We start from the raw sequence: 57,671 nt of genomic DNA, 5'->3' as shown, positions 1-57,671 counted from the left end.
CCGTTGAGATATTGATCGAGTTTCTCCCGGTCTCTGGCTGCCAGGCGATTATGCATCTTGCGGGCATCTCCGAGCACATAATCAAGAATCGACTGTTGGTCTGCCCGGCGACGAGCCAAATTCGCAGCCCGTTCGGCAGGTGACCCGCTACCAAAGAGTCGCTCGAACATTAGCCGAGGGTTCGGCTCAGGAGGCATCGGCTGGGTCGGCGACTTCCACGAGACATTGAATTGGTAAGCACAGGCATATCCCGAGTCGCAGCTGCCGGATTGCCGCTGCTCATCGCATGTCATTTCAAGCGAGGGAAACAGCGTCTGCTCGCCAGCTTTCTCGGCAATTGCCTGATCGATCGACACCCCGGCTTGAATATCCGTGGCACTCTTATTGAGGCGGACTCCAGTCAGAAAAACCGAACTACCACGGGCATGGTCGCCAGCGCCATCCTTATCTCCTTCGGCGTTCACCTGATCCAAACCACCGAGCACTTGCAGATGCTGCTTCATCTTCTCCAGCGGCGCAAGCGTACCGGCCAGCGTAGGAGCATCGCCCGTTTCGGCTGGCCACCACTGAGATGGAATCGAACCATTGGGAAAATACACAAAGGCCGTGCGCAATGGGGCCCCACTGGCAGTTGTCGCCAATCTGGCCGCCGACTGGGCAGCGAATAGCTTGCTACCTCCCAGGGAGACGAAACTTGGGAGCGCAATACTGGCACCCACATTCCGCAAGAAATGGCGACGGTCAAGTTGATTTTTCACAATACTTCTCCAGCTTCTCTTCGAAGGTCCACCGTGTCGGGCGGCTTAGCGCTGCGAGTCTTCTGAAACGCAGCGCTGTTAACGATTCCCTTAAACAACACCGAAGGACGCCCCCCCGATGCTTCCAGTTGCTCAACAATCGCGTCGACCGTCTCTGTATCATGATAGTCGATACCTCGCCCCAGCGCGTAGATGAGCATTTTCTCGGTCAAACAGCGATAAAACTCAGTATGGTGTTCAGTCGCCAGGATCCGCTTGAGCTCGCGAATATCCGTAAACTGTTCACCCGTGATCAACTCTCCCTCGGTCACGACGGGCTTACCGTGGTCAGTTTCGCGCAAAATTCCCAAAGCGTTGAATTGCTCCAGGGCCAGACCCAATGGATCCATCCGATTGTGGCACGAACTGCACAACGGTTCGGCACGATGAACGGCGAGCGCCTCGGCGATGGTGAAGGTCCGCTTCTCGGAACGCGTGCCCGCATCTTCCAGAGCGGGGATATTTGGCGGCGGTGGAGGAGGCGGAGTCCCCAAGATGTTATCTAAAATAAACAGTCCTCGCTTCACAGGGGAGGTGCGATCCGGATTGGAGGTGACTGCCAACATGGTTCCCTGCGTGAGGATCCCCCCCCGTACACTTCCCTCGGGCAGCTTCACAAGTCGCATTTCGTCACCTTCTACGTCCTCGATGTTGTAGTGTTTGGCGAGCCGCTCGTTGAGAAACGTGTAATCGCTATCGATCAGTTCCAGGAGGCTGCGGTCTTCCCGAACGATATTCTCGAAAACCATCTCTGTTTCCATTCGCATCGCCCTGCGTAGATCGCCCCGAAGTTCATAGTCGTCAAAGCGGCCCCTAGACTCCCTGAAGTCGTCGAGGATTTTCTTGAATTCTACGCGCTCATCCTCCGTCAGGTCTTCTTCTGGAATTGCACGCAACTGGCGAAAACGTTTCCGAAGACGGTCAGAATTCTGCCTGGGCGCCTGGTCATTGCGCATCACCTGAGGCCCGTTGACAATGGCGAATTCGATATCTCGTGATCTTAGCCATTGGCCAGCAAAGTTGCGGACAAATTCCTTTGACTTGTTACTCTTAAGCATGCGATCCAACTGCGCCGGCAGATTCTCGCGCAGCTTGTTCTCCGCAGCCAGCTCAAGCAACTCTGCGTCGGGCATCGAAGACCACAAGAAATAGGAGAGTCGCGACGCGATGGAGTAATCATCTAAATAAGCGTATCCCTCTACGGTAGCTGCCTCGTCAGTAAAATCCTCGCGGAACAAAAAACGAGGTGAAGTCAACACGGCCGCCACGGCCTCTGCAACCCCCTTCTCAAAGGTAGCACCGGGCTGAGAGTAAACGCTCTCCGCCAGTTGAGCGAGCCCCTCGGCCGTCTCGTCATCCACCGGACGTCGATAAGCTCGCGATGCAAAGTCCCCCAGCAACTCCCGCGCATAAGCTTGCTTCTCTGCGGCGTCCTCCGGCACTGCGCGAGGAAAGAACTTATCCTTGCCAGGCTCGGCTTTGGTCGGCACTCCCTTGGCGACAATCTCGCGAGCGGCCCCCAGATATTTTTCCAAAAGCAAGGGTGATACCGTCAGTACCTCCCCCAGGTTGTCAAAACCATGTCCACTATCATCCTGCGGAAAGTTTTCCTTCACATCGTAATCGACTCCCAGTAGGTCGCGAATCGTATTGCGATACTCCACTCGATTGAGACGCCGCAAAGTGACATGCCCTGGATCAGGATTCTCGGCATCGCCACGGAATACGTCCGTCTTGATCCAGTGCTCCATTTGCTGCATTTCTTCGGCAGTCAACGATGGCATTTCGGCAGGTGGCATCAATCCAGACCGCAGCATGCGAAGTGCCCGGTGCCACAATTCCGGCTCAGTGATGAGCGCTTCGTCTGACTCGAAACCATCAAATGCGACGCTCCCTTCCTCCATGCCATATCCATGGCAGTCATAGCACTTTTCCTCCAGAATCGGTTTGATCTGATTCTGGAAATGCTCCAAGGCGGTTGGGTCTGCTCCCTTCGCTGGGTTGCATACCAGCAAGGCAACGAACAGGCAACATACAATTCCTACGTCACATGTTTTCGGCAGGAGAGTGGCACGACTATCGGTCATCGCTGAGAACCGCCCGGGGAAAGAGTTGGTCGGAGAGTCAGGAAATCATGGCAGGAAACCGGATTGAGGGGCTTCTCATTGTACCCTAACTCGGAAGCCGGGAAAACCAGACCCTCTCCCTAGCAAGGAGAACTGCAATGTACATCGGCATTGGTAGGAAAATGACCAATGTACAATTTCCAATGACCAATTTCGGCAGGAATCTTGACTGTTTTGGCCATTGGTCCTTGGAAATTGGGCTTTTGCAATTCCGTGCATTTTGACTTTGCAGTTCTCCTGCTTCCTAGTCCCCACCTTGACGCCGGACGCCCTCCAGGTAGACTCGATTGTCTGCCGTCAAACGCTAGTTTGACAATGCTATGGGCTCGTGGCGAAATTGGCAGACGCGCATGCTTGAGGGGCATGTGCCCGAAAGGGCGTGCTGGTTCAACTCCAGTCGGGCCCACTTGAATTGCCGCTCGTCGGCTTAGCACCTATGCTTGCGTCTTCGCAAGTATTTGCTTCTTGAGACTGAGGCTCGTCGTCAACACGCGTGACGACGAGCCTCTTTTTTTCCTCTCGCGAAGTCACATAGGCATCGATGGCATGGACACGCCCGGTGAGACTTCTAGAATTGATATTGAAGACAACTACAGCCTAAACAAGTATCCGAGGAGTAACGGTCATGCTCGCCCAAGTCATGCAGGACGCCATCAACGCCCAAATCAATAACGAGTTATTTTCCTCCTACAGCTACCTCTCCATGTCAGCTTGGTGTGAGTACAACCAATTCATGGGCTGCGCCCATTGGATGAAAATTCAAAGTGAAGAGGAACGTACCCACGCCCTCAAGTTGCAAAACTTCCTGCTTGCTCGCAATGCCAAGGTGCTGCTCAAACCGATTGCCCAACCGGAAGTCGATTTTGAATCCGTCGTCGAAGTGTTCGAGAAGGCACTTGCTCAGGAAGAAAAAGTCACCGGACAAATCGACAATCTCTATGAACTTGCGTTCCAAGAAAAAGCGTTTGCCGCGCTGGTCGAGCTTGAATGGTTCATCACCGAGCAAGTCGAAGAAGAAAAGACCGCCCGAGAGGTCGTTCACAAATTTAACATGGTGAAGGACGACCCCGCGTCCCTCTTGGACCTGGACCGCGAATTAGGTGCTAGAGAATCCGAACCCGCAGGGGCATGAGCGAATTCTAGTAATAGTTGTGGGCTATTAACGAGCTACAGCAAGAAATTCAGGTTCAGCGGAACACTTACCGCACCCACGCTGCCGCGGAATGCCCCAAAACCGCCGTAGGAGCGGATCTCGAGAAAGAGAAACAAGCACGCCATCAACAGCGAGATGAGTGCCACGACCAGCAACATGAAGTAGATGTTGTACTGAGGCTTCTTGTTGATAACGCTTGGCACGCTAGCCGATTCTAAATCTGGTTGCGACATCGTCGCCCTCCTCAATTTGGCCCTGCTGGAATTGGCGAAGGATGCGCCCCACGGCACGATCCGGCTCGGTTTTGAGAATCTCAGCCCGGCCTAAATAGCGATCTCCACGATAAACCTCAACCGTGTGCCCCGGCTTCAAGCCGTCGTCGGCACCCACAGTCACCTCAATCAATTGACTGCCGGCTGTGCGTTGGGTCTTGCTCACAATACCGCGAACCTTGGGAACGACGGCATCTGGGCTCGTGTTAGGATCGATGTCATTATCTTCGAGCAGTGCCATCTTGTTGGCCACTTCTTGTGCCAATTGGCGATTGCGGTCCAACAGCGAGGTTAGCTCTCCCTGAGCCTGATGCAGTTTATCCGTCGCAGTGACGGTCACATCAAATGATTCGTCACGAGCTTGCTGCTCGGTGCGAATTTCCTTTCGCAGGACGTCGACATCAGCGGTCAGCTTTTCGTTAAGTCTCTGTGTTGAATCGGCCGCTGCCGTGTTGGTGCGTTCTTGCTGCCGAAGTTGATCCAGTTCCTTTTGGATCAAGAGATTCTGTGAGAGCAGTTGCTCGCGTTCGGTAGCCAACTTGCTGGCCTCCTGGCGAGCGATCTCGAGTTCTGCATTGAGTTGGCTATCGAGACTATTCTTCTGACTCTCAAGCTGTTCGTTCTGTGCACGGGCTTTGTCGAGAGACGCCTGCAAGGCCTCCGCATCTTCGCGCCAGTTTTTGTGAGTCGCGTAGACGAACATCGAAATGATCATCACGCCAAATGCCGCGAAGCCTACAAAGAACGTAAGCATTTTACCTAAAAAAGTCATCGATCCAGTTCCTCAAATCTCTGCTATAGCAAGAGTAATTCTCTACTCGCAGTATAGTCAGGCCAAGAAAAGAGTGTCAAATTTTCGCCCCCCGAAACCGCCTATCAGGCCCGATTCCGACCTGATTCTGCCGATTCTACCGGCCGCATCTCCAATTATACCCGATCTAGGCCCAGCTGGAGCTATTTCCCGCCATCGGTTTAGCCGCAACCCGCCAGGGGAGCGCAATGCGGTTGCGCCCGGAATTGGACGCAAAACGCGTTCAACATTCGGAACAAATCGTCATATCGATAGTTGCCTTCGGACTCTCGGCAGCTTAGCATGAACCGTTCACGTGCGACTCGGAGCGAGCCGCAGATACTTTTTGTGCAGGTGATAAATAATAATGTACCAATCATTTACTCCTTGGTTCTTCATTGTGACGATCGCATCTCTTGTTGCACAGTCGACAGTCAAGGCTGATTTAGTCATTGATGGCATCAATAATTTTTCAGCCGCAAATACTTATCCGACTTCCGATCCGGCGTATACTGGGTATGCCGTTGCGGATTCAACCAGCTTTCATTTTGGGTTTGATGGAGCCGACGTTCAGAATGGTGGGTTTAGTCATTTTATCGTTGCATATTTTGGAAATGGCGGACTTGGTTCGACGACAGGTTTGAATTTTAATACTCAACAACCGAGTCTTCCGTTCTCGGCCACGCATGCTTTCGTCTATCGTGCGGACGGTTTTTACACTGATGGATTTCAGTGGAATGGTGCCTCGTGGGTGGCTGGCCTTTCGTCGAATACGGTCGAAAACGGACAGTTTTTTGAAGCATCTTTATCGATGAACGATTTAGGCAATCCAAGCTCTGTTGAATTCGTTTCCTATTTCGTGTATGAAGCTTCTGGATTTGAATCATCTTACTCAGTTTTTCCTAGCACTGCTTTCGCCAATGGCTCGTACGACCCGGATATACTCAGTTCACTTACGATAACAGCCGTGCCGGAGCCATCTTCTTTTCTGTTTTTTGGAGCCACTGGAGTAGCAATCGGATGCTTTCGATTCCTATTTAAACGAGGTCAATTTCTTTCCCAAGCTTGACGCTTTTCAGGAAAGCTTCAAATCACCGAGGGCTTGAATCTTCGGCGTCTTTTACTGGTGTGACGGCATCGCCACGTATCGTTTTCGGGAAAGTGTTGTTCGCTTCGAGACTGGCCAGGTGCATAAGGACACGTTGTCCTGAGCTGCGGAACGGCAGAAGTCTTCGCAGGTGGCACCGATAGTCGGCCGCTGAAGACCCAGCCATTGAGTGAAGCTTGCTCGCTCGGCCTATTATCGATGTGCGGAGCACAGGAGGTAAACCGAATCGCCTCTTGCCACCCGTGATAATACGACACGGGTGCCCAGCCAAGGAGACGGCTCGATTTCTTCCTCCTTAAAGACTCGGAAATGTGCTTTGCGAAATATGTTCCGCCCCGGCGAGATTGATAACAAAACGATATCTGTGGCCGTCGCCAACATTTACTGCTTGGTCCCCTGTCGGGTCTTCCAGATCCAGACGTTAGCCGAAACTTTGCGCAAGTTTTTGGCCGCGCGATTTGTTAGAATCGCTGCGGCACGCGCATTCGCTGCGCCGATCTTTGAAAATTGAGTCCTCGACGAAACAGTCTGTTCCATGAGCAGTCCGGGCTAAAGATCCGTCGGTAGTCGCCAGGCCTTTGATTGCAGAAACCAATTCGCATTGATGGAGCCTGGAGAGGAGTTTTAATTACAAAACTATTTGAGAATATCTCCAAAACCGCTGGAAAACATCAAAAGGCCAAGGGGTTTTGTTTTGTAGAGAAAGATTTCGACAATATTGGTCACGCCGAATCACCCACCCCGGTGCGCAGGAGTGAGTAGAGATTGTTGATTTTGCGTAACTTGCGCTGAGACTTTATCAATGCCGGAAGTGACGTATCCCTGTGAAGATCATCGGCAAACCGAGTTCGTTGCAGGCAGCGATCACTTCGGCGTCGCGGCGGGAACCGCCGGGTTGGATGATGGCGGCGATGCCGGCGGCGGCGGCTTGCTCGATCGAGTCCTCGAACGGGAAGAACGCGTCGGAGGCCAAGACGCTCCCTTGGCTCCGGTCGCCCGCTTTGCGAATCGCGATTTCCACTGAATCGACACGGCTCATCTGTCCGGCCCCGGCGCCAAGGAGCGACTTATCTTTGGCAAGCACGATGGCATTGGACTTCACAAATCGGCAAACGGCCCAGGCGAATGCCAGGTCCGCCTGCAATTTTTCCGAGGGTTGGGCCTCGGTCACGACTTTCCAGGAGCTACTGTCATCGGGCAGGTCATCGGCAGTTTGGCAGAGCATACCGCCATCGATTTGGCGAAAGACGTGGGCCCCGTTGCCTTCGGGGAACTGGCCCGTTTTGAGCAGTCGTACGTTGGCCTTCCACTTTGGTTTGGTTGTGAGCACCTGCAAAGCTTCGGCTGTGAAGTCGGGGGCGATAATCGCCTCGACAAATTTGCCCGGCTCAGCCAGGAACTCTGCCATCGGTCCATCGACGGGCACGTTCACACCCAGCACCGATCCGAAGGCACTCAACGGATCGCCGTCCCAGGCTTTGCTCACGGCTTCGGCAAGCGTGTCTGCGGTGGCAGCCCCACAAGGGTTGTTGTGTTTCAGGACCGCCACGCCCGGCGTCGGCAGTGAACGCGCGATAGCCAGAGCAGCATCCAGATCGAGCAGGTTGTTGTAGGACAGTTCCTTTCCGTTGAGCTGCTCCGCATTCACCAGACTCTCAGGCGATGCTGAGGGAAAAGCATAGAGTGCCGCCGACTGATGGGGGTTTTCGCCGTAGCGGAGTGTGTCTCGTTGCCGTAGCGAGAGTTGAACCATTGGAGAGTACTCGGCATCGTCGGTAGTCGAGTTGATCTTCGCAAAGTACTGGGCGATGGTCGTGTCATATTCGGCAGTTTGAGCAAAAGCCGCAACGGCAAGTTGGCGGCGCGTTTCAAGCGTCGTGGCCCCATCGGCACGGATCTCGGCAAGTATCGTGTCATACTGCTCGGGATTGGTTGCCAAGGTGACGAACGCATGATTCTTCGCCGCCGAACGAACCATCGACGGCCCGCCGATGTCGATCTGTTCGATCGCTTCGGCAATGGTCACGCCCTCACGGGCAATCGTTTCGGCAAACGGATACAGATTAACGACCACCAACTCAAACGAGGAGATGCCATGCTCAGCAAGCGCCGCCATATCGGATGGGTTGTCGTGGCGACAAAGCAAACCACCATGTACTTTGGGATGGAGTGTTTTAACCCGTCCATCCATCATTTCAGGAAAGCCGGTATATTCGGCCACGTCGCGCACTGGAATCCCTGCCGACTCCAAGTGCTTGCGTGTACCGCCCGTACTAAAGATTTCGATATCGAGCGCGACCAACGCAGAGACAAAATCGCTCAGTCCGCGCTTGTCGCTAACGCTGACGAGGGCACGTTTAATGGGAGGCGAGAGTGGCATGGAAGGATGTGGTTAGTGGTTAGGAGTTGGTGGGGGACGCTACGATAGCACTTCTTGGCGGGCCTTTCAATGAACCTCCGGGTTGGGTCTTACGTAGAAGAGTCCAGTTGGTGCCGGTCGCAGGAAGGACTGGCGAGTTGTTGGCAGGATGCTCTTTTCCTCCGCGTTATTTCGTGTTGAATGTCTTCCCCCTCAAAAACGGTATGGTCGGTTGATTCGCTAGCTTAGGCTCAATCGAAAATGCCGAACTCATCGTTCCCAACGGTTGCCCCGTGGTACTACCGCAAGGGCTGTGAGGGTCGCAAGGGGCAAGACTGTAAAAGTGTGAAGAAACACCGAAGCGAGTTTTTGACTAGCGCACCAGAGTGACCTATATTCACTTAGGCAGCAATTTTCGACCGAATCTGCTGCCGGTGCGCTTCCACCCGATCCCCCCAGGATTGGTGGATCAGACAGGGACCGCTGAGCACACGTTTCCGCACAAACGACGCGTGACTCCCCAAAGAACAGATAACGAGCATCCCATGCAGATTCGCAACAATCTCGAGATCTCAGCACTCGAGGTTCCTCGTTTTAGACTTTTCAAAGACTCCAGCAGCCGCTTTTCACGGCTGTTGATTCTCATGCTTTTCGCTGGTGCGATTTTCGCCAGCCCAGCAGCTGCTCAGGTCTCACGAAGTGGTGAGCCTGTTACTATTGTTCCCCAGGCCCTTCCCGCCAACTCGATCAGTTCCGTTCTCGACCGTGGTCGGCAATTGGAGACGAACAATCGGTGGGGTGAGGCACTGAGCCACTACGAAGATGCCCTGCGTGAGCACCGTGGAAACGAAACGCTCCAGCAGCATCACGACCTGGCCAAGCTGCACTACAGCGTGGAACGCCGCTACCATGATCAGAGCTTCGTTGAGTCCATATCAACGCTAAACAGGGAACAGGCCCTGTCGCTTTACGCCGAACTGCTGCAGAAGACCAATACGCACTACGTTTCTAACCCCCCCTGGCGAAAGCTTGGTGTGCGGGGTGCGTCGGCGATTGACTTGGCGCTTACCGACGCTAATTTCCTCTCTGTAAATAAGCTGCAGCTCTCCACCGATCAACTGGCCCAAGTCCGCAAAGAAATCTATCAGTTGCTTGGCCAACGCACACTGCAGAATTCCCGAGACCTGATGACGTTCTCCTCAGATGTTGCACGACTCGCTGAAGTTCGTGCCGGACTCAACCCTACGGCGACGGTACTCGAGTTTGTCACCGCAGCGGCAGAGGGACTGGATGATTACTCTTCGTTTCTGACGGCCGACCAATTACGCGAAACGTATTCCCAAATCGAAGGCAACTTCGTGGGACTCGGCGTCGAGTTGAAGGCCGAAAACGGGGCCCTGCTCATTGTGCGAGTGATTCCCGGAAGTCCCGCCGAGCGGGCTGGTATCTTGAGCCAGGACCGCATTGTCGCGGTGGATGGCAAATCGACCGCCGAACTTTCCACCGACGAGGCCGCCTCGATGCTCACCGGCGTCGAAGGCTCGTACGTGCGAGTGACGGTTTACTCCTCGGGCGCCGAACCGCGCGTATTGAATATCCGCCGCGAGCATGTCAATGTGCCTAGCCTTGAAGATCCCAAAATTGTCGACAGTGACTTTGGCATTGCCTACGCTCGTATCCCCGCCTTTCAAAAGACGACCAGCCGAGATTTAGAAACAGCTCTCTGGGACCTGCACCGGCAGGGAATGCGATCGCTCATCCTTGATTTGCGGGGCAACCCGGGTGGTCTCCTGACTGCTTCGGTTGAGTTGGCAGACAAGTTCCTTACCGAAGGCAATATCGTTTCCACTCGGGGACGCAGTCCCCAAGAGGACTTTAATTACACAGCTCACTACGGTGGCACCTGGCGGGTTCCTCTGGTCGTGCTGATTGATGGCGACAGCGCCAGTGCGAGTGAAATCTTTGCTGGTGCGATCAAAGACAATAATCGCGGCACGATCGTGGGCAGCACTTCGTTCGGCAAGGGTTCTGTGCAGGGCATCTTTCCTTTGGGATTTGCCGGGGCAGGAATCCGCCTGACTACCGCCAAATTCTACTCCCCCAAGGGAACTGCGATCAGCTACAATGGCGTCGAACCTCACGACAAGGTACAGGTTGTGGCGAAACAGGCCGTCGATCGGATCGACCTGGCTAGCCAGGAAAAGACCGATATCGTGCTCCAGGCAGGGATTCAAGCTGCCCGAAGTCGGCTCGCAGCCCCTGTCGCCAAGCCTTCGACCGTTCGGTAGCAGTTGACTACCTAGGGAAATTGGCAAATACTGTCTGTTTCCTTCTGCGCCTGCTGTCCCCTGCCGCTGCTAGTGTTGGGGCAGTCGCGCTTCCTCTAAATGGAATTTACTGTTTTCCTATGCCTTATAAAAAAGATGACGACGACGATCTGTTTGAAGAAGACTTTGAATTCGTAGACGAAGACGATTCCGAGTTGGAGGACGAAAGCGACACAGAGGACTCCGACTTGGAAGATTCGGACGAAGACGAAGAAGACGAGGAAGAAGCTCCGAAGAAACCTGCGAAAAAAGGCCGCTCCACAAGTCGCAAGCCGGCTGCCTCTAAGACCAGCGAAAAGCCTCCTCGCAAACGAGCCAAGAGGGCAGCAAAAGCCGACGAAGAGGCTCCAGAGGAGAAGGCTGAAGAAGAAGCCGTCGAGCAGGCTGTGGAAGAAGCTGAAGAAGTACCCGCTGGCCCTCCAGCGGATCACGTCGTCCACGTCTACGAATTTCGCAAATTGAAACGCACGATTCAGCGAGATTTCACCAGTGACGAGGCAGAAGCTTTTGCGAAAGAATACAATCGCACATCGTCTAATCACAGCCGCTGGGCAGTGTCGGGAAGCAAGGAAGCCAAGCCGACGCCGACGATCTAGGTCCAAATAGTGGCCTCACGCACCTCTGCTGCGTAGAATTCTCCAGTAAGAGCCCCCTCCGCCTGGCCGCGGGAACGTGCTTTTTCGTTGCAGTCGGCAGGTCCGCACTATTCGGAACTGTGCGATCAGCAAAATGGCGGGGACGGTTCTTATTTCCTCCAAGCATGCGCACAGGGCGCGTGGTAAGTTAATGTGGGTCGCTACCTAGAGGCACTGAGTGTGACCATAAGGACCGCATCCCCCTCTCACATAACAGAAAACGAACTTCAAAGAACCGAGGAAGAGATCGCATGAGTGCTTTGAAACATACCTTGAACTTAACTGTGTTCGTCGCGATGGCGACGCTGTTTGTGCCATTGGCCGAGTCTCAGGACTTAGGCATCCGTGATACCAATGCAACTGCCGCTTACGAAGAGGGCATGAAATTGCTCGAAGCCGAGCAGTGGGACGATGCGGTCGCGGCATTTACTCAGGCAGTCAATATTGACAACACCTATGCCGAAGCCTTCTTTGGTCGTGGCGAGGCGTTGCGTAACATGGATGATTATCAGGCCGCCTTGGACAGTTACAAGGCTGCCACGAATATCGATTCTAAGTCGGCCAAGGCCTATAACGGACAGGCAATTGCTGAAAGGGAACTAGGACTCTACGACTTGGCGTTTAACGACTTCAACAACGCCATTGGACTCGATCGCCGCGATCCGGAGATTGCTGCCAATCTTGGCGACTTGCTAGTTAATTTTCGCCAGGACCCTACCAGTGCGTTGCGAGTCTTGGACAAGGCTGCAGAACTGGATCCTGAAAATGCCGAAGTCTACCGCAACCGAGGACTTGCCCATGCTCAGCTGCGCCATTTTGACGAGGCCGAGGCAGATCTGGCGAAGTCAGTGGAACTCAAAGACGACGATTTTGAAACCTACTCGATGTTAGCCAATATCTATCTCTTTCAGGATGACAAGGAGAAGATTCCTCAGGCAATCGAGGCACTTACCAATGCCATCAAGTTCTACGAACCAGAAGAAAGCTCTGATCCCAAGACTTATGTCCAGGGTTATCTCTTGCGTAGCGATGCGCGACTCACTCTAGCGAACGAGGCGAAAACGCCTGCAGAGAAACGCGAAGAGCTATACGAAAAGGTAAATGAAGATGCCGATGCGGTGCTCTCGGAATTGCCTGATACTTTCCCCGTCTCGGGGCAGGCCCTCTATCGTAAGGGCGTTGCTCTCCGCATGCAGGACAAATACGGTGAGGCTATTAAGGCTTTCACGGACGCATTGCAACTGGTTCCCGCTGGCGAATCGGCTCCGTATACCACCAATGCTTATTTGAAACGCGGCATCTGTTGGTTTCTGCAAGATGAGAATCGACTCGCTCGGAAAGACTTCTTGTTAGCCGCTGCTTCTGACTATACCGATCCCTTGCCACACATGTGGACCGGTTTCACTTTTGCTGCTGAAGATGACTTTCGTTCGGCAATTGATAGCTACGGTGAAGCGATCAACAAGAATCCCAATTTCGCCCTCCCTTACATCAACCGCGGCTTGGCCTACGCGGCGTTGGATGAGTACCAGCGGGCTGCGGATAATTTCAATGAGGCGATTCTGGTTGAGCCGACCAACCCTGATCTATATAACCAACGTGGTCGTGCCTACATGCTGATGGAAGAATATGACAAGGCGTTCAACTCCTTTGAACTGGCAGCTTTAAACGATGATCAGAATTCGCAAAGTTTTGAAGCAGCCGCCGAGACGCTCCGATCTCTAGGTCGAAATGCTTTGGCCGAAAAGTATGAGCAACGAGCCCAGGAGTTAAAAGAGAAAAATAACTAGCAATATTTCTGGTAAGTATTATGCTGCAGGCCGGTGAGCGAGTTTTCGTTCGCCGGCCTGTTTTATTACTGAACGGGTAGGGTGGGCATTACCTTTCAGAAGCGTATTTGGGGCCAACAAACAGAGGTGGGCATTGCCCACTCTACAAGCAAAAGCCTATGGAACTACTGATTCCTGTCATTTCGTTGCCAGTGGTGCTGGCCCTCTCGTTGATTATCATCCGAGTGGGGACAATGGCGCTCATGCTGACGGGGTTGTCTCGCGAGTCGGCCCGTTTCCAGTCCCATTCTGCATTTACTGGGGTTGGCTTCACCACGAGCGAGGCGGAATCAATCACCCAGCATCCGGTTCGTCGCCATATCGTGATGGCCCTGATGATCGCCGGCAATGTCGGTATCGCAACTTCGATCAGTTTCTTGATGTTGTTTCTGTTGGGGGCTAGAGAGTCGGAGTACCAAGGCATCGCATCGAGTCTGATCGTGTTGTTCGCGAGCCTGGGTTGCTTGTGGTTATTGGCAAGCAGTCGGTGGGTCGAGAACAAACTCAACCGATTTATCACCTTGGCAATAACCAATTTCTCCCATCTCGAAATCAAAGACTACGTATCTCTGCTGGAACTTGCTAAAGGCTTTTCAGTGACAGAACTTAACATTGAGCCTGGGGACTGGGTTGCTGGAAAGACACTTGCGAGCTTAGGCCTGGCGCGTGAGGGCATTCTGGTGCTAGGGATCAAGCGAAACAATGGCGACTACGTCGGAGCTCCTGCCGGCAATAGCCACATCCATCCCTACGACACAATAGTTGCTTATGGGCCCCTGAAGCGACTTCAGGAGCTAGCGACTCGCCGAGCGGACGAAGCAGGCGATGCCGCCCACAAACTGGCCGCTCAAGCCTACGATGAATATCTGGCGAATCTCAAGCGAGTGGATCCGGACGTATAAAGGCGGAAAGCGGAATACCCAAAGAGCAATGAACTCCGTAGTCAGAACGACGGAGGACGCGCCGCAGAGGGAGTTTTGCACCGCACATAATTTGAAAACCGAAAAACAAAATAAAAAAATAAATCGAAATTGTTAACTTTTCCCGGGTTTCAGCAAGATTTGTCAAAAGTTTTTGAGAAAAAACTCTCCTTCCCGCCGCGCAAAAGTCGCACTGCTGCTGTCATGGCACTCAGCGCGAATAGTCCCATAACTCAAACTGAAAAGCAAGATTACGGCAACCACGGATTGCGCGGATTTCTCGGATAGAGCAAGTCCCACGAAAAACAGGAAAATACTCCTTCGATTGTTCAACATCACACCCCACATGTGCGCAAACCTATTCGATGCCCAAAAGTACGGTTTCGTCTCAACTTATCCGTGAAATTCGTGTAATCCGTGGTTCTCCTTTTCAGTTTGAGTCCTATAACTACCGACGGATCTCTAGCCCGGACTGCTCATCAGCCGCTGTGCGCTGGCCCACGGTTAGTTCCGTACCAGACACGAATTGAACCGGTCGCTAGCGCGCCGCGGCTGAATGAACAGACTGTTTTATCGAGTGCTGAATTATCAAAGATCGGCGCAGCGAATGCGCGTGCCACGACGATTCTAACAAATCGCGCGGCCAAAAACTTGCGCAAAGTTTCGGCAATCGGCCAGAGCAGGAAAACAACATACCCTGCGGGGACACCCGTCTTGCCTGATGACGTAACGCTTTCGAGCGGAGCGACTTAGACCAGCCGGCTCGCGGTTCAAAGGATGCGTGCCCCCAGGGTTGGCTCTATTACCGCAACGCGGTTGCACATCGTAGCCCAGGGTTCGCCACAGCGAGCCCCGGCGAGCAATGACGTACCCTGGGTTTGCGAGGAACCTCCCGTCACGGCCGAGCGAAGAACGTGGCCTACCGCCGGAGTGTCGCCGAGGCCGAATCATGCCGCGGTTTGCTTCGGCCTCGGTAATGTGCCGCCGGTAAAAATCGCGTTGTGCTCGGCCTAGGAGCCTGTTGGGACATAAAGCCAAGGTACACAAACACTCGTGGAACTCGCATTTGAGAACCTTGGGCTACGGTGATGTAACGGCTACGCCGCAAGAGCGATCGCGCGGAAAATGACATTGCACGACAGCAAGCCCACTAACCCGCCTCAGCTTCATCGTCCTGTACCGTTTAGCGTACCCGTTATGTACCGCTGGATACGACTAGCTCCGTAGCCTGCCTGGGGATTCACTGAGATGCAGTTAGGCCAGTGGTCGCTAGTCAGCTCATTGCCGGATAAGTCAAGGTGAAGATTGGACTTGTGCAAACAACTTACTTCGAGACACTGAACCACAAGTTGCCGCAATCGCGGCACTACCAAATGTACTTAGCGTTGAAAAAGGCGGGGGTCTACAATGGCTGAAGCGACATCTAAGGACCTTTTCCTAGCAAGTCTTGAAAGATGCTCAGCAAATGCCGAGTTCATCCCTGCATTTTACAAGCGGTTTCTAGCGAGTTCCGAAGAGATTAGTATTAAGTTTCGCTTCACCAATTTCGAGAAGCAAAATGCTATGCTCCTGAACTCACTAAGAATGTCCGCCGGTGCCACGTCAGGCAGTCCAGAAGCCCTGCAGGAACTGAAAGCCCGAGCACTTTCCCATGACAGAGACCACTTAGATATTAAGCCAGAGCTTTATCACTTCTGGCTTGATGCGGCCATCGCTACTGTAGAAGAGTTCGACGACAATTGGACTGAGGAAGTCGCAGCTGCATGGGAAAAGATACTGGGTTTTGTTGTCGAGTACTTCAAGCGAAGGTACTGAGCCACATTTTTTACTGCATCTGACTGGAAAACACCGACTTATAGATATGCTCATTTTAGTCTGTGGCGTTCCAGACACCGCTCACACGACAAATGGCTTTGACACGTTAGATTCTTCGTCCTACGCATTTCTGCAACACCCGCCTAAGTCCTGAAACTTTATCGACCGCCGCTACCAACGGTAGCCACGGCTAAGTTCCGAGGTTTGGCACGCCGACGCTGGATACGGGAGGCACTGCAACCTTCGTTGTTGTTTCACTCCAACGCTAGTTGTGAACTCCTTCAAACGTCTGGCATACCACTTTTCGGAGAAACATCGCCCAACAGCTTGAATTGGACCTCTGATTGATTAGGTCAACACGTATCTGCTATCCTGGTTGTAGCTGTGTGTGAAATATAGTCACGGAACAAGAGCAGTTGTTGACGATGCTACATTCGACTCAAGACGAAACGGCGGTTCGTTACCAATCTTGTTCTTGGGTAAAGGTATTTCTGCTCGCTGTTCTTTCCATCGAGATACTTTCATTCCTGTTTCTTCGCTTCGGCATTGACATCCAACTAGGAGTGATTCTAGCTTTCTCGATTGTTGCTGTAGGTGTGTTCTCAAGGCAAATTCTTGGACTCACCGAGATAGCCAGCTCAGTGATGGTAAAGATCGCAACTGGGCAATGGCAAAAATCTATCGGGACCTTTCTTGTGGCGGTAGTGCTTGCTCAGGTTATAGCGGTCGGTATGTTGCGAAACGGCATCGGAATCAGGTGGACATTCAGTGTAGTTGGCGGAGTGCTCGCGATTTACTTTATTTGGCCGTATTTATGTGTCTTCGTTGGTCGAATCAGTGCATGGATAGCGGTGAAAGTTACTCTGAGTGGCCGACCACAATTCAGCGTCAGGACTCTTCTGCTGGTTGTTACAATTCTTGCGGTAGTTTCTGCAATCGTCGGAAGAGAAGTTAGGCGAGCCTATAATGAACTCTCGGCCGCAAAGAGGCTCGAAAAGCTAGGTGCCGAGGTTGTTTATGACGTTAAATATATTTGCGAGAGTAACGCCATAACGCGTGATGACGAAGCCAGAACTCCAAGCCTTGTCAAACGACTGGTTGGAATTGAAGGGTCAAGTGTGAATTACGTTATTCTAAACTTGCAATTTCTTCGTCAAGGAAAGAAAAACAACAAGATTAAGGACGATTGCATGGTCGATATTGCATCGTTTAACAACCTAAAAGTTCTCGATATGCGAGGTACCGGAATCACCGATGCGGGACTGGTTCATCTATATGCACTCACTGAGTTGGAATTCATTCTGGTTAGCGGAACACAAATCACAGATAATGGCATTCGGAGGTTCAAAGAGTTTAATCAAGACTGCAATGTCTATCGCTAGCCTCTTACTGATTATCCTACGGCGAAGAAAAAGGGTCGGGAGTCTTTAATTAAGAATGACTCCCGCTCCCTTAAATCTCTCGGCACCTGGCTGTCGGATCGACCGGATTGTAGGACAAGACCCGTGGCCAGCCATGCTGTTACAATACGTAAACGGGCTAAGCATTTGGAGAACACCGTTCATGTTTATTGTTGCTGCGTCTCAGGCTCCTGTCGTATTTCTTATGTGGATATTGCCCACAGTTCTCATAGCGACCATAGGCGCGCGAAGTATCTCAAAGAACGCACGGGTTCGCGTTGCAGCGATCGTAATTGGGGTGCTTGCGGCTTTGGGCGTGTTTGCGATTCTCTTTTACGCTGACGAGCGGGGGTGGTGGAACCTGTCGTTGTGGTGGACGGGTGCAGCCATGGTCATAGCAACTGCGCTGGCGATGGTATTTTTCTCAGTGATTCAGACGCGATTTACTGCTGGCCCGTAATGCTCGGAGGTCACTCCGCTCTCGCACCCACAACCGCCCCGGCTTCCTTGCTCTGAATGGTGCCCATCTCCTAAACTGGACAAGATGTCGAAACGACCCCAACTTCCATTACTGTTTTTACTTTTGCTCTTGGGCGTCATCTTCTGGAGCCAAATCTCAGGCAAGATTCCTGTGATATCGCCGAACCGGAAGAACTTTGCGCCTTGGGAGAAGCTATCTGCGGGCAACGGTGTCTCGTACCTAGAAAAATACGAGGGGGCAGGCATCGACCCCATGTATCTGGCGATGATGTCCTACGAGGATCATGACGCGCTCCGCCTTGTGATCGAGACATTTGGATTGGTTCCCCAAGACGAAGGGAACAGGGTATCTACCTTCACGAACACACTGGGAGACCGAACGCCGGAATGGTTTTCCCCAGAATTGGCGACGGAAATCTATGTGTTCCCGGCTGGTCTTAAAGAGGGATACGTCTCGAATCTCTGGATTAACGCCAACAATAGGACCATGATCCTGGAACGAACCTGGTGGTAACGACGCCTCGCAAGTCAGACGAAGAAAAAGGGTCACGACGAAAAGCATGGCGAAGAAAAAGGTTCGGGATTCTTTGATTAAGAATGACTCCCGACCCCTTAGAAAATCCGCGCTCAGTCTGAAGTGAAGAGAATAGCTCCAAACTCATACAGGCTCTCCTGAACAGTAGGTAGAAACAGCTTTGCTATTCAATACTATTAGCCAAAGGCATGGAATCATGACTGTGAAAACAGGTCGCCATAGACTGACACGAAGATATGGATTGTCGAAGTCCTCACGACCGTAGGAAAAAGCAAACTCTAGCACTCCCAGTATAATTGCGAATACCAAGAAGCTTCGCACGCTTTTAATTGCCGGGCCAAACTTGCTACCTCGCAATGCTGCAAAGACGAAGAAAATCGAAAACATATACGGGAATGCAATCATCCATCCGGTAAAGGGAATTGTGAACGAAAGCGAACCCATCGTGGCCACGCGGCACAGCTCAAAGACCGTAATGGCAATAACGAACCACAGATAGAACCGTAGACTCAGCGGAGGCGGGATGGTTCCAGATTCTAAAGTGGAAGTCTCCATAGCTCTCAGTATATCGGGAATGGGGCGATATGACATACTTGACTAACCTGCTTCGGTTATTTCGACCGCTGCTACTTAGCCTCCACTAGGTGGACTTCCCCATCTGCTGGGCCTTGTCGGCGTAAGTTGTTATTTGTCAGTGGGTTACACTTGCAACAAAACGAGCACACCAAATTGGAGCTATGCTTTACGAGCGAAACTGCTCTTAACAACCTTACTTTGCCAGCATCACCCCTAAGCTTGCTGGGGCAGAAACCACAGGAAAGGAAACTAGAATGGAACGAATAATCACGAGTCTCAGTGTTGCCCAAACTGGAAAGGTCCTTGCCGCCTTCTATGGTTTGTTGTCGCTGATCATGCTTCCCTTCGTGCTGATTGCAGTATTGCTTTCCGGCAAGGTGGAGTCCGTTCTCCCCATGTTGATCATGGTCGTGCTGTATCCGATCATGGGATTTATCGGCGGGATGCTCTTGGCAGTGTTCTACAATATTTCTGCCAATTGGGTTGGTGGTCTCGTAGTGACCGTGGAGCAGAGCGAATTTGAATGAGTAAATCGCCACGTGCGATGAGAGTATTCGTCTGTTGGTTCTTACTCCAAAGTAAAGAGATTGAACCACAGAGGACGCGGAGGGCACGGGGACAAGAGCATTAAAGTGTCGTCCATCGAACAGGTGAATTCTCCTTCATAGATTCATTTGCTTCCCACTATTCCTCGTTATCCTCTGTGGTAAATCTTTGAAGGTGTCCGGGAATTGCATCCACTTAATTCAAGGGCTAAGCAAATAGTCATCCCGAGATATTCCGAGGGATCTAACCAGATTTCTCGGAGTACTTCGAAATGACAGAAACAGAAAACGAATACCAGGACACCCTGCGCTACATATCGTAGTACAAGCAGAATTCATACGGATGCGGACGCAGAGCGAGGGCCTCGACTTCGTTTTTCTGTTTGTAGGTGATCCAGGTGTTGATCACGTCCTGGGTGAACACGTCGCCGCGGAGGAGGAATTCGTGATCCTTGGATAGCGCGGCCAAGGCTTCGCCTAGGGAACCAGGAGTGCTGGGGACTTTGGCCAGTTCCTCAGGTTCCATGTCGTAAATGTCCTTATCGAGCGGTTCGCCGGGATGGATCTTGTTTTGGATTCCATCCACCACGGCCATCATCAAGGCGGAAAATGCCAGGTAAGGATTGGAACTCGGATCGGGGCAACGGAACTCGATCCGCTTCGCCTTTGGACTGGGGCTGTACATGGGGATTCGACAGGCAGCCGAGCGATTGCGTTGAGAATAGGCTAGATTGACTGGTGCTTCGTAGCCAGGGACCAGTCGCTTGTAGCTGTTCGTGGTAGGATTGGTGAACGCGAGGATGGCTGGGGCGTGGGTGAGGATGCCGCCGATGGCATAAAGAGCTTCGTCGCTCAAGCCGGCATAACCTCCGCCAGCGAAGAGGGGCTGATCCCCTTTCCACAGCGAGATGTGCGTGTGCATGCCTGAACCATTGTCGCCGTAGAGTGGCTTGGGCATGAAGGTGGCCGACTTGTTGTGCTTCCAGGCCACGTTTTTGATGATGTACTTGAAGAGGCACATGTCGTCGGCCATTTGTACCAGGTCAGTATACTTGAGATCGATTTCTGATTGCCCTGCGGTGGCAACCTCATGATGCTGGGCTTCAACGTCCAAGCCACACTCGATCATTGCCATCATCATCTCGTTGCGGAGATCCATCAGTTGATCCGCAGGAGGCACGGGAAAGTAGCCCTCTTTGTGTCGCAGCTTGTAGCCCAGATTGGGCCCCTCGCCCAACGCTTTGGTATTCGTTCCTCGATTCCATTGGGCTTCGCTACTGTCGATGAAGAAATAGCTGTGCTGTGGTGCCTGATCAAATCGAATGTCGTCGAACACAAAAAACTCGGCCTCGGGACCGATGTAGCAAGTATCGGCGATGCCCGTACTTTTGAGGTAATTCACTGCCTTGCGGGCCACGTTGCGGGGATCACGGGTGTAGTCCTCGCGAGTGATGGGGTCCTGGATATTGCAGATCATGCAAAGGGTTGTGATCTCGGTGAATGGATCAATGAAGGCGGTCTCGGCTTGCGGCACCAGAAGCATGTCGCTTTCGTTGATGGCCTGCCAACCCCGGATGCTGGAACCGTCGAAGCCCAGTCCGTCGTCAAATATTTCTTCTTCAAGCTTCTGAATGGGAATTGTGAAGTGTTGCCAGAGACCCGGAAAATCCATGAACCGCAGGTCGACTGCGCGCACACCACGTTCGCGGCAGAGAGCCAAAACATCTTGAGGCGTCAACACGAGAATCCCCTTTGCTCAAAGAGAGAAGAAATACGATTGGTTCTAACGAAGGAACCATCCAATTGAGAGCCACGATACAATAGAAAACCCCTCCTGGCCAGCGGTGGCCAAGAGGGGTTTTCTTAGAACTCAAGCGGGCCAAGTAAGGCCGCTTAGGATCGTAGGGTTGCCAGGATCTCGCGAACCACTTTATAGGGATCTGCGTTAGATGCTGGACGGCGGTCTTCCAAGTAACCTTTCCAGCCATTCTGGACGGTGCCGATTGGAATGCGGATCGACGAACCACGATCGCTTACTCCGTAGGAGAATTTCTCGATCGACTGGGTTTCGTGCAAGCCGGTCAGACGCTGGTCATTGTCTGAGCCATAAGAAGCGATGTGCTGCTTGTGGCGTGCACTAAACTTCTCACAGATACCTTTGATCATATCCTCGCCACCTTTATCACGGATTGGCGTGGTAGAGAAATTGGTATGCATACCACTGCCGTTCCAGTCGCCCTTGATCGGCTTGGGATGGAGCTCGATGTTGACATGGTGCTTTTCACCAGCCCGATGCAACAGGAAGCGGCTCAACCAGAGATCATCACAGGCCTGCTTGGCACCCTTGCCAAAGAGTTGGTATTCCCACTGGCCTTTCATTACTTCGGCATTGATGCCCGTGACGGAGAGACCGGCTTCGAGGCAAGCATCCAAGTGCTCCTCAACGATGTCACGACCAACGCAGTTCATGATGCCAACGGAGCAATAGTAGGGACCCTGCGGCCCAGGATAGCCATCCACAGGGAAGCCAAGTGGCTTGCCATTCTTCATGATGGTGTATTCCTGCTCGAAGCCGAGCCACAAATCGGGGTCATCCTCAAAAGTACCACGACCATTGGAGGGATGGACCGAACCGTCGGCATTCAGCACTTCGCACATAACCAGAGAGGCATTCTTGCGAACAGGGTCGTCGATAATGCGAACCGGCTTCAACAAGCAATCGGAACTGTGCCCCTCAGCTTGCTGGGTGCTGCTCCCGTCAAACGACCACCCTGGGCATTCCTCTGGTGAGTTGGGTTTGCTGTCGACAATTTTGGTCTTGCTACGAATGCTGGGCTCAGGCTTGTAACCATCGAGCCAGATGTACTCTAACTTGTAACTCATTTTTCTGTAACACTCCTGAAAATGTATTGGACACAACCGTTATGACTCGCTTCCTTGCAGAAGTGTGTTGTCGCTCCTTGGTCGCCCCTCGCCAAACGTACACCTGAGTGCGCCTCCGTTTAGCCGACAACAGCCTAATATCGCTTCGACAAACAGTGAATTCATCCACTGTGGCCGTCAAATGGGATATGCCGGTTCCTGACCGCTCTAGCGGCCTATGGACAAGCCCATATCGTAGAAAATATGGTGCTTGGCCGCTAGACTCCGACAACCACGGTTTTGAACCGTTTTTTTGGAGACAAGCGACGGCTCAGCACCCTTCGGATAGGAGTGTTTGCCACGAAACCTAGAAATCCGCCTTTTAATTCCCGCCAACTCCTGGATTTCTACGCAGAAGCGGCGACAGTTTTAGCCATAGCAACCCTAGTGCCAAACGCGATGTAAGGAGTTGGTGTTTTCCCTAAGCAGTTATATGGCCTATACTTAAATCTCCTGCGAATGACGTGGCATTATCTTGCGATGCCATTGTTTGCACGGCGAGAATGCATCGACTGCCTTATCACTAGGCACTACGAACGGGACGGCAAGCACTGTATAGTCCTTTCTGTTTCCCAGGATCGTCCTCTAGTAAGATTGTCATCTCCAACGAACCATTCCGCTCCAAGCCAGATGACTGATACTCCGACTCCTCCGCAACGCAAATTGAAGTTCTTGCCGACCTCGGCCAATTTCAAACTCTTGGAACCCTTGGGTGTCGGAACTGTAGGTGTCGTCTACCGTGCCGAGAGTCCTGATATCAGCGAGCCGGTAGCTGTCAAACTACTGCACCCGACGATTGCCCACGACGAGAATATCGTTGACCGTTTCCAGCGAGAAATCGTCATCATGGAACGGCTCAACCATCCTCACATCGTCCGCAATTACGGCGGCGGTATGATGGATGGCCAGTATTTCTATGCGATGCAACTCTTGGATAGCGGCACACTGAAAGACCGCATCAAGAAGTTCGGCCCCCTCACCTGGGAACAAACGGCGGCCTTTGCTGCACAAATTGCTTCAGCTCTCCAACATGCCCACAACCACGGCATCATCCACCGTGATCTCAAGACCAGCAATCTGTTTTTCGACAAAGGGGGCAAGCTCTTGTTGGGCGATTTCGGCATCGCTCGCGATACCCACGAGGCAGACATCACGGGCGCTGGAATTACTGTCGGCACCTATGCCTACATGTCACCCGAGCAGATCTGTGGCGACAAGGAAATTACCGGCAAGGCCGATCTGTATTCCCTGGGCTGTGTGATGATGGAGATGCTCACCGGCAAACCCCCTTTCATGGGAGCCAACTTTGCCCAGGTTTGGGGCCAGCACCTCAACGACAAACCCCCGGGAATCCGCGAGCGCGACATCGACTGCCCCGAATGGTTGGAGAAGTTGATTTTCCAACTTCTAGAAAAGGACCCCGAGCGCCGCCCCTTCAACGCCCGAGCCGTGCAGGGCATTTTGAAGGACCACCTCATCGAAGAATTCGGTCCCGACCTGTCGCATCTCACGCAGGACCTCCCCGTGTTGGAAGACGATCAGCCGAATGAGGGTCCGTCGAAGCAGCGAATTGCTTTCATGCTTTTGTTGCTGGCAGCGTTGGTGGCGGCGGCGGTTGTGCTAGGAAAGTGAGAATTCCCAGGCGAGTTGGGCGATCTGATGTGGCAACCGTGCTTCACACCGTTTTGCTCATCCTCTCCGCAAGTCGCTTAAGTGCTTGACTGCAATCCTCGCGGTCGAGATGCACATTGAGAATGCTCGGTCCCGCCATGTCCTGCCAAGCAGCATTGAGGGCCGTGTCGAATTCTCCTTCAGTGCGAATCTGATAGCCGGTGCCGCCTCCCAAGAGTGCAGGCAGTTTGTCGTATTGCCAGTTCGGGATGTTATTGAATTCATATTCGCCGGGATGGAGTAGGCGTTCGGTGCCATAGCCGCCGTTGTTCAGGACGATCACGATCACTGGCATGTGCCGGCTCACCAGACTGGAAAACTCCAAGCCCGTCATTTGGAAAGCGCCATCGCCAACGATGGCTACGACACGTGCATCGGGCCTAGCGACTTGGGCTCCCAGCGATGCGGGGACGGCAAATCCCATCGAGGTATAGTACGCCGGGCTGAGAAACTCCGTGTGGCCGTGAGTCGTCAGCTCGGTTGAAGCAAACAGCGCATCGCCGATATCGGCGATCACAATCGTCTTGTCCTCGAGTTGTTCGTCGAGTCGATCGATTAGGCGGGTGATCTTAATTGGTGCTTCGGCTTTGAGTGAGAAAGGTGCTTTATTCCAGTCGGTTGGCGCGGGAGGCAGCGGCTGTCGTACATTCAGCCCACGTTCAGCGAGTTCGCGTAAGAAATCTTCCAACCGCACATCGTGGTAATGGTGGTGGCGAATGCGGAGTTGCTCGCTGGTGGCGTAAATGCAGTCCGAGATACTAAGTTCGGCCGTATAGATTCCCAGATTGATGTCGGTCATGAAGGTGCCTAGCATCACTACGCAATCGCTCGACTCGACATACTTGGTGACCTCCTCTTGGCCGAGGGCACCTTCGTAGAGCCCCATGTAGAGTGGATGTGTTTCGGCAACAACGCCTTTGCCGAGCATCGTGGCCGTCATGGGAATCCCGGATGCTTCGGCCAATTGCAACACCTCGCCTTGCAGGCCGAAGCGATGGATCTCTACACCCAAGAGGAACACGGGTTGCCGGGCTGCCTCAATTTGTTGAGCGGCTTCCTCGACTGCTTCGGCCAAGGCCCGGCTATCACTCTGAGGTGGCTTTACTTCGATTTTCAATTGAATTTCGGGACGGACATGTACCATGTCACGTGGGATTTCAATGTAAACCGGTCGCTTGAACCGCTGGCAAGCGGCCAGCACACGATCGATCTCGCGAAAGGCGGTCTGCGGATCGTTTAGTTCAGTTCCGGCAACGCAGAGCTTCTCGAACACGTCAAACTGTGTGCGAAAGTTTCGCACCATGTGGTGCAGCAGAGGGTTGTGAATGCGTTCTCGCATGCCGGGTGAGCCGGTGATCATCACCACGGGAGACTTTTCGGCATACGCCCCTGCAATCGAGTTGCACACGCTTAGCCCACCCACGCAATACGTGACGCAGAGCGCCCCCATACCCCGCACGCGTGCATAAGCATCGGCAGCAAATCCCGCGCAATCCTCTCGGGTACAGCCCACCGTGTTGAGCGAGCTTTCTTCGAGCATCGTGTAGAACGACAAAACATAGTCGCCGGGGATGCCGAACACGTCAGCAACACCGTAGTCTTGCAATCGGCGAATGAGATACTCGCCGATGGAGGGATTATCGGATGGTTTCGCTTTGGTTTCGCTCAAGTTAACCTCTAGCTGTAGGCCGGAACGAGCAGCGCGAGTTCCGGCAATCGCGATTGTTTACCGTCAATTGTGCCGGAACTCGTGTTATTCGTTCCGGCCTACGAGTGCTTCGATTCGATCCCGTGTGGGAGTCGCAACGATTCCCCGTTCAGTAATAATACCCGTGATCAACTCGGCGGGGGTTACGTCGAAGGCGGGATTGTAAACAGCCACGCCTGCGGGGGCTGTTGTGCTGCCAAATCCTTGCACGACTTCTTGGCCACTTCGTTGTTCGATAGGAATTTCATTTCCAGTGGCGATTGCCATGTCGAAGGTGCTGGTAGGCGCAGCGATGTAGAAGGGGATGCCGTGGGACCGAGCGAGCAGGGCCACTCCATACGTGCCAATCTTGTTGGCAGCATCGCCGTTAACCGCGATGCGGTCAGCACCTGTGATCACCGCTTGAATCTGTCCCGCTGCCATGACGTGGGCCGCCGCGGAATCGCAGATCAGGGTACACTCGATTTCACGCTGCATAAGTTCCCAGGTGGTGAGACGTGCACCTTGCAACAAGGGTCGGGTTTCGTCGACCCAAACTCGCGGCTGCTTGCCACGCTCTGCAAGTTCGAAGATGACCGAAAGGGCAGTCCCCTGACCTCCTGTTGCCAGTGCGCCTGCATTGCAGTGCGTGAGAACGCCAGCGCCAACGGGAAATTCCGCAAGCAGGTCGGCGCCGTGTCGTCCGATGGACTTACACATTTCTGCGTCTTCGGCATGAATTGCCTGTGCCTCGGACAACAATGCCTGTGCCAACTCGCGCGGACCACAATCGGTGGCTTGATCAGCAACTTGGCGCATTCTGGCAAGCGCCCAGGTGAGATTGACTGCCGTGGGACGGCTTTCAGCCAGGTAGTCACATACTTGCCCAACGCGCTGTTGCATCGGTTGCAGCTCTGTGTCGAGGGCCACCTGAGCCCCCAAGCAAACGGCATAGGCCGCAGCGATGCCAATCGCCGGGGCGCCTCGCACGCTGAGTTCCTGGATGGCAATCCAAACCTGATCGACATCGTTGCAGACGATGAGCTCCGTCTTGGCAGGGAGTAGCTTCTGATCCAGTAGGACCAGCACGCCTTCGATGTCGCCTTGCCATTGGAGGGTTGGTATTTGTTGAGTCATGAATTGTCTGAAAAGAAATGCAGTGCAGAAGAAATCAGTTTATCGGCAGTTGAACGCGGATGCATTCTATCCGTGCGCGTTGAAAGTGCAAACGGAGTTAACTTGGTGAATTCAGCAAAGTTACTTCTTCGAGAACAAGTTCGCACAAGGCAGTTCAAATGTCTCGGCGACGGCCTCGTTCGTCACCTTACCCGCGTGCATGTTAATTGCTCGTGCGATTGGCTTCGAGACATGGGCGGCAGCTTCGATGCCTTGTTGGGCGATTTGGATCACATATGGCAGAGTCACATTGCAAAGAGCGTAGGTGCTGGTGCGGCCGACGGCCCCCGGCATATTGGTTACGCAATAATGCAACACATCGTCGACGATGTAGGTGGGGCTGCTATGGGAAGTTGGTTTTGAGGTTTCGATGCAACCTCCTTGATCGATCGCGACATCGATAATCACGCTGCCGGGTTGCATCCGCTTAAGGTCTTCCCGCTCGACGAGACGTGGGGCTTTTGCGCCAGGGATCAGGACGGCACCCACCACCAAGTCGGCCCGTTCCAATTGACGGCGAATGGTGTGGCGGTCGCTGAAGAGCACATCCACGTTGGGGGGCATTACGTCGTCCAGGTAACGCAAGCGATCCATGTTGATGTCGAGAATGGATACATTCGCATGGAACCCGGCGGCGATCTTTGCAGCGTTTGCCCCGACGACACCACCTCCGAGGACCGTGATCCACGCGGGTGCCACACCGGGCACGCCACCCAGCAGGATGCCTCGACCCATCTGTGGACGCTCCAAATACTTGGCCCCTTCCTGAATGCTCATGCGGCCGGCGACTTCGCTCATCGGCGTCAGCAAGGGAAGTCGCCCCTGATCGTCGGCCAAAGTTTCATAGGCCACGGCCGTACAGTTGGTTGCCAAGATGGCTTCGGTTAGTTCGCGATCTGCCGCAAAATGGAAATACGTGAATACGATCTGTCCCGGGCGGATCAGGGACCATTCGGCTGGCATCGGTTCCTTGACCTTCACGATCATATCGGCACGGGCAAAAATCTCGCTTGCTTCGGCCACCATCTCGCAGCCGTTCTCCAGGTAGTCGTGATCAGCCAGTCCCGACCCCAGGCCAGCCCCCTGTTCGATGAGCACCTGATGTCCGCGCCGAGTCAGTTCTTCCACGCCGACGGGGAGCATCGCCACGCGATATTCGTCGAGTTTGATTTCTTTGGGGACGCCAATGATCATGGGAGATTACTCCTGGCCGAAGTGCAGTTGCTGCGAGAGAATGGACGGCTGGTCAAATTTCCTCCTACGATACGGCGCTGGCAGAATTGTGCCTAGCACACTGCGCAAGTGAGAGAAGATTTTGCGCTAAACACACAGACACCTGAGAATCGCTATGGCTGAGAATTCCAATCGCCGCTGGTTGCCACTGCTATTGATTGCCGGTGCGTTGGCCATCTGGGGACTGCTGCTGGCATGGGGGGCCTATCTGGCTCCCGCAGGAGGAAACCCAGGTCACGACCGCCGCAAGCTGTGGGTGGTGGCCGCCACTACGGGAGGATTTCTCTGTCTCTGGGGCTTGGCCGTGTGGATGGGGTGGCGCAGAAGGCGGAAAAAATAGCCTATCTGGCGGGCCTGGAGTATTCGCGCCCGGCTCGCTAAGAATAGGTTTCTCACCCTTGTCGGCACGCCGATTCCCCGGTAAATTGGTGGATTCTCCACCGGCGGCGGTTTTGCGCTGGTAGACCGGTGTGACCGAAGCGAAACGAACTATTTGGGATTCGAGTGCAGATGAAAACGTATATGGCCAAGGCAGGTGAGGTCGAACAGAAATGGTTGCTAGTGGATGCCACCGATAAGATTGTCGGTCGCTTAGCTAGCGAGATTGCCATGATTCTCATGGGCAAGCATCGCCCCACCTACACACCGCATGTTGATACGGGTGATTACGTCGTCGTCGTGAACGCGGAAAAGATTGCTTTCACTGGCAAGAAGTGGGAGAACAAGAAATACGCTTGGTACACCGGCTACACGCGCCAGCGAACGGTTACTGCGGGTGTTCGACTCGAAAAGAAACCGGAACTAATTCTTGAAGAAGCTGTTCGCCGGATGCTCCCTAAGAATAAGCTTGCTCGCAACATGCTGAGCAAATTAAAGATCTACGCGGGTACCGAGCACCCCCACACAGCTCAACAACCCGAACCAACCGAATTAGCAATCAAAGCTTAGAGTTTCCGAGAATGCTCGGAACGTTTGAACGAATTCAAGGAAATTATTTATGGCAGCAGTTGTCGAAGAAGCCCTAGGTACTGGTCGTCGCAAGACCTCGGTCGCACGGGTTCGTGTTCGTGCTGGTAGCGGCAAGATTACTATCAACAGTCGTGAATTGGACGAATTTTTTCGCGTACCGCAAGATCGCAATGCGGTTCTTGCTCCGCTCGATCACTGCGAAGTTCGCGAGAATGTCGATGTCATCATCCGCGTCCACGGTGGCGGTACAACCGGCCAGGCTGGTGCCTGCATGCAAGGTATTGCTCGTGCCCTGATGAAGCATGATAGTGACCTCGAACCGAAGCTTCGCGAGAGAAACTTCCTCTCCCGTGATTCTCGTATGAAGGAACGCAAGAAGCCAGGTCTGCACGGTGCCCGTCGCGGAACCCAGTTCTCCAAGCGTTAATTCTGCACAATACTCCAGAATACAACGAGCCAGTCTCACGCACGTGGGACTGGCTTTTTTCGGTTTTTTGCCGAATTTATCGCTTCTAAAGCCACAATGCGATACTCAATTGAGCGGCCGGGGTTAACAATGCAAGAAGCAAAACCTTTGATAACCGCTGGCGGAAGCCCGCGGTTGTACCCTGTGCAGACCGCGGGCTTCCGCCAGCGGTTATTAGTTTGATGGATAGTTTCCTATGGTGCGAATTACAACCCTCCTCTTTCTACTGGTTCTTATTCCATCTCACGCTCAAGCCGAGTCCCCCGCACGGCTTGCCGATCGCATAGATCAAGCACTCCAAAATGAAGTCTTCGACGAGAATACTAAGCTTGCGCCCATCGCCGACGACTTGACCTTCGTTCGACGAGTCTGGCTCGATGTGTTGGGTGATATTCCCTCTCCCGAGGAGGTGACGTCATTCGTACTCGATCCAGCCAAGGACAAACGTTCGAAGTTAGTAGAACGTTTACTTGCCAATCCCCACTATGGCCAAAACTGGGCTCGCTATTGGCGGGATGTGGTCTTTTTCCGTGCTGTCGACCAACGGTCTGACATTGCGACCGATGCCATGGAGGCGGATCTCACCAAGTGGCTCAATGACGATCGCCCCTGGAGCGAGATTGCTACTGAGTTTATTACCGCTCACGGCGACGTGCGTGAACAAGGTGCGACAGCCATCATGATGGCTCAAGATGGTATGACCGAAGAGACGACCGCCGAGGTCTCTCGGATCTTCTTGGGTATCCAGATTCAATGTGCTCAGTGTCACGACCATCCTTACGACCGCTGGAAACGTGAACAGTTTCACGAGCTGGCAGCTTTTTTTCCGCGTATTGCTGTGCGTCCAGTTAGGGACCTCACGCGACGGAGTTTTGAAGTGGTGGGCAACGACCGCTTTGGTCGGAAGCCGCCCAAGAATGAGCGCGCCCCCACTGCCGAACATAAGATGCCCGATCTAGAAGATCCCCAAGCCCCCGGCACCCAGATGGAACCAAAGTTTTTCTTGACCAGTGCCAAGGTCCCCTGGGGAACGACCGACGAGGCTCGTCGGAAGCAGTTGGCGCAATGGTTGACCGAGAACGAATGGTTTGCCACAGCCCTGGTGAACCGCATGTGGGCGGAACTCGTGGGCGAAGGCTTTTACGCCAGCGTGGAAGACATAGGGCCAGACCGCACCCCGATTGCTCCGACAGCAATCAAACTGCTGAGCCGAAAATTCAAGGAAAGTGGCTATGATGTGAAGTGGCTCATCAAAACAATTTGTGAGACCGAGGCCTACCAACGAGAATCGCGTCCCCGGCGAGGGACCGATGGTACTCCGTTCGTAGCCAACGTGCCGCAACGGCTGCGCAGCGATCAGCTTTATAATGCACTGCTTTCAGCGTTTGACGTGAAGGAGAGTCTTCCAACTGAGCGCCGTGGCCGGCAAGGAATCAAGGATAAGCAACGGGGACAATTTGCTGAGACTTTTGCTTATGATCCCAGTATCAACCGCGAGGAAGCAGTAACCTCGATTCCACAAGTATTGGCGCTCATGAATTCCCCGAGAGTGAATCAGGTTTTTCGAGACAAACGGTTGAGCGTCTTGCCAAGTTTGATCGGTGAGATCGAGCAGGATGAGGATCTCACAGTCGAGCTGTTTTTGAGATGTCTGGGCAGAAAACCCACTGCAGCAGAGTTTGAGGCCGTGAAGGCCTACCGTGAAGAAGGGGTAGATCGACAAGTGGTATTTGAAGACCTGGCTTGGTCGCTTGTGAATTCCGCCGAATTTCAGCATCGAAGATAGAAAGCATTGCCATGAAAGATTCCACGATCCAGCATTTGACCAATGTTGCTACCCGACAGGGGCGGGTGATCCGCCGGCGTGATTTCTTGCGCAATATCACCGCGGCAAGTTTGGCAGCAAGTTCTTGGAGTTGGACCGATGCAATCGCTGCTTCCGCCGACCAAATGCGCTCGCAAGGGATGGCTTGTATCCTACTCTGGATGCAAGGGGGGCCTTCGCAATTTGAGACCTTTAGTCCCAAGCCAAACCATCCCAACGGTGGAGAAACGAAAGCGATAGGCACGAGTGTTTCGGGGATACAGATCGCTGAAAACTTGCCGTTCTGTGCCGAAGTCATGGACGAACTGGCGATCATTCGATCCATGTCTAGCAAAGAGGGCAACCATCAACGAGCAACTTACCTATTGCACCATGGGTACCTGCCAATGGGGGGCGTGAACTTTCCCTCGCTGGGGTCGAATGTGTCCCATCAGATCGGCAACGCTGCCAATCAGCTCCCCAACTTCGTCCGCATCGGAGGCCGATTGGCCAATTCCGGCGGCGGAGGTTTCTTGGGAGTCGACTACGACCCGTTCGTGTTGCGGTCTGCCAATCGTCCCCCGGACAACACTGTGCCTCTTACCGATACAGGTCGCTATCATCGACGACTGAGACTTCTGGGATCGATGGACAATAGTTTTGCCCAAAGTGGTGGGGCAGATATCGTTTCCGATCATCGTAAATTAGTCGAGAGCGCCTCAGACATGATTATGAGCCCTCGCATGGATGCGTTTGATCTGGAGAAAGAACCCACCTCGCTTCGTGAGCATTATGGAAAGAGTGAATTCGCTGCCGGTTGTATGATGGCCCGCCGATTGGTGGAACAAGGTGTGACTTTCGTCGAAGTGGTTTCTAACGGCTGGGATACGCATCTCGATGGTTTCAACCGCACCCGTGAATTGACCGGCCAAATCGACCAACCGATGTCCGCTCTCATTAGCGACCTCAAGCAACGTGGCATGTTGGACAAGACTTTGGTTGTCTGGCTTGGCGAATTCGGCCGCACTCCCAAAGTAAACCCCCGTGCAGGAAGAGACCATTTCCCCCGGGCATTCAACGCCGTACTCGCAGGGGGTGGCGTACGCGGCGGGCAAGTCATAGGTGCCACCAACGATGCCGGCACCGAAGTGACCGACCGCCCCGTGGCAATCACCGACTTCTTCCGCTCGATTTATCACTCGCTTGGCATCGATGCCGACGAAGAAAACATCAGCCGTATCGGCCGCCCGATCAAGCTTGTCGACGGTGGTGAGGTGGTGACGGAACTGTTTAGCTAAGAGCTTACGGCTTGGCGCCCATTACTGTCAGCGTGCCCTTGTTCGCGTCGATCTCCACTTCTCCTCCCAGAGGCAGCGTGCAATTCATCTCATGATGTCCGATGGGAAAATTCATCAGCACCGGAATTCCCAACGGTTCGAAGTACTGCCGTAAGACACCTTCCGCTGAGAAGCGAGGGTCTTCGATCTCGTTTTCTTCACGCTCTTCTGTCTTGGTAAATTGCCCAAGAATGGCTCCTCGGATCTGGTTCAATTTGCCGGTTAGCTTCAATTGCTGCAACATGCGATCGATGCGGTAGGGCGCTTCGCCTATGTCCTCGATCAGCAGAATGGCATCCTGTGTGTCTATGCCATAGGGAGTCCCTTCCAGTGCCGCGATTAAGGATAGATTTCCCCCCGTGAGACGACCTCGCGTCGTGCCTGTTCCCAGCGAGACGGGTTGAGGAACGTCAGCAGGGATCTCGATGACGTAATCCTGCGGGCCCTCTGGGTTCTCTTCAACCGCACGAAAGAAATACTTGGCGGCGAAGGGAGGCAGATTCTCTTCGCTCCCCAGCCCCCAAGTTGGATTCGGGCTGTGAAAGGAAATCAAGCCCGCCTGTTTATTCAATGCGGAGTGCAATGCCGTGATGTCGCTAAAGCCGGTTACCAGTTTAGGATTCTGGCGGATCACGTCGAAATCGAGGAGTTCCAGAATCCTCATCACTCCATATCCACCTCTGGCAGGAAAAATGGCATCCACCTCAGGATCACGGAAGGCTTGCATCAATTCTTCCGCACGACGTTCGTCACTGCCAGCAAGATAGCCTTCAACGGAAAAAAGATCATCTCGCATTATTACATGGTAGCCACGCTCCTCAAGGCGTTTCTTGGCTAGCATCAGCTGATCTCGATCTACTACTCCAGCAGGTGCGACGAACATGATCGTGTCCCCCGGCTGTAAGAGTTTAGGCCACGAAGGTGTCTGCCGTTCTTGGGCAGAACATGCAGAAGTGACAATAAAATAGATAAACGTCCAAATACAGAGAACATGATTCATAGCTGTTTCCCATCATACATTAAACAAGAAATGACACACATCGCTATCTCGCATGACATATCCCTTCCCTTCGACGCGCATCTTGCCGGCGTCGCGGATTGCCTTTTCGCTCTTGAATTGATCGAGGTCGTCTACGGAGTATGTTTCACAGCGAATGAATCCCCGCTCGAAATCGGTGTGGATTACGCCAGCGGCCTGCGGGGCCGTGGCTCCGGCGGGGATGGTCCAGGCACGGATTTCTTTTTCTCCGGCAGTGAAGAAGCTTTGCAAACCAAGCAATTCGTAGGCAGCTCGTGCTAGGGATGCCAGGGCCGGTTCGGACAGTCCCAGGCTGTCGAGCATCTCGGTGCGTTCCGCTTCGTCTAACTCGCTGAGTTCCGCTTCCAATCTTGCACAAACCGGCACCACCGCTCCCCCTTCGGCTGCGGACCGCTCGCGGAGGGCTTGAACATGTTTACCCGTGCCGGCAACGTCGTCTTCATCGACATTGGCCACATACAGCACTTGCTTGGCGGTGAGAAGTTGCAGTTCCTTAAATGCCTTGGCCAGGTTCGCTTCTTCATACACAAGTCCCCGCACGGGCTTTCCTTCGGCCAGGAGTTTCTGGCATTCGGCGAGTACTTCCAGCCGCAGCTTGGCATCCTTGTCCCCGGTGCGTGCCGTACGGGTAGCTCGATCGGTCATCGACTCAACCGACTGAAGATCGGCCAGCATTAACTCGGTATCGATGGTTTCTACGTCTCGAATCGGGTCGACACTCCCTTCGACATGGATCACGTCGGCTTCTTCGAAGCAGCGAACCACATGCAGAATTGCATCAACGGCTCGTATGTGAGAGAGAAACTGGTTGCCGAGTCCTTCCCCCTCGGAGGCCCCGCGGACGATTCCCGCAATGTCCACCAGTTTGAGTACGGCGGGTACGATTTTTTCCGTGGGGATGTGGCTCTCGATGCGAGCCAATCGCGAGTCGGGCACCGCGACGGCCCCTACATTGGGTTCGATCGTGCAGAAGGGATAGTTCTCGCTAGCGATCCCCGCCGCTGTCAACGCATTGAACAAGGTCGATTTCCCGACGTTCGGCAGACCGACAATTCCAGCTTCCATGGCCAAATTCTCTCGTAGTAAATAGGGGTTTGCGGTTGTAGGTAGTTTGATGTCAAAGGGACGGATTTTAATCCACATTGCCCCCACACAACAGGCACACTAGCATCAGGCATTGGGGTTTTGAAAAAGAGCTCTAGAATCGCAGGTTTAAGCCCTCCAAAACTTCCTGCGTGGCCAGAATTGCTTGAAATGGTAATAATGGGACGTGGGGAAGGATTCTTGAGAACCCCCTTCGTTCCCCCTGTAATAAGTTTGCGAATTTAAGGTAGATAAGATGAATCTTCGGCGCGTCCCTTGGTTGGCGGTAATTGGATCTTGCGTATTGGCACTTTCTGGAGTCTTTGGTCCGGACGTGGCACAGGCTGAGAGTGCCGGGCAGGCTGATCTCGATGAGGCCCTGCGTTTGCGAGTCACTGCCGAAGGGCTTCCCGATCTGAGTCAGGTGATCGATCGCCTGCAATTATCTCTCGACAAAGGGCTTGAGGTTGAGGAAGCGGAACTGGCAGAGCAGATGGTCTCCGATGCCCTCATGGAGCGTGCCTCAGCCTTGATGCAGGTAGTCAATTCGAATTCGATTCAGGATGATCGCGTGAAGCAGATCCTGCGGCTGATCGTTTCTGATTTGCGGCGGGTTCTGGCCTATGATAATCCCCCCCCCGAGGCCAATCTGATGTTGGGCCGCTTGATGGCGCTGCCCGGCGGCGATCCTCACGAAGCGCGCCGACTATTGGGTAAGTATCTAGAAGCTGCGGAGATTCAGGATTCCCAGCGAGCCGAGGCCTACATGTTGCGAGGTCAGGTTCAGACCGACGAAGAAAAGGCTCTGGCGGACTTCGACGAAGCGATCAAACTTGATCCGGACAACGAAACGTACCCTTTGCTGCGTGCGGTGTTTTTGCGAAATCGTGAGAAGTTCGACGAGGCGCTGGCCGCCGTAGACGAAATGCTCAGCGAATCTCCTGAGGATGCGAATGCCTTTATTCTTCAAGGGGAACTCTTTCGGCAGTTGGACAAACAGGAGCAAGCACTCGAGAGTTTTGACGAAGCAACCAAACTAGCCCCCCAAGCACCGGGTCCATTTCAAAATCGTGGAGAAATCTACCGCGAGCAGAAAGAGTATGCCAAAGCGATCGTGGAGTTTTCCAAAGTACTTGAGCTTCAGCCGGGAGTCGTGTTGCCACTGGTGCATCGTGCCGAGGCCTACCTCAATAATGGTCAACTAGAGGAAGCACTCGCCGACGCCGAAGCCGTGCTGGCCAACGATCAGGTCGCTGCCCCTCAACGTGTTGCAGCGCATCGATTGCGCGGTGAGATCCTGGCCCAGCTCAACCGGCTCGATGAAGCCATCGAAGAGATCGAACAACTCTCTCGCACTGTGCCTAATCAGCCCGAACTCAAGATGCAACTGGCCCTGTACTACCTCGTGAATAAAAACCCTAAGGAAGCGATCTCGGCTTATGACGACGTGTTACTGATGGATCCAGAAAACTTCCTGGCACTGCGGAGTCGGGGGGACGCCAATTTGAACATGGGAAACCATGCCGAGGCCATCGAGGATTTTGAAAAGGCGATATTGGTTGAGCCCGAGGATGCAGCGCTACTCAACAATCTTGCCTGGGTCCTGGCAACATCGCCAGATGCAGAAGTCCGCAATGGTGAGCGAGCGGTGGAGTTGGCCACCAAGGCCTGCGAGCTGACTGATTATAAAATGCCGCATATCCTGAGTACCCTGGCCGCCTCGTTTGCTGAATCCGGCAATTTTGATACGGCCATCGAGTGGTCACAAAAGGCGGTCAACATGGACGACCCCGAAAACGATGAACAGCTTCAAAAGGAATTGGCCAGCTACCAAAAGAAGCAACCCTGGCGAGAGCGACAGAACATCGCCGACAACGGCGACCAAACTGATTCCAAAGCCGTGCCAGTAGAAAGCGGCGCGCAGTCGATCGATTTCTAGATTTACTAATGAACTCCCTGGAGAGATAGAAATGTCAGCAGCCGTCACCGTCAAATCTTGTGCCTCCGAAGAAGAGGCCGAGTTCTTCAAGTCTATGCTGGAAACTTATGGCATCCACGCCCTGATCAACGCCGACGACTACGCCGGCCTTCCGCTCATGACTTCCGGCGGCGTGCAACTTCAGGTCCTGGAAGAGGACGTAGAAAAGGCCTCGAAGATTCTCAAGGATGCCGAGGAACCGGATTGAGTGATCGCTTCGTGGCTTATGAAATTCAGTCAGGCCGTCTTAAGTAAATGCCTTTCGCAGCTCTTCTAGAGCTTTGGGGCATTCTTGGCGAGGATCACCACCTTCCTCGTATTCTAATACCACGTATCCACGATATCCGGTGGTCATGAGGATGTCGGCTAGCCGGTTGTAATCGCTTGCCTCGCCGGGTCTTCCGTCGGGGTGCATGACGACCTTCACCTGGGCGTTGATTGTGTACGGGGCAAGTTTCGCCAAGTCACCATAAGGATCGGCTGTGCGGAAGTTTCCGGTGTCTAGGTTCACGCCGAACCAGGGGCTTTCGACGCCGTGGACTATCCTCAGCATGTCGTCCACCTTGGTGGTGATCCCGCCATGATTTTCCAGTGCAAGAAACACTCCGTACTTTGCCGCGTACTGGCAGCATTGTTCGATGCCATCGATCACTAGCTTTTCAGCGTCGGCCATGGATTGGCCAGGTTGCACCTTGCCTGCAAAAATGCGAATGACGGGGGCGTCGAGCATGTCGGCATATTCAATCCAGCGTTTGACATGAGCGATATCCGCCTCTCGCTGCTCGCCAGCGGGCAGACAGAAGTCGTTCCGAATCGCCGTGCCAGAAATGTCCAATCCTTGCAGGAAGCATTCTCCTTTTAGTCTTCGAAGGTATTCGGCGTCGGGTGACTCGGGAAAGTAATAAGAGGTTAATTCCGCGGCTTCGATTCCAAACCGAGCACAGTCTTGAATAAAATCGCTCAAAGTGAGCTTCGGCGGATTCCCTGTCAACAGATCACGATAGCTGTAAGCCGCCAGGCTCAGTTTGAATTGGTGTCCCGGAACGCGATTGATCGGCTCGATAGCACCGACTGGTTGTGCGGCCAAAGCACCCGCAGCAGCAATTGATGTGGAGAGGAATTGGCGGCGATTGGTCGAGTAGTTCATAGGAATTTGTCCAAAAGTATTGAAAATCGATAGAGTCAGTCTAACACGAGAGTGGTGATCGCTACATACTTGAATTCGCGTTATATTGAGGGTTCCATTCTACTTATTCCTTGGCATCCCCATTTCCCCCGGGATTGAACTATGTCAGAGCTCAAGACGAAACAGAATAACGCAAGCGTGCCGCGATTCCTTAAATCCCTCGACGATGTGCAGCAGCGAGCCGACTGCCGGGAACTGGTAGCAATAATGCAAGATGTCACCGGCGAGAAACCCAAAATGTGGGGCGACGCGATTGTTGGCTTCGGCACCTACCATTACAAGTACGCTAGTGGAAGAGAAGGAAATTGGTTTCTCGTAGGATTATCGCCTCGGAAGCGTAGTCTCTCGATCTACCTGATGTCTGGGTTTGAGCCCTTGGGATCGATTTTAGAAAAGCTTGGCAAGTTCAAGACCGGCAAATGCTGCCTATACGTCAACCAACTAGACGATATCGATCGAAAAGTGCTCAAGCAATTGATTACCAAATCGGCTCGGCACGTAAGAAAGCATCAAGGGTGCTGAGATGTTTATGACACCTTTTCTTTGCCGATCGTTTCCATTTCCTTTAATAGTTCCTCCATCCGGTCGATTTGCTTTTGACTTTCTGAAATCAATTGTTCTAACACAATCATCTTGGTGGTAAGTTGCCCCGAAAGGTCACGAGCCAACTCGGCCATTTCTACTTCTTTTCGGTCGACGATTGCCCCGGCATCACGATATGTTCCATCCCAACTCGACTTGGGGCGTGGAAGATGCTCCAGCCCGGTGATGACGGTCGAGCCTTTGGCTTTGCCAAAATAGCGGTAAGAACGCTTGAGCAAAATCGAAACCAACAGCGCACACCCCACCAGGAACATGAAGATTGCCACCGGTGTGCCTGCCGAGAAGATTAGCATTCGAGTTTCTGAGGGGCTCACTTGTTGTGGGTTGCTGCGAAGGCCTGACGCGCAGCAGTGTCTACTGTAGCCAGGGCCACCTTGTTCTTATCGGCAATTTGGCAGCAAGAGCCGTACTCTGGAGAAAAACGCCTCGATCCGTCGGGTAATTGGGCCACAATGCCGGCGACTTCGCCCCAAGTCGTCAGTACCCGCACCACTTCGCGCGGCAGTACCAGTCGTTCAATGTTCGACCGTCTTAGCCCCAGAGTTGTCGTCTCGCGGAATATAATCTCGGCAAGTTTCTCAGCCTCGCTTTGCCGGCATTGCACTTGCAACAAGATGCCCGGCCGACCTTTTTTCATCTGGTTCGGTATTAGCGTCACATCCAGCGCACCTGCCTGCCACAAGAGATCCGCGCAATGACCAACCGCTTCGCCCGTCGTGTCGTCCAAATTGGTTTCGAGTAGCGTGATCTTGTCCGTGGAATACGAGGACTTATCTTCAGTGGATTCACCAACGATCAAGCGTAGCAGATTGGGGTGCTGAAAATCTTTTTGTCCTGCACCGTAGCCAATCGATTGCACAGCCATGGCAGGCAGCGAACCGAACTCGTCGACCAAACTGGCCACGATAGCTGCACCCGTGGGAGTCGTGAGCTCCCCCTCGACCGAACTGACAGCTAAGGGGATGCCTCGGAGCAGTTCTCCTGTTGCAGGTGCAGGGATCGCACATCGTCCATGGGCGATCTCGACAAAACCTGTACCCGTGGGAATCGGCGAACATACGATACGATCGACCCCCAACAAGTCCCAGGCGATGGCCGAACCGACGATGTCTGCAATCGAATCGACCGCTCCCACTTCGTGGAAATGCACTTTTTGAATCGTCGTGCCATGGACCTTTGCTTCGGCCTCGGCCAATCGCATGAAAATTTTTCGCGCCAGTGCACGCTGAGAATCTGAGAGCGAGCTACTCTCGATCATGTCATCGATGTGGTGCAGATGTCGATGGGCATGCTCAGGCTCGTGGTCGACGCGGAGTTGTAGGGCACGAAAGCCACACTTCTTCACCTCGTCTACCACTAGTCGACAACTCGGCAGGCCCAGGGAGTCGATTCCCGCTTGCACTCTGATTAGATCGATGCCAGCATCCACCAGCGCACCGAGCATCATATCGCCGCTGATTCCACTGGCACAATCAAGATATGCGATCCGCATGACTTCTAACTTCCACTAAGGGTTTACTCAAATATCAGATTTGGGGGAGGCTTCATTTTAGAGAGCTGTCCAAGTCTGAGCAAAGCCAGGGCAGTTGGATAGCCGCTGGCGTCAGACGGTTGGCTGAACACGAAGGGGAGAAAACAGGCTGGATAGACAGCTTCCCCGTCTTTGCCGTTCAAGCGGTAATCCAGGAATTGCGGGATAGATCGCGCTTTAGATTCCCGCTGGCATGGGAAAGACAGAAAGGAGGATTGGGAATTCGCTTGCTCCCAGACCAGCGGCGTGTTATAAGGAAAAGTGAAGAAAATCGCTATATCAGGCGAGTTTCTTAGTAAATCGACAGAACATGAGAGGCGGAAGATCGGTCATGCCCACCGTGACATTGCGAGTTCTAGACGGTGCCGACCGCGGCCAGGTTTTCGGAAATCTGGAGCCTCCCATCACTATTGGTCGTGAGGAGGGCAATTCGGTCCAACTCAACGACGAGCGAATCAGCCGATTCCATATCAAGATCCAAGAGGATCAAACGAAGCTCGTTCTGACTGATCTCGAAAGTACCAACGGCACGCGAGTCAACGGCGAAGATACCCATTTGCGAATCCTACGCTACGGAGACGTCATCGCGGTTGGTCGCTCGGTTCTCCTTTACGGAACACGCGACGAAATCGCTGGTCGACTTACGGAACTTCGTAGTGACGGGCTTTGCGGCAAGGAAAAATTCCCCACCAGCGACCTGGTCGCCTCTTCGGGGTCCGAGTCACTCAGCTTCGAACTGCGGCTGGGGTCCTCCGAAGAAATGCAGGGAACGCTGCATATTCCCGAGCCCCCAGAACTACCCGACTCGATGACTGCCGGCCAGGCCGCCCAGCTCTCGGAACTCTTGGAATACTTGCACTTACGTGCACGAGGTATCGTTCGAGGGGCCACGGTCGAAGACAAGGATCAGAACGTAATCCTCTCTCTTGAGCAATGGCAAGAATTCTTAGATCTGCAATCACAACTGGCCGAGTATCTTAAAGAAATCGGCGATCCCCATCTGAACGGCTAAGCAGTACTTCAATCCGGCTCTCAGCAATGGTGCTTTCTGAGGGGTAGCAGAATCCCCATGACCAGCAGAAGTGCAGTCGCTGGTTCTGGTACAGCATTGTTGCCGATTAAAGGAATGCCGCTACCGAACTGGCGTTGCCAGGCAAGAAAGTCTTGTCCGTCGCTGTCGCCATCTCCATCGGCGTCGGCCATGTCGGTACCTGCCTGATGGGCGACTTGCCACTCTGTGAGGTCGCTGCCATCGACATAGCCGTCGAGATTGAAGTCGGCAGTAATGGCATTGACGTTGAGCACAACCTTGTCGGTGAGATAGTCGAGTGACCACCAACGACCCTCCAGGGCGGGTGCAGTGAAAATGTCGAATCTTCCCGTGACGGTTCCCCCGAAGGAGGTGACAAGTTCATAGGCATGGCCCACGCTCGGTTCGAAACTGTCGACCAGCGTAATATCAAGCGCGCCTGACAAATCAGCATCAAAGTTTGTATTTAATGCATCAAACCAACCGGAACCCGGATGTCCTCCTACTTCGAATTCAAGAAGCCCTGTATCATCTTGTTGAAATGAGGCGTTGAGGAAGATGTGGCCCGTCGAGCTGTGCCCCCCCTCGGGACGAATCACTCCGGAATTACGCACTAGGGCGGTATGCATAGAACTGTCTTCGATAAGATTGAAACCCCCTCTTCCGGCAATCAGGGCGTTTTCCTGATTCCATACCAAAATGGGACTGCCAGGGTCTCTTTGGGTTGCCATGCCGAACTGCAAGTCGACGTGCAATTCGCTTCCGGGCGTGTTGATGAATTCCAGAGGTCCTTGGTTGCGTCGGAAAATCTGTAGGTGGCCATCTACCTCGATGACGCCTTCATTCTCAAATCGTTGCTGGTAGGTCTCAATCTCCATCGATCTTTGGCTGGGAACCATGAGTGTGCCTTGCTGGAAGAATCTGGTGCCTGGTTCCATCTCGATGTTCAGAATACCGGGCCCTGAAGCCTCTATCGTCCCCTGATTGAAGAACTGCCCACGGACCACGCGAATCGTCCCATAGCCTTGAATGGTGTGGTCCGCTCCGTGGAACATGATAGTCGACGAGTTGTTGTCGCTTCCCACATTGATCGCAAATGGTCCCGTACCCGTCCAGATGCCATTGCCGGATAGATGAGCAACGGGGCCTAAGAATTCGACGGGATTGCCTACATTGGCCTGGGCATTGGTAGTCCCCTCGTTCTGAAGTGTACCGTAGAAAGCGGTATAGCCCTGCAGGCGTAACAACCCCTGATTGTGGATGTTTCGCATGGTGCCTCCCTGCGCAACAACGACTTCTCCCGTGCCTTGAGTGGTAAGAATGCCACCTTCAACAGATTGTATTCTCACCGTGGACTCGTCTTCCGCACGGATAACTCCAGGAGTTGTCCCTTCGTAGTTAGTAATGAAACTGTTTACCTCGAGTTCGCTGCCACCCGAGGCAACCAGTTCTCCACTGTTGACAATCGGACTCTGTGAAGCGTAATCGATCGAAAGCTGCGAACCTAACTCGTCGGCAAGAATCGTTCCTCGATTGGTGAGTGTGAATTCACTCAGTTCGATCCGGCCGCGTCCTTTGATGGTGTTGTCTTCGTTAATCAAGTGTTTATAGCTCTGATAGTTCGCCTGATTGGCTTGGATATCGCCATCCAGTTGTATTTCGCCTCCCCCGGTGAGTGTCACTTCGTCTTGTATCTGGAGTCTTTCTGCTGAGAGTGTTCCTGTGTTTTCGATGGAACCTGAAATGTTCCAGTGATCGTAGAGGTTCCCGATGGGTCCCTCCAGACGAACGTTCTTGAGCGTGGTTCCAGGAATGCGATGGGTAGTTATCGTACCAGGTGAGTTCCCGCTCGCCAGCACAGGCTCAATCGCACGTAGGATACCTCCCTCAATGATCCCTGCTCGAAGGATTACTTCTGAATTGACATCTGCCTCGATGACACCGGGAATGTTATCAATCGAATTCTTGAAGACCAGGTCCTCGTTGCCGCCTCTAAGCTCAACAGTGCCACCATTGAATGCCCGGATCGTGCCGGAGTTGGCAGAAAGACCCTCATCACGGAGTTCAATGAGTAAGAGATTCTCGTCGCTTTCGATGATACCCCGATTGACCACATCCATAGGAAAGGATTCAGTAAGAATCCGGCCCGGGCCTGCTATCGTATGGTTTGTTTCGTTGACAAGTACAGCAGCAGAATTGAAAGGACTCTGGATGCCCCGGATCGAGCCATTCAAGAGTTCCAATCGCCCATTGCCGGCGAGAGTTGTGGCTCCGGAGATGCCGATAGCTAATTGATGAGGCGTCTGATTTTGAGCGGGTATAGAATTGTTTTCAATCACTCCTTGCAGCGTGACGGATTCAAAAAAGATATTGCCTTCCAGGCGAACATCTTCGAGCCATGCCTGGTTGAGTGTGACCATTCCTTCTTCAGTTCCTCCAGCGGAACTGGTGGAAATGACTCCCCCGAGAATGGAATGGCCGACGAGAATGTGGGAATCGCCACGCGCCTCGATCAGGCCGTCGACTCCACCCTCAGCATTGGATAAAAGGTTTTGAAGCTGACCCGATAGTACGAGTTGCCCCCCGTTCTCAGCGACTATTTCGCCTGTGTTTACGTGAATGGCAGGAGGACCTCCCACAAAGGAGAGTATCAAGTGAAGTGTTTCTCCCTCCAAATTGGAGACGATCGATCCTTCATTTCTAAAAATGCTGGGGCCAGAAACAGCCCCGGCGCCTTCGATGCGTCCTTGGTTCCAAATACTAGGGGCTTCTGAGGAACTAAAATTGCGGACCAGTGAGCCGGGATTCATGAAAATCGATCCCTGGGGTTGAACCCAGAGAAAGCTGCTAGGTTCGAGTCCAGTACCTACGTCGAGTAGCAATTCGCCCGCCAGGGTGATTCCTCCCGCTCTGATTCTCCTGGTGTTGAGTATGTGGAGTCCATCGCCCTCTGCAATGTTCAGGAAGCCAAGGCTAGGAATGGTAGAGATCTCCGTCAGTTCCACCGTGCTGTCTTGAAGAGGATCGAGATCGATAGTGACATTGGTTTCGGGGTGAAAGGGGACGAAACCCAAGGACCAATTCGACGGTTCGGACCAATCGCCGGTTGTTCCACCAATCCAGTGGACTTCGATAGCCGCGACTTGATTGAAAAAAGAAATTGAAAAAATCAATGCGAGCCAGCAAGAAATAGCACGCCAAAATCCATCGGAAAACCACATAGCATTGCTTGGAACAGAGTGAGAAAAAGAGCGTTCTGAGCCACTTGCCTAGCATAACTTGCCTCAGTCATTTTCGCAATTAAACGAGTGCAACTGGTGCAAGACGGACTTTTTTTGCAAAATCGTGATTAGTATCGAGGCACTTGAGAAACAACTAATCCGTATTAGCAGAGAATGAGAGTCAAGCCATGGTTTACCTGCGACGATTTCTATACCGAATCACACTCTGCTTGATGTCAATCCAGCTTGCGATTCCGGCATGGTCAGCAGAGGAACCACATACCACGATTTGGCAAGGCAAAGTATGGACAGCCAATAGCGAGCAACCTTGGGCTGAAGCAATCGCGGTGAAAGAAAACAAGATCGTTGCTGTCGGATCGCTCGAAGAAGTCCAAGAGAAAGTCGGCCAGGATGCACAGGTGCTGGATGTGAGTCCTGGATTGATCACGCCCGGTTGGATCGATTCGCACATCCATCTTGTCGGTGCGGGACGTAATTTGACTTCGGTTCAACTTCGCAATGCTAAGACTCGTGATGAGTTTGTGGAGCGAATCGCAGCGTTTGCGGAGAAGGTACCGCGGGGTACTTGGATTACTGGCGGCGACTGGGATCACACCCTGTGGGGCGACTCTTCGGCCAGTCGCCCGTTGCCCGATCGCGCGTGGATCGATGCGGTCACCCCAAACCATCCGGTGTGGATTTCGCGACTTGATGGACACATGGCGCTGGCCAATTCGGCAGCGTTGCGTGAGGTAGGTATCGATGATACTTTTGAGGACGTCTCCGGTGGAGAGGCTGTGCGAGACTCTCAAGGGCGACTCACGGGTGTCTTCAAAGACAACGCGATGGATGTCATGACCCGCGAGATTCCTGCTCCGACTGCCAAGGAGCAACTTGAGGCTATCCAGGCGGCAGTCGCCCACCTGGTGGAACGAGGCGTAACCGCAGTCCACCATATGGGCACTTGGGCAGATGTCGAAGCATTTCAAAATGCATTACAGCAAGGACAACTCAAGGTACGTGTCTATGCTTGCACGCCATTGAATGAATGGCAAAAATTGGCCGAGCGAATCGAACAGAGTGGCCGAGGGAACGATCGGCTGCGAATCGGCGGATTGAAAGGGTTTGTCGACGGGTCACTCGGTTCTCACACAGCGGCGTTTCTTGAACCTTTTTCCGACGACCCCAACTCGCGAGGTTTACTGGTCAATCCGAAATCCGATCTACTCAAGTGGACTCGCGATGCAGACAAAGCCGGTCTGCAGGTGATGGTCCATGCCATCGGCGATCGGGCCAACCGGATGCAACTCGACATCTATGAACAAGTTGCTAAGGAAAACGGTCCACGCGATCGTCGCTTCCGTATCGAGCATGCCCAGCACATCGATTCGAACGACGTCCCTCGCTTCGCTCAGTTGGAAGTCATTGCGAGTATGCAGCCCTATCATATCATCGACGACGGCCGCTGGGCCGCCGGTGTGATAGGTGTCAAACGGGGCAAGAACTCCTACCCCTGCCGGTCTCTTTTGGATAGCGGTGCCCGTCTGGCCTTTGGCAGCGACTGGCATGTCGCACCGCCGACACCGATCGAAGGGATCTATGCTGCCGTCACCCGCAGCACGCTCGACGGCAAGCAGCGCGGCGGCTGGACTCCTGCCGAGCGGATCACCGTTGAAGAAGCACTGCGAGCCTATACGCTCGATGCGGCCTACGCTGGTTTCCAAGAAAAAGAGCTTGGATCCTTGGAACCAGGAAAGCTTGCCGACTTCGTCGTTGTCGACCGTGACCTCACACAAGTCCCACCGACAGCGCTGCGCGCGGGGCAGGTGTTGGCGACAGTTGTCGATGGGGAGACAACGTATGAGTCGCCCAAGTTCAAGCCGACAGCAATGAATACGCAGCAAGCAGAGATTCAGCGACGAGTTGCCATCGACTTCAATCTGAATGAAGACCAAATTCTGAAAGAAATTCGCGAATCAATTCCCGATGTCTCCTCCGCTGACCTTGATCGCTGGCGCGAAGCAGAAACATTGGACTATCGAGAGATCGACGGTGAAATGCGTTATTTCGCCCGCGCAGTTTCCAATCTGTTCCGCTTGAGTAAAGAAGCCCGCGACCGCCGGACCACGGAGCCGGAAGCTTCGAAGAAGTTTCCCATCGTAGACCATGTCGCGGATCTTGTTGAGGAATCGGAGCAAGCCGATGGACCAGAAATTCACCCCGTCAAGCATCGAATTCGCTACGAACTCACCGTGCCAGCGGATCATCCGAGATTGCGCAAGGGTGCGAAAGTCGCTTGCTGGTTACCATTTCCTCAAGAGTATCGGCAGCAGGGAGAAGTAAAACTACTGGGTTGCGGCCCGGGCGAGGGGCAAATATCCCCCAACGGCAAGGCGCACCGCACTGTATATTTGGAACATGTTGTCGATGATGCTGAGGCGCAACTCACTTTTTGGGAGGAGTTCGAATTCGTCACCAGTGCTTATGTTCCCACACTAGATGCCAAGGACGTCGAGCCCTACGACACCACAGGTTCACTCTACCGCGAGTACACCTCCCAGCGCCCGCCACATATTGTCATCACCCCAGAAGTGGCGGCGCTCGCCAAGGAAATCGTTGGCGACGAAACGAACCCGCTTGAACAGACGCGCCGAATCTTCCGCTGGGTGTCGGCAAACATCCCCTGGTGTGCTGAGATAGAGTACAGCATCATCCCGAATCTCTCGGCGAAAGGTCTCGCCGCGCGTCGAGGAGACTGTGGTGTGCAAGGAATGACCTTCATCACCTTGTGTCGCGCGGCCGGAATCCCCGCGCGTTGGCAGTCCGGCTGGCAAACCAAACCCAACGACTCCAACATCCACGACTGGTCAGAATTCTATCTCGAACCCTGGGGCTGGCTCCCCGCCGATGCCTCTTACGGAGTGAAGCAGCATGAGGACCCAAGAGTGCAAGACTTCTTCTGCGGCCACATGGACCCCTATCGCATGATCGTCAACCTCAACTACGCGGGCCCGCTCGTTCCACCAAAACAAAGCTTCCGCAGCGAGCCGAACGACTTCCAGCGGGGTGAGATTGAAATCGATGGTCGCAATTTGTATTTCGATGAGTGGGAAGCGACTAAAACGATCTTGTACCCCTGACTCTATCTACAAAGTACGGCTGGAGAGGAATAGCCAAACAATGCTAGGATTGCTCAATGAGGTATTCGAGGATTTGGCGGTGATGAAAGTTGATTCCCACTTTTTCCCATCCCACGAGTCGTATCTGTTGTCTCTAAGTTATCAAACTCTGGATTAATGATCCCGCGAGAGATTCCTGGTAGAACTAGTCGGACAAGCTCTGCTCCACTCGAGTCATTTTCAGGGATCAAGTCGCTGGCTGTTGAAGTCGGCAAGATAAAAAGAAAAATGCTCGTCGGCATCGAGCTGGTTGATCGGCTCGCCCTCGCGCCGTCCGGATTTGATAGGCTGCTCTCCTATCGAATTTCCTTTTCCCAATGGCCGTTACTTGAACCGTGAGCCAAGTCAGCAGGCCAGCGGATAAATAGCACGCCATTGGTTCTACTGAACATTTCTGTGTCGATTTGGCACACTATTGTGCTCATTAGCCTTGAGAAATCCCTTAAACAGATATCTCAGCTCCTGGAACTACTGGTACAAGACGGAAAGTTGGCGAAAACCTCTCTTTCACAGATTCCGGCATTCAAATTGCGGGAGGGAATTGCTCTTACTGAGCATTAACCAAGTTACAAGGGAGGATCAAGCATGGCCACTTTTATTTCAACGATCAAGTTTACCGAAAAAGGAATCTCAGAAATCAAAGACACCTGTCAAAGGGCCGAGAACTTCAAGAAACAGGCAAAGAAAATGGGCGTCAAAGTGAGCGACATTTTCTGGACTCAAGGTCCCTATGATGGCCTCCTCGTGCTTGAAGCGCCCGATGATCTGAGCGCCACCGCGCTGATGGTGCATGTCTGTTCCGATGGTTTTGTGCATACTCAAACGATACGTGCTTACCGAGCCGACGAGATGAAGGCTATCTTGGAGAAGATTTGATCGACAAGCTCTCAACTCAAGATTTCAGGATGAGCTTATTGTCTTCGTCAATGATGTTCTGCTTGAAATGATGAATCGGCAGTCCGTTTTCTTTTTCTGATTGCCCAACTCCATTTGTGCAACTCCATCGCAGGGAAAATCGACAGTGCCAAGAGAAACAATATGCCCCAGATTTTAAGATCTATTGGCTCTGTCCCAAGCACCACTTGGCCAAATGGTGAATACATCGCTGCTAGATGAACGAGAAAGGCTATAATCGTACCTGTCAGCAGAATAGGGCTTCGTAACGGGGACAATACTAGAGCAGACTTTGTTTCCGAGCGGCAGTTGCCAATGTGGATATTCTCGAACAACACCATTAAGAGCAGTAGTACATTGCGCGCGGAGGTAACTTCGGTTTGACTCGCATCTTCCGCCAAAAACCAGCGGAAAGTGAGAAATCCGACGATACCCATCACTAGGGCTGCGATGATTGTGCGCTCGATCATTAACTGATCGAATATCCTCTCATTCGGCGAGCGTGGTTTACGATTCAGTACTCCACCTTCGTTTGGCTCGAAAGCCAGAGCGACGTCTTGGATTCCGTTGGTAACGAGATTCAACCACAGGATTTGTACCGGCAAGAGGGGAAGATAGGGTGTTCCCGTGGAGATTGCCAATGCCATCAGCACTAACTCTGCAGCACCCGTAGAAATCAGGAGGTAGATCACCTTTCGAATATTGCCATAGGCGACGCGTCCCTCCTCAATGCCGCTAACGATTGTGGCGAAATTGTCATCACTGATCACGAGTTCCGCAGCCTCGCGCGCAACATCGGTACCGCTCTGGCCCATCGCTACCCCGATGTTTGCCGCTCGCAACGCAGGTGCGTCGTTCACGCCGTCGCCAGTCACAGCCACAAAATGACCGGCTTTCTTTGCGGCTTCGACGATTTGCAGCTTTTGATGCGGCGCAACCCGGGCGAAAACACGAATATGGTTCACGATCGCACTTAATTCCTCTGAGGTGGTTTCTAGAAGTTCCGCGCCCGTCATTACCTGGCTTGTGTCTTCGGCTAACCCTAGATCACGTGCGATGGAAAGGGCTGTTAGACGATGGTCTCCGGTGACCATCGTTACCGAGATGCCTGCCCGAGCGCAGTTATGCACGGCCTCTTTTGCCCCAGGCCGCAATGGATCGATCATGCCAACGAGACCGAGAAACCGTAGTTCTTTGGGGGCCGAGGGAACTGTGTCGGGCGATATTGGTTCTGCGAGTGCGCCATCAGCTAGTGCGAGTACCCGAAAACCTCGTTCAGCCATTCGTATCGCAGCAACTTCTTGTTTCTGTCTGTCAAACTCAACGCAAGTCGATTCGCTGCACATGGCAAGCACGCGCTCGGGAGCTCCTTTGACGAACACTGCGAGGCTGCCATTGATCATGTTGAAAGAAGCGGCAAATTGTTGCTCTGGCTCGAAAGGGAGCTGATTGACTTGGGGATACTGAGCTCGCCAAGAGTCGTGCTCGATCCCAAGTTTATGACCAAAAGACAAGAAGGCGATATCCACAGCGTCACCACGCCAAGCCCAACTACTTTCGCGACGATGAAGATCTGCTTCATTGCAAAGTAGGCCTGCCCGAGCGAGCCACTCCAGAGGTTCGTAGTTACGGGCATCGATTGAAGGGTTATTACTCCGCACATCGCCGTTTGGAACATATCCTTCGCCAGATACCTGGAAGGTGTCGCCATTGGGCAAGAGAACCTCCCGCAACGTCAATTCATTGCACGTTAAGGTCCCCGTCTTGTCCGTTGCAATTAAAGTGCAACTTCCAAGTCCTTCGACCGCGGTCAATCTTCGCACGATTAGACCTCGTCGAGCCATACGTGTCGTCGCGATTGCCAGTGCTACAGTCATGGCTACGGGGAGGCCCTCTGGAATCGCTGAGACGGCCATAGCGACAGAAAACATAAACATTTCTGCAAGTGAGTAGCCACCTAGGATCGTACCGAGAACGCCAATTGCCATGGCGGCCATCAGTACCGAAGCTGCGATCACGCGAGTAAACCGCTCCATCCGCATCAATAGAGGCGGTTTTCCACCTACCTCTTTTATTACATCCAACGCCAATAAACCAACGCTCGTGGACATGCCGGTAGCCACCACGATTCCCTTTCCCCGTCCCCGAGCGACGACGGAGCCTGCATATGCCATGTTTAGTTGATCCGTGGCTTGAGTAGTTTCGGTTCCCCACCAAGCAGGATCTTTGAGTACGGGCACAGATTCTCCCGTCAACAGAGACTCGTCGAGTTCCAAGGCATGTGCGGTTAATAGACGAATGTCCGCAGGAACTCGATTACCAGATTCCAACAAGACCAAGTCGCCCGGCACGAGTTCCTCGGCCCCTATCTCACACACCTCTCCATTGCGACGAACCGACGCGCGAATCTGGAGCAGCTTCCGCAGAGCCCCGCTGCTCTGTTCGGCCTTCCACTCCTGATAAGTACCTATGACAGCATTTAGCACAAGAACACCCGCAATGAATGCGGCATCTTTCACATCACCTGTCGCAAAGGACACAATGGCTGCCAGTGCAAGCACATAAATCAAGGGGCTCTGAAACTGCCGCAGCACGATAGTGTAAAGAGGTACAGAAGGTTGCTGAGGAAGTTGATTCGGTCCATATTCAGCTAGCCTGCTCGCAGCTTCGACTGCACTCAATCCGTTGTCGGGAGCATTCAATTGGTGCTTCAAGTCATTCAACGCCAAGTAGTGCCAGGGTGCCCGCGCTTGTTTGCGGTAGGTCATTTTTGAAAGATCTCCGTAGTAGAATGCCTAGCCAGAATCCAAGCTATTGTTGGATACGGGCTTGGTGCCGCGGGATCATTCGAGTGTTCGCAGCACGTCTACAATGTCACCGGTGAGACAAAATCCGCTGGCTTTACAGCAAGAACCGAACATGGAATGCCTGGCAGCAATCGTTCGGCAGTATTCCCGGTTATAAAACCCGGAATCCCTGAGCGCGCAATTGTCCCCATGGTGAGCAATTGAATGTTGTATTTGGCGATGTGTTCCAGCACCGCGAGATCAGCCGATCCCGTGACCAGGTGTATGCGTGGAGTCTTAGTTAAGTTGCAATTCGCCAATTGTGCTTCAATATGACCTTTCGCATTGGATCGGTAGAATGCCATTTTGTCATCGGCAACGTGCTGCTCAAACGCATTGTCGAATTCAGGAAATTCGACTGAATGAAGTACGTGCAGTTGAGCATCATGAAGCCTTGCCATCGAGCAACCCAGCTCCATTGCCAAATCGCCAACCGGTTTGAGATCGTGGGCCACAAGAATGGACTCGATCTGTTTGTTCTCCTGAGGCTGAGTGATCCAAACGGGGCAAGGGCATTTTCTCAGCAACTTGATTCCCGTACTTCCTATGATGACACTCCATGTCGCACTTAGGTGGCGAGTGCCGACCACAACGAGATCATGATCCCTGATGAGAACCCGGCGAATGATTTCCACCCAGCTCTTGCCGAACGTGACTTCAGAGTCGGCAGTCACTCCGTATTCAGCAGCCCGCGCCACCAAACCCAGAAGAACACTCTTAGACTCTTCTTGAACGGAGTTCTTTTCTCCCTCAGATTCGTCAATCATTCGCTGAGCCGCTGCAGAAATATCGATTGCGTTGAAAAATAGAAGTCGCGCCGAGTTTAGCTTTGCCAGCCATAAAGCGCGCTCAATGGCTTCTAATGTGGGTGGTGGCAATTCATCGGAAACAAGTCGATCTCCCTGCGAGAGGTCAACACCCACCAAGATGTTCTTGAATTGCTTCATCTCCCTGCTCCTTATGCTGAAAAGGGACATCCGCCAGGAACAATAAAGTCTTCCAGTTCGGTATCTGGCCTATTACCGCAACTCTAGTGCCAAGCTGTAATTTGACAAGTCCCTCGAGTGATACCTCGATTCTGTGAGTACAACCTCTGGAAGCCATAGAAAGTTGGGGCAATGTCACAAAGAGCAAGGCAATCGAGAGTGCGGAATCGCACACTTGGGAGTTAAAGAATTCATTCCCCAAATTGACAACTGGCCAAAAACACATTGTGGGTTTTCCCAACAGCCTCTTCTCTCAACGATCGCCTTTGAGAACTTCGCGAGCAAGGGAAAGTAGCACAGACAAACACAAGTACAAGTGAATTGGGCTCCGGCACAGTAGCTGCGGTCGCCGTGAGAGGAGCACCGTAATTAACTTGCCACAACGCCAAGTCGCCGCTGTTAAGCCCATTAGGTGATCCGCCCCGTTGCCATACGAGAAAGTCATTGCCATCGACGTCGCCATCGTTGTCGAAGTCGGCCGTCAGTGCGGGAGAAGCGTCAAGCCGCACATCGTCAAAATCAACTTCGAGATCAGAGTTCGGGTGGGCAGGGTCTAATTGATTCAAGTTGACCAACAAGATCCCCAATTGTTCTCCCAACATGTCATGAGATGCACCGGTCGTGAAAGTTACTGTGCTTGTAGCAAACTACCCATCAGGAATCGTGCCTGCGAGTAGATTGTCGTCTTCCTCCAGCATCATGCCGCCTGCTTGTAGCTCAACGCGATAGCCAGGAAAACCTTCCAACGGGAAAAACTCTCCATTCATCGCCGTGGCGGAATCGATGTTGCCGATTTCGACCTCCAGTGTATAGGTCGTGTGTGCTTGGAGTGTTGCGTCCAACTCTTGAAAGAAACCGTATTCCCCCTGTCCGTCGCTCCCTTCGAAATTGAAGGCGATGCCCACACGCTGGCCTTCAGCCGCTCCCGCAGGGAAATTGGCAAAGACACCCGGATTGCCAATCGGGTCAGGTTCAAATGGCGTGAGCGTCCCGATGAAATAGGTGGGCCCGTCGCCGCTGTCGGTAATCGTGTCGGGATCGTACAAATCCCAGCCGTTGAGTGCGCCAAAAGTAAATTCGTTGAACGGAGTTTCTTCGGAGATGTCTTCAAATCCAGCATTCACCACCTGCACTGGCGCAGCCCAGGCTCTTGAATCGTTGAGACAGAAAAAGGCCAAAGATAATTGAATCGTTATAGACGCATTGGAATTCTGTAGCAGGTGTTTCATGATACTTGATTGCGATAAGCTGATCACTCCGACATCGATGAAATACTCACTAGATTGCTTGTCTCAATGACGGCAAGAATACCATCGCACTAAGAAGCAAAATGAGCACAGCAGGTTCCGGTACGACAGTGGAAACTGCCGTGAGCGGCTGGCCATAATTGGCTTGCCAATCCGACAAATTACCCACGCTCGGATTGCGCTGCCAGACGAGAAAGTCATTGCCATCCACGTCGCCGTCGAAGTCAAAGTCGGCAGACATTGGTGTGCTCGTAAGGACACCCACTGCGAACAGTGAGGCGTGATCGAGCACAGCCCAAGCGTGATTGTTGGTTTCATCCACGCCGAACGCACTGAGATCTCCAGCGTCGAGCACTCCGCCGCCAGGGCCGGCAAGATAGTCGGAATAGGATCCGGCAAAGAATGTGCTAGTGCTCGTAGAGGAGTTGCCATCGATCGCAAAATCCCATTCTCCGGCGATCGTGTCGTACCAGAGCACTTGGAGTTGTGACTCAGCGAAACCTGAGGGAACCAACGACTCGTCGTAAGTGAATTGCAAAACGTACAAGTCACCTGCTCCGCCGCCGAAGACTAGATCGACCGGCTCTCCAATGATGTCGGCACTGGCAGGGTCGGGGTCAGTCATGAACTGCATAGAAACGCCTTGATTCTTCGAGCTAGTGCCGTCGATTAGTGTTGCAGCAACCTCGAAGCGGTTTACTCCCAGGCGATTGGCATAGCTAAAGCCAGCCGTGAAATTGGCGTTATCGTTGTTGCTGTTGGTGAGCAAGTAGTCAAGGTCCCAGGTTTTATCAGGAACCGGTTCTTTGTTCGCCAGGAAGACCTCGAAGTCGACGAATTGATTCACAACGAAAGCGGCCTGCTCAAGCGAGACCGTGTAGGTTCCCTCGCGAAGTCCCGAGAGTTGTCCGAATCGTCTGAAGACGACATTCGCTTGAATCGTCTCACCGTCCAAGACACGCTGATCGACCGGGAAGTCGTCGACTTCGAACGGCCCGGTAGTCTGTGATCCAGTGACTTTTACCGCAGCCCGGAATCCGCCCGCTGGAGCCTCAGCATTGCTGAGGCTTACGTCCTCGAAGGCTTTGACGTCCACACCCGAGAAATTCCCCGAGAGCGACTCCGATTCGTAGAGGTCAACGCTGAGAGTCACCACATTGTCTGGATCTAACGGTACGCCGTTGTTGACAATATTGAGGTCGCTTTCGTACGTACCGCTGGGAAGGGAGCGATCGATGGTGGCAATGTCGGAGCTAAAGATGGTCTCGCCTGGATTGATCGGCGCGGCGCTGGGAAGAGTTCCTGGAGCTAGATCGCCACCAGGTAAGAGCTCGACGGTGTAAGTTGTCGCACTGGCTGCATCGTTGGTGACCTCGACTCCCCTACCAAAAGTGCCTGTGCCTCGCAGCGAATTACTGCCGAGCGTTGAATCGGTCACGTTGGTTTGGCCTCCGTTGACCGAGGGATAGAGTAGATCTGAGCCGTTTCCACCGCCACCGTTGAGTGAGAAGTTGTCGATAGCGAACTCTGCCGGTTCACTCGTGTTATCGAGCGAATACAGTTCGATATAGAAGTAGTCGATGTCGACCAAGGGTCCTCCATCGACGGAATCATAGTCATCAATCAGAAACGAAGTGTCGAACTGCACCAAATCGGAATATCCGTCGAATCCCCCGAGGCCAGTAAACGAGTTGTTCAGCGAAGGCACGAAGTCAGTTGCCCGACCTTCAGAATCTTCGATGTAGATGTAAATGTAGTCATCCGTCAAGAACGGTGCCCCTCCCACAGACTGCGCAAAGTTGAACGCAACGCTCTGCACACTCAGCCCCGACAAGTAGAAATCGACTGTCCCGCTGTTGGGGTTGCCCCACATGGCATCGCCATCAATGTCGGAAGAGTTTCCAGAGACCAGGTAGTTGTCATCGAAGAAAAGATTGTTGCTGATATAGTTGTCAAACTCCACACCATCGGGAGTGTAGAAATAATCTCCATCCAGCAGTCCCGTGGGGGACGCTGGCCAATCGAATCCGTCGCCCCCAGGACCAGAAGTGAATGAGTAGAAAACTGATTGTGCCCAGAGGCTCGTAGGAGCGACAGACAGGGTCACTTGCAAGAGAGGAAGGCAGAAAAGTACACGAGTCGCGCGCAGAAGAAGCAGATTCATCAGGTAACCTTTCTCAGATGCTTGAGGAATGTGATGCGGAACGGGCTGTTCCTGCCCACACATTCGAAAGACCTTCCACTGGCCTCTCCAATTAAAACGCACTAAGGCGATCGCTCTAGCCTGCTCCACGAAGCATCTTAATCAGTCCTGGTAATTATTGCAACTTTGTTTGCTATCTCCCACGGCTCTAATATTTGACACGGGCAGTGATAAGAAGTCCCTCAAGCAATGTGGCTTCCCGCAGCGAAGTTCATAGCTGCCGCAATCTGGCGGCGGGAGACGCCACGAGGGCTACGACCAATGCAATTGCACAAAACAGGCCAGTAGGTTCCGGCACCGTGGTATTTGTTGCCGTCAGCGGCAATGTGTTTCCATACTCTGCCTGCCACAACGCCAGGTCGCCGCTATTGATCCCGTTGGGTGAACCACCCCGTTGCCAAACCAGAAAATCCCGACCATCGACGTCGCCGTCAAAATCAAAGTCGCCGGTGGTCACGGCGGTTCCCTGGAAGTCGCTTAGAATAACACTTGTGGCATTGTAGTCGACCTGGAACGAACCAGTTCCGCCGCTGGTGATATTAAGCCGCGCTCCGTCGGCGACATTGCCGAACTCGCCGACCAACGTACCGGCGGTAAGGATCGAAAAGGTGTCACTCGGAGCGGGCTGGAATCCCAAGATTCCCAGTTCCAAGTTGCCCGCCAGCGAGGCGGTGCTAGAGACGTTGAGCACATCAAACTGCCCTGCACCGGTTCCACCAATTTCGGCGGAGAATAAGCCGGTGATTTCTTGTACATAGGTACCTGTGAGATCCAAGATGCCCGCAGAGGTGCCTGGTGAGACAGTGTCCTGATTGATGATGTTGCCAAGAACGTCGCCACTGCCGCCGAGTGTGCCGTCCTGCACCAGGATGCCCGTGCCGGCGGAGTTGTCGAGTGTCCCGCCATCGACCAAGAGGGTACCAGTACCGATGCCGGCGCCGATCAGCACCTGGCCGCCGACGGTCATGTTGGCACTATTGTTGATGTTGAGACGTCCGATTCCCTGTGCTCCGACCGTAAGATTTCCGCTGACATCCCACATGGTTCCGGAATCGGTGACCGTGGTCGTGCCGTCGCTACCGTTGTTGAATCCGACCGAGAGCGTAGTCTGGTCGATGCTGCCTCCGCCGTTGAGGATTAGCTCGCCGCCGTTGACGACGGTGGCGCCAGAAAATGTGTGCGTCCCGCCGGCGAGAGTTTGTGTACCGGCTCCTTCTTTCTGAAGGTCGCCTGTTCCGCTGACGACACCACTAAAGCTGCCGCCACCGCCAGAGATGCCAACGGTCAACTGAGCATTGGTAAGATCGACCGACCCATTGCCCGACAATCCGTCGATAGTTTCGTTAAAGTTATTCAGGTCGAACACACCTGGCGCGCTTACGCTTAGGCTAGTCGAGTTTGGCAAACGCTCGGAACCGCCCAGTTGAAGCGTGCCGCCCGTGACGGATGTGGGGCCACCGTAGCTACTGACGGCGTTCAATACGAGTGTGCCGGTTCCCGCCTTGCCGAGCCCCCCCACGCCGGCAATGTTGGCATTGTGGGTGAAGGTATTGGAACCCGGCACATTAAAGGTACCGCCGCCTGCATTCATGGTCGTCGCGCGGGCGGTGCTAAAGTTCCCTAACGTCGTCAACGTGCCACCGTCGAAACTCAGTGGTCCGGCCGCGTTGCCAAGGTTGGCGTTGAAGCCAATCTCGATGGAGCCGCCGTTGA

44 protein-coding genes, 1 tRNA gene and 1 pseudogene (2 of these 46 only partly in view) are annotated in these 57,671 nt (G+C 53.3%); 24 read left to right on the top strand and 22 right to left on the bottom strand.

Going from position 1 to position 57,671, the window contains the following annotated elements:
* Both Pr1d_RS04585 and Pr1d_RS04580 read right to left on the bottom strand, forming a co-directional pair.
* Nucleotides 1-758, bottom strand: partial view of a DUF1552 domain-containing protein gene (locus Pr1d_RS04585; RefSeq protein WP_210417888.1) — the 5' portion only. 601 nt of this gene lie to the left of the window's left edge; the window shows 758 of its 1,359 coding nt (coding positions 1-758); it begins with the start codon at nucleotides 756-758; its stop codon lies off the left edge, out of view.
* Nucleotides 755-2,884: a DUF1592 domain-containing protein gene (locus Pr1d_RS04580; protein ID WP_148072425.1), complete on the bottom strand. Its 2,130-nt coding sequence runs from the start codon at nucleotides 2,882-2,884 to the stop codon at nucleotides 755-757. Before Pr1d_RS04580 ends, Pr1d_RS04585 begins: the two co-directional genes overlap by 4 nt.
* 361 nt (nucleotides 2,885-3,245) lie before the next feature.
* Here Pr1d_RS04580 and Pr1d_RS04575 point away from each other — a divergent pair.
* A tRNA-Leu gene (locus Pr1d_RS04575) sits at nucleotides 3,246-3,329 on the top strand.
* Between the two features lie 219 nt (nucleotides 3,330-3,548).
* Nucleotides 3,549-4,055, top strand: a complete 507-nt coding sequence (locus Pr1d_RS04570) for a ferritin (RefSeq protein ID WP_148072424.1) — start codon at nucleotides 3,549-3,551, stop codon at nucleotides 4,053-4,055.
* A 35-nt stretch (nucleotides 4,056-4,090) separates the two neighbouring features.
* On the opposite strand, the gene Pr1d_RS04565 is transcribed toward Pr1d_RS04570, so the two are convergent.
* Together Pr1d_RS04565 and Pr1d_RS04560 are read right to left on the bottom strand one after the other, a co-directional pair.
* The gene (locus tag Pr1d_RS04565) at nucleotides 4,091-4,309 is read right to left on the bottom strand and encodes a hypothetical protein (protein ID WP_148072423.1); all 219 of its coding nucleotides are present in this window, start codon (nucleotides 4,307-4,309) and stop codon (nucleotides 4,091-4,093) included.
* The gene (locus Pr1d_RS04560; RefSeq protein ID WP_148072422.1) at nucleotides 4,281-5,120 is read right to left on the bottom strand and encodes a hypothetical protein; all 840 of its coding nucleotides are present in this window, start codon (nucleotides 5,118-5,120) and stop codon (nucleotides 4,281-4,283) included. Before Pr1d_RS04560 ends, Pr1d_RS04565 begins: the two co-directional genes overlap by 29 nt.
* 385 nt (nucleotides 5,121-5,505) lie before the next feature.
* On the opposite strand from Pr1d_RS04560, the gene Pr1d_RS04555 reads away from it, so the two are divergent.
* Nucleotides 5,506-6,207: a hypothetical protein gene (locus Pr1d_RS04555; protein WP_148072421.1), complete on the top strand. Its 702-nt coding sequence runs from the start codon at nucleotides 5,506-5,508 to the stop codon at nucleotides 6,205-6,207.
* Nucleotides 6,208-6,229: 22 nt separating this feature from the next.
* Here Pr1d_RS04555 and Pr1d_RS04550 read toward each other — a convergent pair whose 3' ends face one another.
* Nucleotides 6,230-6,412 carry a hypothetical protein gene (locus Pr1d_RS04550; RefSeq protein WP_148072420.1) on the bottom strand — a complete coding sequence of 61 codons (183 nt, stop codon included), beginning with the start codon at nucleotides 6,410-6,412 and terminating at the stop codon, nucleotides 6,230-6,232.
* A gap of 633 nt (nucleotides 6,413-7,045) precedes the next feature.
* Nucleotides 7,046-8,626, bottom strand: coding sequence for a bifunctional phosphoribosylaminoimidazolecarboxamide formyltransferase/IMP cyclohydrolase (gene purH / locus Pr1d_RS04545; protein WP_148072419.1), 1,581 nt, complete (start codon nucleotides 8,624-8,626; stop codon nucleotides 7,046-7,048).
* Between the two features lie 365 nt (nucleotides 8,627-8,991).
* Between purH and Pr1d_RS04540 the strand changes: the two genes are divergently transcribed.
* The 9 genes from Pr1d_RS04540 to Pr1d_RS04500 all read left to right on the top strand — a co-directional run bounded on the left by Pr1d_RS04540 (nucleotide 8,992) and on the right by Pr1d_RS04500 (nucleotide 19,649).
* On the top strand, nucleotides 8,992-10,893 hold the full coding sequence (locus Pr1d_RS04540; RefSeq protein ID WP_168205051.1) for a S41 family peptidase: 1,902 nt from the start codon (nucleotides 8,992-8,994) through the stop codon (nucleotides 10,891-10,893).
* Nucleotides 10,894-11,012: 119 nt separating this feature from the next.
* Nucleotides 11,013-11,528: a hypothetical protein gene (locus tag Pr1d_RS04535; protein ID WP_148072417.1), complete on the top strand. Its 516-nt coding sequence runs from the start codon at nucleotides 11,013-11,015 to the stop codon at nucleotides 11,526-11,528.
* Nucleotides 11,529-11,818: 290 nt separating this feature from the next.
* Nucleotides 11,819-13,357 carry a tetratricopeptide repeat protein gene (locus Pr1d_RS04530; RefSeq protein ID WP_148072416.1) on the top strand — a complete coding sequence of 513 codons (1,539 nt, stop codon included), beginning with the start codon at nucleotides 11,819-11,821 and terminating at the stop codon, nucleotides 13,355-13,357.
* Between the two features lie 158 nt (nucleotides 13,358-13,515).
* The gene (locus tag Pr1d_RS04525; RefSeq protein WP_148072415.1) at nucleotides 13,516-14,298 is read left to right on the top strand and encodes a TrkA C-terminal domain-containing protein; all 783 of its coding nucleotides are present in this window, start codon (nucleotides 13,516-13,518) and stop codon (nucleotides 14,296-14,298) included.
* A gap of 1,425 nt (nucleotides 14,299-15,723) precedes the next feature.
* Nucleotides 15,724-16,131: a globin gene (locus tag Pr1d_RS04520; RefSeq protein WP_148072414.1), complete on the top strand. Its 408-nt coding sequence runs from the start codon at nucleotides 15,724-15,726 to the stop codon at nucleotides 16,129-16,131.
* Between the two features lie 425 nt (nucleotides 16,132-16,556).
* Nucleotides 16,557-17,513 carry a hypothetical protein gene (locus tag Pr1d_RS04515; RefSeq protein WP_148072413.1) on the top strand — a complete coding sequence of 319 codons (957 nt, stop codon included), beginning with the start codon at nucleotides 16,557-16,559 and terminating at the stop codon, nucleotides 17,511-17,513.
* A gap of 181 nt (nucleotides 17,514-17,694) precedes the next feature.
* Nucleotides 17,695-17,991, top strand: coding sequence for a hypothetical protein (locus tag Pr1d_RS04510; RefSeq protein ID WP_148072412.1), 297 nt, complete (start codon nucleotides 17,695-17,697; stop codon nucleotides 17,989-17,991).
* Nucleotides 17,992-18,075: 84 nt separating this feature from the next.
* Complete coding sequence (locus tag Pr1d_RS04505) at nucleotides 18,076-18,525, top strand: hypothetical protein (protein WP_148072411.1); 450 nt, start codon at nucleotides 18,076-18,078, stop codon at nucleotides 18,523-18,525.
* 851 nt (nucleotides 18,526-19,376) lie between these two features.
* Complete coding sequence (locus Pr1d_RS04500; RefSeq protein ID WP_148072410.1) at nucleotides 19,377-19,649, top strand: hypothetical protein; 273 nt, start codon at nucleotides 19,377-19,379, stop codon at nucleotides 19,647-19,649.
* A gap of 328 nt (nucleotides 19,650-19,977) precedes the next feature.
* On the opposite strand, the gene glnA is transcribed toward Pr1d_RS04500, so the two are convergent.
* Nucleotides 19,978-21,408, bottom strand: coding sequence for a type I glutamate--ammonia ligase (gene glnA, locus Pr1d_RS04495; protein WP_315853115.1), 1,431 nt, complete (start codon nucleotides 21,406-21,408; stop codon nucleotides 19,978-19,980).
* A 152-nt stretch (nucleotides 21,409-21,560) separates the two neighbouring features.
* Nucleotides 21,561-22,550, bottom strand: a complete 990-nt coding sequence (locus Pr1d_RS04490; protein ID WP_148072409.1) for a glutamine synthetase beta-grasp domain-containing protein — start codon at nucleotides 22,548-22,550, stop codon at nucleotides 21,561-21,563.
* Between the two features lie 669 nt (nucleotides 22,551-23,219).
* Between Pr1d_RS04490 and Pr1d_RS04485 the strand changes: the two genes are divergently transcribed.
* Nucleotides 23,220-24,221: a serine/threonine protein kinase gene (locus Pr1d_RS04485; RefSeq protein ID WP_168205050.1), complete on the top strand. Its 1,002-nt coding sequence runs from the start codon at nucleotides 23,220-23,222 to the stop codon at nucleotides 24,219-24,221.
* A 43-nt stretch (nucleotides 24,222-24,264) separates the two neighbouring features.
* Here the strand turns inward: Pr1d_RS04485 and Pr1d_RS04480 are convergent, their stop codons facing one another.
* The 3 genes from Pr1d_RS04480 to ald all read right to left on the bottom strand — a co-directional run bounded on the left by Pr1d_RS04480 (nucleotide 24,265) and on the right by ald (nucleotide 28,317).
* Nucleotides 24,265-25,929, bottom strand: a complete 1,665-nt coding sequence (locus Pr1d_RS04480) for an alpha-keto acid decarboxylase family protein (protein ID WP_148072407.1) — start codon at nucleotides 25,927-25,929, stop codon at nucleotides 24,265-24,267.
* Nucleotides 25,930-26,013: 84 nt separating this feature from the next.
* Nucleotides 26,014-27,084, bottom strand: coding sequence for an S-methyl-5-thioribose-1-phosphate isomerase (gene mtnA / locus Pr1d_RS04475; protein ID WP_148072406.1), 1,071 nt, complete (start codon nucleotides 27,082-27,084; stop codon nucleotides 26,014-26,016).
* Between the two features lie 120 nt (nucleotides 27,085-27,204).
* Nucleotides 27,205-28,317, bottom strand: coding sequence for an alanine dehydrogenase (gene ald / locus Pr1d_RS04470; RefSeq protein WP_148072405.1), 1,113 nt, complete (start codon nucleotides 28,315-28,317; stop codon nucleotides 27,205-27,207).
* Between the two features lie 154 nt (nucleotides 28,318-28,471).
* On the opposite strand from ald, the gene Pr1d_RS04465 reads away from it, so the two are divergent.
* From Pr1d_RS04465 to Pr1d_RS04445, 5 genes are all read left to right on the top strand, one after another.
* Nucleotides 28,472-28,696, top strand: a complete 225-nt coding sequence (locus tag Pr1d_RS04465; protein ID WP_148072404.1) for a hypothetical protein — start codon at nucleotides 28,472-28,474, stop codon at nucleotides 28,694-28,696.
* A gap of 170 nt (nucleotides 28,697-28,866) precedes the next feature.
* Nucleotides 28,867-29,304: a 50S ribosomal protein L13 gene (gene rplM, locus Pr1d_RS04460; RefSeq protein WP_210417887.1), complete on the top strand. Its 438-nt coding sequence runs from the start codon at nucleotides 28,867-28,869 to the stop codon at nucleotides 29,302-29,304.
* A 49-nt stretch (nucleotides 29,305-29,353) separates the two neighbouring features.
* The gene (gene rpsI / locus Pr1d_RS04455) at nucleotides 29,354-29,752 is read left to right on the top strand and encodes a 30S ribosomal protein S9 (protein ID WP_148072403.1); all 399 of its coding nucleotides are present in this window, start codon (nucleotides 29,354-29,356) and stop codon (nucleotides 29,750-29,752) included.
* A gap of 235 nt (nucleotides 29,753-29,987) precedes the next feature.
* Nucleotides 29,988-31,577, top strand: a complete 1,590-nt coding sequence (locus Pr1d_RS04450) for a DUF1549 domain-containing protein (RefSeq protein ID WP_148072402.1) — start codon at nucleotides 29,988-29,990, stop codon at nucleotides 31,575-31,577.
* Between the two features lie 11 nt (nucleotides 31,578-31,588).
* A complete protein-coding gene (locus Pr1d_RS04445) occupies nucleotides 31,589-32,893 on the top strand; it encodes a DUF1501 domain-containing protein (RefSeq protein ID WP_148072401.1) in 1,305 nt (434 codons plus the stop codon).
* A gap of 4 nt (nucleotides 32,894-32,897) precedes the next feature.
* On the opposite strand, the gene Pr1d_RS04440 is transcribed toward Pr1d_RS04445, so the two are convergent.
* Nucleotides 32,898-33,932, bottom strand: a complete 1,035-nt coding sequence (locus Pr1d_RS04440; protein ID WP_148072400.1) for a S66 peptidase family protein — start codon at nucleotides 33,930-33,932, stop codon at nucleotides 32,898-32,900.
* Nucleotides 33,933-33,944: 12 nt separating this feature from the next.
* Entirely contained in the window at nucleotides 33,945-35,036 is a 1,092-nt protein-coding gene (gene ychF, locus Pr1d_RS04435) for a redox-regulated ATPase YchF (RefSeq protein ID WP_148072399.1), read from the bottom strand.
* Between the two features lie 274 nt (nucleotides 35,037-35,310).
* On the opposite strand from ychF, the gene Pr1d_RS04430 reads away from it, so the two are divergent.
* A complete protein-coding gene (locus Pr1d_RS04430) occupies nucleotides 35,311-36,993 on the top strand; it encodes a tetratricopeptide repeat protein (protein WP_148072398.1) in 1,683 nt (560 codons plus the stop codon).
* Between the two features lie 31 nt (nucleotides 36,994-37,024).
* On the top strand, nucleotides 37,025-37,240 hold the full coding sequence (locus Pr1d_RS04425; RefSeq protein ID WP_148072397.1) for a putative signal transducing protein: 216 nt from the start codon (nucleotides 37,025-37,027) through the stop codon (nucleotides 37,238-37,240).
* A gap of 39 nt (nucleotides 37,241-37,279) precedes the next feature.
* Here the strand turns inward: Pr1d_RS04425 and Pr1d_RS04420 are convergent, their stop codons facing one another.
* Nucleotides 37,280-38,179 (bottom strand): sugar phosphate isomerase/epimerase family protein, encoded by a 900-nt coding sequence (locus tag Pr1d_RS04420; RefSeq protein WP_148072396.1) that lies wholly within the window; start codon nucleotides 38,177-38,179, stop codon nucleotides 37,280-37,282.
* A 141-nt stretch (nucleotides 38,180-38,320) separates the two neighbouring features.
* Here Pr1d_RS04420 and Pr1d_RS04415 point away from each other — a divergent pair, with 141 nt between their 5' ends.
* Nucleotides 38,321-38,740: a DUF1801 domain-containing protein gene (locus Pr1d_RS04415; protein ID WP_148072395.1), complete on the top strand. Its 420-nt coding sequence runs from the start codon at nucleotides 38,321-38,323 to the stop codon at nucleotides 38,738-38,740.
* Nucleotides 38,741-38,745: 5 nt separating this feature from the next.
* Here Pr1d_RS04415 and Pr1d_RS04410 read toward each other — a convergent pair whose 3' ends face one another.
* Together Pr1d_RS04410 and larC are read right to left on the bottom strand one after the other, a co-directional pair.
* Complete coding sequence (locus Pr1d_RS04410; protein WP_148072394.1) at nucleotides 38,746-39,114, bottom strand: hypothetical protein; 369 nt, start codon at nucleotides 39,112-39,114, stop codon at nucleotides 38,746-38,748.
* 17 nt (nucleotides 39,115-39,131) lie between these two features.
* Nucleotides 39,132-40,313: a nickel pincer cofactor biosynthesis protein LarC gene (gene larC / locus Pr1d_RS04405; protein WP_148072393.1), complete on the bottom strand. Its 1,182-nt coding sequence runs from the start codon at nucleotides 40,311-40,313 to the stop codon at nucleotides 39,132-39,134.
* A 370-nt stretch (nucleotides 40,314-40,683) separates the two neighbouring features.
* On the opposite strand from larC, the gene Pr1d_RS04400 reads away from it, so the two are divergent.
* On the top strand, nucleotides 40,684-41,364 hold the full coding sequence (locus Pr1d_RS04400; protein WP_238476635.1) for an FHA domain-containing protein: 681 nt from the start codon (nucleotides 40,684-40,686) through the stop codon (nucleotides 41,362-41,364).
* A gap of 20 nt (nucleotides 41,365-41,384) precedes the next feature.
* Here the strand turns inward: Pr1d_RS04400 and Pr1d_RS04395 are convergent, their stop codons facing one another.
* Nucleotides 41,385-44,603 carry a hypothetical protein gene (locus tag Pr1d_RS04395; protein ID WP_148072391.1) on the bottom strand — a complete coding sequence of 1,073 codons (3,219 nt, stop codon included), beginning with the start codon at nucleotides 44,601-44,603 and terminating at the stop codon, nucleotides 41,385-41,387.
* A 233-nt stretch (nucleotides 44,604-44,836) separates the two neighbouring features.
* Between Pr1d_RS04395 and Pr1d_RS04390 the strand changes: the two genes are divergently transcribed.
* Nucleotides 44,837-47,743: an amidohydrolase family protein gene (locus Pr1d_RS04390; RefSeq protein WP_210417886.1), complete on the top strand. Its 2,907-nt coding sequence runs from the start codon at nucleotides 44,837-44,839 to the stop codon at nucleotides 47,741-47,743.
* A gap of 624 nt (nucleotides 47,744-48,367) precedes the next feature.
* Nucleotides 48,368-48,658, top strand: a complete 291-nt coding sequence (locus Pr1d_RS04385; protein WP_148072389.1) for a GYD domain-containing protein — start codon at nucleotides 48,368-48,370, stop codon at nucleotides 48,656-48,658.
* 47 nt (nucleotides 48,659-48,705) lie between these two features.
* Here Pr1d_RS04385 and Pr1d_RS04380 read toward each other — a convergent pair whose 3' ends face one another.
* The 5 genes and pseudogenes from Pr1d_RS04380 to Pr1d_RS04355 form a co-directional block, all read right to left on the bottom strand.
* Entirely contained in the window at nucleotides 48,706-51,444 is a 2,739-nt protein-coding gene (locus Pr1d_RS04380; RefSeq protein WP_148072388.1) for a cation-translocating P-type ATPase, read from the bottom strand.
* A 98-nt stretch (nucleotides 51,445-51,542) separates the two neighbouring features.
* Nucleotides 51,543-52,469, bottom strand: coding sequence for a universal stress protein (locus Pr1d_RS04375; RefSeq protein ID WP_168205049.1), 927 nt, complete (start codon nucleotides 52,467-52,469; stop codon nucleotides 51,543-51,545).
* Between the two features lie 230 nt (nucleotides 52,470-52,699).
* Nucleotides 52,700-53,737: pseudogene (locus Pr1d_RS26610) on the bottom strand (hypothetical protein).
* A gap of 49 nt (nucleotides 53,738-53,786) precedes the next feature.
* Nucleotides 53,787-55,919: a hypothetical protein gene (locus Pr1d_RS04360; RefSeq protein WP_148072384.1), complete on the bottom strand. Its 2,133-nt coding sequence runs from the start codon at nucleotides 55,917-55,919 to the stop codon at nucleotides 53,787-53,789.
* Between the two features lie 250 nt (nucleotides 55,920-56,169).
* Nucleotides 56,170-57,671, bottom strand: partial view of an autotransporter-associated beta strand repeat-containing protein gene (locus Pr1d_RS04355; RefSeq protein WP_148072383.1) — the end only. 6,568 nt of this gene lie beyond the right edge of the window; 1,502 of the gene's 8,070 nt are visible here — the last part of the coding sequence; its start codon lies beyond the right edge, outside the window; the stop codon is at nucleotides 56,170-56,172.

Source organism: Bythopirellula goksoeyrii (genome assembly GCF_008065115.1).
GTDB classification, from domain to species: Bacteria; Planctomycetota; Planctomycetia; order Pirellulales; family Lacipirellulaceae; genus Bythopirellula; species Bythopirellula goksoeyrii.
Note: the sequence above shows the minus strand (reverse complement) of the source record. Positions and strands in the feature narration are given on the sequence as shown.

What these genes read in the sequence shown, in the direction of transcription:
- Pr1d_RS04580 (WP_148072425.1), bottom strand. Translation starts at nt 2,884, where the DNA reads ATGACCGATAGTCGTGCCACTCTCCTGCCGAAAACATGTGACGTAGGA.
- Pr1d_RS04570 (WP_148072424.1), top strand. Translation starts at nt 3,549, where the DNA reads ATGCTCGCCCAAGTCATGCAGGACGCCATCAACGCCCAAATCAATAAC.
- Pr1d_RS04565 (WP_148072423.1), bottom strand. Translation starts at nt 4,309, where the DNA reads ATGTCGCAACCAGATTTAGAATCGGCTAGCGTGCCAAGCGTTATCAAC.
- Pr1d_RS04560 (WP_148072422.1), bottom strand. Translation starts at nt 5,120, where the DNA reads ATGACTTTTTTAGGTAAAATGCTTACGTTCTTTGTAGGCTTCGCGGCA.
- Pr1d_RS04555 (WP_148072421.1), top strand. Translation starts at nt 5,506, where the DNA reads ATGTACCAATCATTTACTCCTTGGTTCTTCATTGTGACGATCGCATCT.
- Pr1d_RS04550 (WP_148072420.1), bottom strand. Translation starts at nt 6,412, where the DNA reads ATGGCTGGGTCTTCAGCGGCCGACTATCGGTGCCACCTGCGAAGACTT.
- purH (WP_148072419.1), bottom strand. Translation starts at nt 8,626, where the DNA reads ATGCCACTCTCGCCTCCCATTAAACGTGCCCTCGTCAGCGTTAGCGAC.
- Pr1d_RS04535 (WP_148072417.1), top strand. Translation starts at nt 11,013, where the DNA reads ATGCCTTATAAAAAAGATGACGACGACGATCTGTTTGAAGAAGACTTT.
- Pr1d_RS04530 (WP_148072416.1), top strand. Translation starts at nt 11,819, where the DNA reads ATGAGTGCTTTGAAACATACCTTGAACTTAACTGTGTTCGTCGCGATG.
- Pr1d_RS04525 (WP_148072415.1), top strand. Translation starts at nt 13,516, where the DNA reads ATGGAACTACTGATTCCTGTCATTTCGTTGCCAGTGGTGCTGGCCCTC.
- Pr1d_RS04520 (WP_148072414.1), top strand. Translation starts at nt 15,724, where the DNA reads ATGGCTGAAGCGACATCTAAGGACCTTTTCCTAGCAAGTCTTGAAAGA.
- Pr1d_RS04515 (WP_148072413.1), top strand. Translation starts at nt 16,557, where the DNA reads ATGCTACATTCGACTCAAGACGAAACGGCGGTTCGTTACCAATCTTGT.
- Pr1d_RS04510 (WP_148072412.1), top strand. Translation starts at nt 17,695, where the DNA reads ATGTTTATTGTTGCTGCGTCTCAGGCTCCTGTCGTATTTCTTATGTGG.
- Pr1d_RS04505 (WP_148072411.1), top strand. Translation starts at nt 18,076, where the DNA reads ATGTCGAAACGACCCCAACTTCCATTACTGTTTTTACTTTTGCTCTTG.
- Pr1d_RS04500 (WP_148072410.1), top strand. Translation starts at nt 19,377, where the DNA reads ATGGAACGAATAATCACGAGTCTCAGTGTTGCCCAAACTGGAAAGGTC.
- Pr1d_RS04490 (WP_148072409.1), bottom strand. Translation starts at nt 22,550, where the DNA reads ATGAGTTACAAGTTAGAGTACATCTGGCTCGATGGTTACAAGCCTGAG.
- Pr1d_RS04485 (WP_168205050.1), top strand. Translation starts at nt 23,220, where the DNA reads ATGACTGATACTCCGACTCCTCCGCAACGCAAATTGAAGTTCTTGCCG.
- mtnA (WP_148072406.1), bottom strand. Translation starts at nt 27,084, where the DNA reads ATGACTCAACAAATACCAACCCTCCAATGGCAAGGCGACATCGAAGGC.
- ald (WP_148072405.1), bottom strand. Translation starts at nt 28,317, where the DNA reads ATGATCATTGGCGTCCCCAAAGAAATCAAACTCGACGAATATCGCGTG.
- Pr1d_RS04465 (WP_148072404.1), top strand. Translation starts at nt 28,472, where the DNA reads ATGGCTGAGAATTCCAATCGCCGCTGGTTGCCACTGCTATTGATTGCC.
- rplM (WP_210417887.1), top strand. Translation starts at nt 28,867, where the DNA reads ATGAAAACGTATATGGCCAAGGCAGGTGAGGTCGAACAGAAATGGTTG.
- rpsI (WP_148072403.1), top strand. Translation starts at nt 29,354, where the DNA reads ATGGCAGCAGTTGTCGAAGAAGCCCTAGGTACTGGTCGTCGCAAGACC.
- Pr1d_RS04450 (WP_148072402.1), top strand. Translation starts at nt 29,988, where the DNA reads ATGGTGCGAATTACAACCCTCCTCTTTCTACTGGTTCTTATTCCATCT.
- Pr1d_RS04445 (WP_148072401.1), top strand. Translation starts at nt 31,589, where the DNA reads ATGAAAGATTCCACGATCCAGCATTTGACCAATGTTGCTACCCGACAG.
- Pr1d_RS04440 (WP_148072400.1), bottom strand. Translation starts at nt 33,932, where the DNA reads ATGAATCATGTTCTCTGTATTTGGACGTTTATCTATTTTATTGTCACT.
- ychF (WP_148072399.1), bottom strand. Translation starts at nt 35,036, where the DNA reads ATGGAAGCTGGAATTGTCGGTCTGCCGAACGTCGGGAAATCGACCTTG.
- Pr1d_RS04430 (WP_148072398.1), top strand. Translation starts at nt 35,311, where the DNA reads ATGAATCTTCGGCGCGTCCCTTGGTTGGCGGTAATTGGATCTTGCGTA.
- Pr1d_RS04425 (WP_148072397.1), top strand. Translation starts at nt 37,025, where the DNA reads ATGTCAGCAGCCGTCACCGTCAAATCTTGTGCCTCCGAAGAAGAGGCC.
- Pr1d_RS04420 (WP_148072396.1), bottom strand. Translation starts at nt 38,179, where the DNA reads ATGAACTACTCGACCAATCGCCGCCAATTCCTCTCCACATCAATTGCT.
- Pr1d_RS04415 (WP_148072395.1), top strand. Translation starts at nt 38,321, where the DNA reads ATGTCAGAGCTCAAGACGAAACAGAATAACGCAAGCGTGCCGCGATTC.
- Pr1d_RS04410 (WP_148072394.1), bottom strand. Translation starts at nt 39,114, where the DNA reads ATGCTAATCTTCTCGGCAGGCACACCGGTGGCAATCTTCATGTTCCTG.
- larC (WP_148072393.1), bottom strand. Translation starts at nt 40,313, where the DNA reads ATGCGGATCGCATATCTTGATTGTGCCAGTGGAATCAGCGGCGATATG.
- Pr1d_RS04400 (WP_238476635.1), top strand. Translation starts at nt 40,684, where the DNA reads ATGCCCACCGTGACATTGCGAGTTCTAGACGGTGCCGACCGCGGCCAG.
- Pr1d_RS04395 (WP_148072391.1), bottom strand. Translation starts at nt 44,603, where the DNA reads ATGTGGTTTTCCGATGGATTTTGGCGTGCTATTTCTTGCTGGCTCGCA.
- Pr1d_RS04390 (WP_210417886.1), top strand. Translation starts at nt 44,837, where the DNA reads ATGTCAATCCAGCTTGCGATTCCGGCATGGTCAGCAGAGGAACCACAT.
- Pr1d_RS04385 (WP_148072389.1), top strand. Translation starts at nt 48,368, where the DNA reads ATGGCCACTTTTATTTCAACGATCAAGTTTACCGAAAAAGGAATCTCA.
- Pr1d_RS04380 (WP_148072388.1), bottom strand. Translation starts at nt 51,444, where the DNA reads ATGACCTACCGCAAACAAGCGCGGGCACCCTGGCACTACTTGGCGTTG.
- Pr1d_RS04375 (WP_168205049.1), bottom strand. Translation starts at nt 52,469, where the DNA reads ATGAAGCAATTCAAGAACATCTTGGTGGGTGTTGACCTCTCGCAGGGA.
- Pr1d_RS04360 (WP_148072384.1), bottom strand. Translation starts at nt 55,919, where the DNA reads ATGAATCTGCTTCTTCTGCGCGCGACTCGTGTACTTTTCTGCCTTCCT.